This is a genomic window from Streptomyces sp. NPDC046465, assembly GCF_040646035.1.
Lineage (GTDB): Bacteria > Actinomycetota > Actinomycetes > Streptomycetales > Streptomycetaceae > Streptomyces.
In genome coordinates, this window is the sequence record NZ_JBEYZK010000026.1 from 57203 (window position 1) to 114873 (window position 57671).

48 protein-coding genes and 1 pseudogene (1 of these 49 cut by a window edge) are annotated in these 57671 nt (G+C 71.8%); 26 read left to right on the forward strand and 23 right to left on the reverse strand.

Annotated features, from left to right (window positions below; genetic code table 11):
• Window positions 1-240 precede the first annotated feature (240 nt).
• From ABZ953_RS32415 to ABZ953_RS32450, 8 genes are all read left to right on the forward strand, one after another.
• Window positions 241-771, forward strand: coding sequence for a GNAT family N-acetyltransferase (locus tag ABZ953_RS32415; protein WP_361731502.1), 531 nt, complete (start codon window positions 241-243; stop codon window positions 769-771).
• Window positions 772-829: 58 nt separating this feature from the next.
• Window positions 830-2077, forward strand: coding sequence for an arsenic transporter (locus tag ABZ953_RS32420; protein ID WP_361731505.1), 1248 nt, complete (start codon window positions 830-832; stop codon window positions 2075-2077).
• Between the two features lie 119 nt (window positions 2078-2196).
• Window positions 2197-2640: an SRPBCC family protein gene (locus tag ABZ953_RS32425; RefSeq protein ID WP_361731508.1), complete on the forward strand. Its 444-nt coding sequence runs from the start codon at window positions 2197-2199 to the stop codon at window positions 2638-2640.
• Window positions 2641-2879: 239 nt separating this feature from the next.
• A complete protein-coding gene (locus tag ABZ953_RS32430; RefSeq protein WP_361731511.1) occupies window positions 2880-5345 on the forward strand; it encodes an MFS transporter in 2466 nt (821 codons plus the stop codon).
• Window positions 5346-5509: 164 nt separating this feature from the next.
• The gene (locus ABZ953_RS32435; RefSeq protein WP_361731513.1) at window positions 5510-7948 is read left to right on the forward strand and encodes a SpoIIE family protein phosphatase; all 2439 of its coding nucleotides are present in this window, start codon (window positions 5510-5512) and stop codon (window positions 7946-7948) included.
• A gap of 150 nt (window positions 7949-8098) precedes the next feature.
• Window positions 8099-8821, forward strand: a complete 723-nt coding sequence (locus ABZ953_RS32440; protein WP_361731515.1) for a methyltransferase — start codon at window positions 8099-8101, stop codon at window positions 8819-8821.
• Between the two features lie 157 nt (window positions 8822-8978).
• The gene (locus ABZ953_RS32445) at window positions 8979-10454 is read left to right on the forward strand and encodes an adenylosuccinate lyase family protein (protein WP_361731518.1); all 1476 of its coding nucleotides are present in this window, start codon (window positions 8979-8981) and stop codon (window positions 10452-10454) included.
• On the forward strand, window positions 10451-11257 hold the full coding sequence (locus ABZ953_RS32450; RefSeq protein ID WP_361731521.1) for a methyltransferase domain-containing protein: 807 nt from the start codon (window positions 10451-10453) through the stop codon (window positions 11255-11257). The genes ABZ953_RS32445 and ABZ953_RS32450 overlap by 4 nt, the downstream gene beginning before the upstream one ends.
• A gap of 8 nt (window positions 11258-11265) precedes the next feature.
• Here the strand turns inward: ABZ953_RS32450 and serC are convergent, their stop codons facing one another.
• The 5 genes from serC to ABZ953_RS32475 all read right to left on the reverse strand — a co-directional run bounded on the left by serC (window position 11266) and on the right by ABZ953_RS32475 (window position 16667).
• A complete protein-coding gene (gene serC / locus ABZ953_RS32455; protein ID WP_361731524.1) occupies window positions 11266-12387 on the reverse strand; it encodes a 3-phosphoserine/phosphohydroxythreonine transaminase in 1122 nt (373 codons plus the stop codon).
• Window positions 12388-12391: 4 nt separating this feature from the next.
• Window positions 12392-13774: a glutamate-cysteine ligase family protein gene (locus ABZ953_RS32460; protein WP_361731527.1), complete on the reverse strand. Its 1383-nt coding sequence runs from the start codon at window positions 13772-13774 to the stop codon at window positions 12392-12394.
• Window positions 13775-13840: 66 nt separating this feature from the next.
• Window positions 13841-14506, reverse strand: a complete 666-nt coding sequence (locus ABZ953_RS32465) for a class I SAM-dependent methyltransferase (protein WP_361731530.1) — start codon at window positions 14504-14506, stop codon at window positions 13841-13843.
• Window positions 14506-15669 carry an amidohydrolase family protein gene (locus ABZ953_RS32470; RefSeq protein ID WP_361731533.1) on the reverse strand — a complete coding sequence of 388 codons (1164 nt, stop codon included), beginning with the start codon at window positions 15667-15669 and terminating at the stop codon, window positions 14506-14508. Before ABZ953_RS32470 ends, ABZ953_RS32465 begins: the two co-directional genes overlap by 1 nt.
• Before the next feature lie 41 nt (window positions 15670-15710).
• A complete protein-coding gene (locus ABZ953_RS32475) occupies window positions 15711-16667 on the reverse strand; it encodes a LysR family transcriptional regulator (RefSeq protein ID WP_361731536.1) in 957 nt (318 codons plus the stop codon).
• Between the two features lie 147 nt (window positions 16668-16814).
• Between ABZ953_RS32475 and ABZ953_RS32480 the strand changes: the two genes are divergently transcribed.
• Window positions 16815-17204: a VOC family protein gene (locus ABZ953_RS32480; protein ID WP_361731539.1), complete on the forward strand. Its 390-nt coding sequence runs from the start codon at window positions 16815-16817 to the stop codon at window positions 17202-17204.
• Between the two features lie 19 nt (window positions 17205-17223).
• On the opposite strand, the gene mmsB is transcribed toward ABZ953_RS32480, so the two are convergent.
• From mmsB to ABZ953_RS32510, 6 genes and pseudogenes are all read right to left on the reverse strand, one after another.
• A complete protein-coding gene (gene mmsB / locus ABZ953_RS32485) occupies window positions 17224-18456 on the reverse strand; it encodes a multiple monosaccharide ABC transporter permease (RefSeq protein WP_361731542.1) in 1233 nt (410 codons plus the stop codon).
• Between the two features lie 8 nt (window positions 18457-18464).
• Window positions 18465-20053, reverse strand: a pseudogene (mmsA, locus tag ABZ953_RS32490) (multiple monosaccharide ABC transporter ATP-binding protein).
• Window positions 20050-21171: a multiple monosaccharide ABC transporter substrate-binding protein gene (gene chvE, locus ABZ953_RS32495; RefSeq protein ID WP_361731545.1), complete on the reverse strand. Its 1122-nt coding sequence runs from the start codon at window positions 21169-21171 to the stop codon at window positions 20050-20052. The pseudogene mmsA and the gene chvE overlap by 4 nt, the downstream one beginning before the upstream one ends.
• Window positions 21172-21173: 2 nt before the next feature.
• Complete coding sequence (locus tag ABZ953_RS32500) at window positions 21174-22148, reverse strand: hypothetical protein (protein WP_361731547.1); 975 nt, start codon at window positions 22146-22148, stop codon at window positions 21174-21176.
• A gap of 196 nt (window positions 22149-22344) precedes the next feature.
• Complete coding sequence (locus ABZ953_RS32505) at window positions 22345-23358, reverse strand: alcohol dehydrogenase catalytic domain-containing protein (protein ID WP_361731550.1); 1014 nt, start codon at window positions 23356-23358, stop codon at window positions 22345-22347.
• Window positions 23355-24521, reverse strand: coding sequence for a mandelate racemase/muconate lactonizing enzyme family protein (locus ABZ953_RS32510; protein ID WP_361731552.1), 1167 nt, complete (start codon window positions 24519-24521; stop codon window positions 23355-23357). Before ABZ953_RS32510 ends, ABZ953_RS32505 begins: the two co-directional genes overlap by 4 nt.
• Window positions 24522-24765: 244 nt before the next feature.
• On the opposite strand from ABZ953_RS32510, the gene ABZ953_RS32515 reads away from it, so the two are divergent.
• Together ABZ953_RS32515 and ABZ953_RS32520 are read left to right on the forward strand one after the other, a co-directional pair.
• Window positions 24766-25536, forward strand: a complete 771-nt coding sequence (locus tag ABZ953_RS32515) for an IclR family transcriptional regulator (protein WP_361731554.1) — start codon at window positions 24766-24768, stop codon at window positions 25534-25536.
• An 11-nt stretch (window positions 25537-25547) separates the two neighbouring features.
• Window positions 25548-26402 carry an SMP-30/gluconolactonase/LRE family protein gene (locus ABZ953_RS32520; RefSeq protein WP_361731557.1) on the forward strand — a complete coding sequence of 285 codons (855 nt, stop codon included), beginning with the start codon at window positions 25548-25550 and terminating at the stop codon, window positions 26400-26402.
• Between the two features lie 19 nt (window positions 26403-26421).
• Here ABZ953_RS32520 and ABZ953_RS32525 read toward each other — a convergent pair whose 3' ends face one another.
• Window positions 26422-28512: a M6 family metalloprotease domain-containing protein gene (locus ABZ953_RS32525; protein ID WP_361731560.1), complete on the reverse strand. Its 2091-nt coding sequence runs from the start codon at window positions 28510-28512 to the stop codon at window positions 26422-26424.
• A 277-nt stretch (window positions 28513-28789) separates the two neighbouring features.
• Between ABZ953_RS32525 and ABZ953_RS32530 the strand changes: the two genes are divergently transcribed.
• Window positions 28790-30211: a tetratricopeptide repeat protein gene (locus ABZ953_RS32530; RefSeq protein WP_361731563.1), complete on the forward strand. Its 1422-nt coding sequence runs from the start codon at window positions 28790-28792 to the stop codon at window positions 30209-30211.
• Here ABZ953_RS32530 and ABZ953_RS32535 read toward each other — a convergent pair.
• The 6 genes from ABZ953_RS32535 to ABZ953_RS32560 all read right to left on the reverse strand — a co-directional run bounded on the left by ABZ953_RS32535 (window position 30208) and on the right by ABZ953_RS32560 (window position 36322).
• Window positions 30208-31206, reverse strand: a complete 999-nt coding sequence (locus ABZ953_RS32535) for an ABC transporter substrate-binding protein (protein WP_361731566.1) — start codon at window positions 31204-31206, stop codon at window positions 30208-30210. The genes ABZ953_RS32530 and ABZ953_RS32535 overlap by 4 nt on opposite strands.
• Before the next feature lie 61 nt (window positions 31207-31267).
• Window positions 31268-32041: an ABC transporter ATP-binding protein gene (locus ABZ953_RS32540; RefSeq protein ID WP_361731569.1), complete on the reverse strand. Its 774-nt coding sequence runs from the start codon at window positions 32039-32041 to the stop codon at window positions 31268-31270.
• Between the two features lies 1 nt (window position 32042).
• Window positions 32043-33143: an iron ABC transporter permease gene (locus tag ABZ953_RS32545; RefSeq protein WP_361731572.1), complete on the reverse strand. Its 1101-nt coding sequence runs from the start codon at window positions 33141-33143 to the stop codon at window positions 32043-32045.
• On the reverse strand, window positions 33140-34426 hold the full coding sequence (locus tag ABZ953_RS32550) for an MFS transporter (protein WP_361731575.1): 1287 nt from the start codon (window positions 34424-34426) through the stop codon (window positions 33140-33142). Before ABZ953_RS32550 ends, ABZ953_RS32545 begins: the two co-directional genes overlap by 4 nt.
• Window positions 34423-35259 (reverse strand): DUF364 domain-containing protein, encoded by an 837-nt coding sequence (locus ABZ953_RS32555; RefSeq protein ID WP_361731578.1) that lies wholly within the window; start codon window positions 35257-35259, stop codon window positions 34423-34425. The genes ABZ953_RS32550 and ABZ953_RS32555 overlap by 4 nt, the downstream gene beginning before the upstream one ends.
• 70 nt (window positions 35260-35329) lie before the next feature.
• Complete coding sequence (locus tag ABZ953_RS32560; RefSeq protein ID WP_361731581.1) at window positions 35330-36322, reverse strand: pyridoxal-phosphate dependent enzyme; 993 nt, start codon at window positions 36320-36322, stop codon at window positions 35330-35332.
• Between the two features lie 254 nt (window positions 36323-36576).
• On the opposite strand from ABZ953_RS32560, the gene ABZ953_RS32565 reads away from it, so the two are divergent.
• Window positions 36577-37548 carry a kinase gene (locus ABZ953_RS32565; RefSeq protein WP_361731583.1) on the forward strand — a complete coding sequence of 324 codons (972 nt, stop codon included), beginning with the start codon at window positions 36577-36579 and terminating at the stop codon, window positions 37546-37548.
• On the opposite strand, the gene ABZ953_RS32570 is transcribed toward ABZ953_RS32565, so the two are convergent.
• Complete coding sequence (locus tag ABZ953_RS32570; protein WP_361731586.1) at window positions 37507-38661, reverse strand: glutamate--cysteine ligase; 1155 nt, start codon at window positions 38659-38661, stop codon at window positions 37507-37509. The genes ABZ953_RS32565 and ABZ953_RS32570 overlap by 42 nt on opposite strands.
• 144 nt (window positions 38662-38805) lie before the next feature.
• The gene (locus ABZ953_RS32575; RefSeq protein ID WP_361731589.1) at window positions 38806-39567 is read right to left on the reverse strand and encodes an NAD(P)H-dependent oxidoreductase; all 762 of its coding nucleotides are present in this window, start codon (window positions 39565-39567) and stop codon (window positions 38806-38808) included.
• Window positions 39568-39724: 157 nt separating this feature from the next.
• Here ABZ953_RS32575 and ABZ953_RS32580 point away from each other — a divergent pair, with 157 nt between their 5' ends.
• From ABZ953_RS32580 to ABZ953_RS32590, 3 genes are read left to right on the forward strand one after another with little or no spacing between them, the layout of a single operon-like run.
• Window positions 39725-39946 (forward strand): hypothetical protein, encoded by a 222-nt coding sequence (locus ABZ953_RS32580; RefSeq protein WP_361731592.1) that lies wholly within the window; start codon window positions 39725-39727, stop codon window positions 39944-39946.
• Window positions 39946-42246: a heavy metal translocating P-type ATPase gene (locus ABZ953_RS32585; protein WP_361731595.1), complete on the forward strand. Its 2301-nt coding sequence runs from the start codon at window positions 39946-39948 to the stop codon at window positions 42244-42246. Before ABZ953_RS32580 ends, ABZ953_RS32585 begins: the two co-directional genes overlap by 1 nt.
• A complete protein-coding gene (locus ABZ953_RS32590) occupies window positions 42243-42752 on the forward strand; it encodes a copper chaperone PCu(A)C (RefSeq protein ID WP_361731597.1) in 510 nt (169 codons plus the stop codon). Before ABZ953_RS32585 ends, ABZ953_RS32590 begins: the two co-directional genes overlap by 4 nt.
• A 24-nt stretch (window positions 42753-42776) precedes the next feature.
• On the opposite strand, the gene ABZ953_RS32595 is transcribed toward ABZ953_RS32590, so the two are convergent.
• The 3 genes from ABZ953_RS32595 to ABZ953_RS32605 form a co-directional block, all read right to left on the reverse strand.
• Window positions 42777-44249 (reverse strand): M1 family metallopeptidase, encoded by a 1473-nt coding sequence (locus ABZ953_RS32595; protein ID WP_361731600.1) that lies wholly within the window; start codon window positions 44247-44249, stop codon window positions 42777-42779.
• Window positions 44250-44251: 2 nt separating this feature from the next.
• A complete protein-coding gene (locus tag ABZ953_RS32600; protein ID WP_361731602.1) occupies window positions 44252-44689 on the reverse strand; it encodes a hypothetical protein in 438 nt (145 codons plus the stop codon).
• Between the two features lie 184 nt (window positions 44690-44873).
• Window positions 44874-46964: a trypsin-like serine protease gene (locus ABZ953_RS32605; protein ID WP_361731605.1), complete on the reverse strand. Its 2091-nt coding sequence runs from the start codon at window positions 46962-46964 to the stop codon at window positions 44874-44876.
• A gap of 219 nt (window positions 46965-47183) precedes the next feature.
• On the opposite strand from ABZ953_RS32605, the gene ABZ953_RS32610 reads away from it, so the two are divergent.
• From ABZ953_RS32610 to ABZ953_RS32655, 10 genes are all read left to right on the forward strand, one after another.
• Entirely contained in the window at window positions 47184-47918 is a 735-nt protein-coding gene (locus ABZ953_RS32610; RefSeq protein WP_361731607.1) for a hypothetical protein, read from the forward strand.
• Between the two features lie 54 nt (window positions 47919-47972).
• Window positions 47973-48635 carry a HEAT repeat domain-containing protein gene (locus ABZ953_RS32615; protein WP_361731657.1) on the forward strand — a complete coding sequence of 221 codons (663 nt, stop codon included), beginning with the start codon at window positions 47973-47975 and terminating at the stop codon, window positions 48633-48635.
• Window positions 48636-48738: 103 nt separating this feature from the next.
• Window positions 48739-49752, forward strand: a complete 1014-nt coding sequence (locus tag ABZ953_RS32620) for a HEAT repeat domain-containing protein (protein WP_361731610.1) — start codon at window positions 48739-48741, stop codon at window positions 49750-49752.
• A gap of 180 nt (window positions 49753-49932) precedes the next feature.
• Window positions 49933-50766: a M55 family metallopeptidase gene (locus ABZ953_RS32625; protein ID WP_361731613.1), complete on the forward strand. Its 834-nt coding sequence runs from the start codon at window positions 49933-49935 to the stop codon at window positions 50764-50766.
• A 16-nt stretch (window positions 50767-50782) separates the two neighbouring features.
• Entirely contained in the window at window positions 50783-52144 is a 1362-nt protein-coding gene (locus ABZ953_RS32630) for a M20/M25/M40 family metallo-hydrolase (protein WP_361731660.1), read from the forward strand.
• Window positions 52145-52170: 26 nt separating this feature from the next.
• Window positions 52171-54156, forward strand: coding sequence for an LpqB family beta-propeller domain-containing protein (locus ABZ953_RS32635; protein WP_361731663.1), 1986 nt, complete (start codon window positions 52171-52173; stop codon window positions 54154-54156).
• A complete protein-coding gene (locus tag ABZ953_RS32640; RefSeq protein ID WP_361731616.1) occupies window positions 54153-55085 on the forward strand; it encodes an LD-carboxypeptidase in 933 nt (310 codons plus the stop codon). Before ABZ953_RS32635 ends, ABZ953_RS32640 begins: the two co-directional genes overlap by 4 nt.
• Window positions 55086-55251: 166 nt before the next feature.
• Entirely contained in the window at window positions 55252-57021 is a 1770-nt protein-coding gene (locus tag ABZ953_RS32645) for a CocE/NonD family hydrolase (protein ID WP_361731619.1), read from the forward strand.
• Between the two features lie 112 nt (window positions 57022-57133).
• On the forward strand, window positions 57134-57379 hold the full coding sequence (locus ABZ953_RS32650; protein WP_361731626.1) for a DUF1049 domain-containing protein: 246 nt from the start codon (window positions 57134-57136) through the stop codon (window positions 57377-57379).
• A gap of 25 nt (window positions 57380-57404) precedes the next feature.
• Window positions 57405-57671: the 5' portion of a GNAT family N-acetyltransferase gene (locus tag ABZ953_RS32655; RefSeq protein WP_361731629.1), read on the forward strand. It continues 330 nt past the right edge of the window; 267 of the gene's 597 nt are visible here — the first part of the coding sequence; its start codon is at window positions 57405-57407; its stop codon lies beyond the right edge, outside the window.

The window sequence follows — 57671 nt, forward strand, 5'->3', positions numbered from 1 at the left end:
GCCGGGTCCGGAGAGCGTGTGTGGGCGAGGTGCGCTTGGTAGGGTCATGTCACGCGCGACGTGTCCAGGGGACGTACACACCCACACGTGCACACACGCGCCATCGGACCGCGACGAGGGAGGTTGATGAATATGGCCCGCCGGACGCTTCGTCAGCATGCCCCTGTCCGGGCCCCGCGATTCTGAGGCGACAGAGCCCACCGCGAGCGGCCCGGTCGTCCGAACGACCTGGAGTGTCGCGTGTCTTCTCATCCCTCTTCCCCCACTCTCCCCTTCGCCGGTACGGACCTGATCACCGAGCGCCTCGTCCTGCGGGACTGGTCCCTCGACGACGTCTCCGCCGTCGTCCGCGACGAGCGGCCCGGCCACTGGGCGGCGGACTTCCCCGCCGACGGCGACCGCGTCATCGCGGGCTTCGCCGCCGGGCAGCCCGACGTGCCGGGAGCGCACGGCCACCGCCTGATCATCGAGCGGGAGAGCCGTCTGGTGGTCGGCTCCATCAGCCTGCTCTGGCCGCCGAGCGAGGGCGCGGTGGAGTTCGGCTACGGCGTGGTGCCCTCGCGGCGCGGCCGCGGCTACGCCCCCGAGGCCGCCCGCGCCCTGGTGACGGCCGCCCTCGCCGTACCGGGAGTCACCGTGGTCCACGCCGACGTCGAACTGTCCAACCCGGCCTCCGTCCGCGTCCTGGAGAAGGCCGGGCTGCACCGCTGGAGCGACGACGGGACGATCGCCCGCTTCCGCGCAGTCGGGTCCGGCCCGACGCTGCCGTAGGGGAGCCCGGCGCGGGGCGGCGGCCGGGCGGGGCGGCGGGCGATGCATGATCAAAGGCATGCTCGTCGAGTCCCTGTCCGTCGCCGCCCTGGCCGTGGTGCTCAGCTGCGCCGTCGTCCGCCCCTTCCGCTGGCCCGAGGCCGCCTTCGCCGTGCCCGCCGCCGGTGTCGTGATCGCGTGCGGGGCGATCCCGCTCGACGACGTACGGGACGAGGCCGCGCGGCTCGGCCCCGTGATCGGCTTCCTCGCGGGCGTCCTGGTCCTTGCCAAGCTCTGCGCCGACGAAGGGCTCTTCCACGCCTGCGGCAGCTGGATGGCGCGCCGGGCCGCAGGACACCCCCGCCGACTGCTCGGCGCCGTCTTCGCGCTCGCCTCCGTGATCACCGCGGCCCTGAGCCTCGACGCCACCGTGGTCCTGCTGACCCCGGTCGTCTTCGCCACGGCCGCCCGCATGGGCGCCCGGCCCGCGCCGCACGTCTACGCGAGCGCCCACCTCTCCAACACCGCGTCCCTCCTGCTGCCGGTCTCGAACCTGACGAACCTCCTCGCCTTCACCGCGACCGGCCTGAGCTTCACCCGGTTCGCGCTGCTCATGACGCTGCCCTGGCTGGTCGCCATCGCGGTCGAGTACGTCGTCTTCCGGCGGTTCTTCGCCGCCGACCTCGACGCCCCTGCCGAAGGCGCCGAGGCCGCGGAGCCGCCGGAGATGCCGCTGTTCGCCCTCGTGACCGTCGCGGTCACGCTCGCCGGGTTCGCGGTGGCCTCCACCGTCGGCGTCGACCCCGCGTGGGCCGCCGCGGCCGGGGCGGCCGTCCTCGCGGTCCGGTCGCTCGTCCGCCGTCGTACGACACCGGTGGCGATCCTGCGCTCCGCCTCGCTGCCGTTCCTGGCCTTCGTCCTCGCCCTCGGCGTCGTCGTCAGGGCCGTCGTCGACAACGGACTCGGTGACGCCCTCGGCCATGTCCTGCCGGACGGCACGGGGCTGCCCGCGCTGCTCGGCACCGCCGCGGTCGCCGCGCTGCTCGCCAACCTGATCAACAACCTCCCGGCCGTCCTCGCCCTGGTCCCGCTGGCCGCGCAGGGCGGCCCCGGCGCCGTCCTCGCCGTCCTGATCGGCGTGAACATCGGACCCAACCTCACCTACGCCGGTTCCCTCGCCACGCTCCTGTGGCGCCGCATCGCCCACCAGCACGACCACGAGGTGCACCTCGGGCGCTTCACCCGCCTCGGGCTCCTCACCACACCCGCCGCCCTCGTCCTGTCGACACTCGCACTGTGGATCTCGCTCCGGCTCCTGCCGGGCTGAGGGGCGAGGGCTCAGGGCCGAGCAAGCCCGCTACCAGGGACCCGATTTGGGAGGCCGGTGCGCAGGGTGGTTGGCTTTCCACGAAGCCCCCGAGAAACACACATGCTGGAGGAAGTGCAATGGCGCAGGTCGAAGCGGTCGCGGAGCGGACCATCACGGCAAAGCCTGACGACGTCTTCGACGCGCTGGCCGACTACAACGGCACGCGCGAGAAGCTCCTTTCAGAGCACTTCAGCGAGTACGAGGTGCGCGAGGGCGGCGACGGCCAGGGCACCCTCGTCCACTGGAAGCTCCAGGCCACCAGCAAGCGGATCCGCGACTGCCTCCTCGAGGTCAGCGAGCCCACCGACGGCGAGCTGGTCGAGAAGGACCGCAACTCCTCGATGGTCACGACCTGGACGGTGACCCCGGCGGGCGAGGGCAAGTCCCGGGTCGTCGTCACCACCGTGTGGAACGGCGCGGGCGGCATCGGCGGCTTCTTCGAGAAGACGTTCGCGCCCAAGGGCCTCGCACGCATCTACGACAACGTGCTCGGCAATCTCGCCGCCGAGGTCGAGAAGTAGGACCCGCGGCGGGCGGGCGGCCGGTGCCGCTCGCCCGCCCAACTCCCGCGTAACCCATCAGGGTTGCTTTCACGCTCACCGTTTCGAGTGGTTTTCCGCTCGGCTCCGTTGTACGCCGTAGGGCTCCTACCGGCGCTTACGCTCCTGAGGCCCCGCGCGAGGGCGACTCGTCGCGCTTGCTCGCTGTTGTCGCGTAATGCGAGAAATGGGCGGCGCAGGCGCGACGAGGGGAGCAGGACGTGGGCGGGACGACGCTGGTGAAGGTCGCCGGACAGGACGGGCGGAGCAAGCGGCTCGACCGGGACGAGCGGCACCGCGACGAGGGCGACACGCCCCCGGCGGGGGACGACCGGGGGCACGGCCAGGGGCCACCGGAGGCTCCGGACCCGGCGGGTCACGGGCTCAGCCCCAGCGGCGTACGGATGGTCTTCGTCGGCCTGATGCTCGCCCTGCTGCTCGCCGCACTGGAGCAGATGATCGTCGCCACCGCCCTCCCGAAGATCGTCGGAGAGCTGCACGGCCTCGACAAGATGTCCTGGGCGATCACCGCCTACCTGCTCACCTCCACCATCGGCCTGCCCATCTACGGCAAGCTCGGCGACCTCTACGGGCGCAAGGGCGTCTTCCAGTTCGCCATCGTCATCTTCGTCATCGGCTCGGCGCTCGCGGGCTGGTCGCGGACGATGGACCAGCTCATCGCCTTCCGCGCGCTCCAGGGCGCCGGTGCGGGCGGCCTGATGATCGGCGTCCAGGCGATCATCGCGGACATCGTGCCGCCCCGGCAGCGCGGCCGCTACATGGGCCTGATCGGCGCCGCGTTCGGCCTCGCCTCGGTCGCGGGCCCGCTCCTCGGCGGCTTCTTCACCGACCACGTCTCCTGGCGCTGGTGTTTCTACTTCAACGTGCCCTTCGGCCTCGTCACCCTCCTTGTCGTCACGCTCGTCCTGAAGCTGCCCAAGCCCACCGCGAGGGGCCGGCTCGACGTGCTCGGCGCGCTGCTGCTCGCCGCCGCCTCCACCTGCCTCGTGCTGCTCACCAGTTGGGGCGGTACCGAGTACGAGTGGGGCGACCGCGTGATCCTCGGGCTCGGCGCCGGGGCCGTCGTGGCGAGCGTGCTCTTCCTGGTCGCCGAGAAGTTCGCCGCAGAACCGATCATTCCGCTGCGCCTCTTCCGTGATCCGGTCTTCAACGTCACCTCTCTGGTGGGCATGGTCATCGGAATCGCCCTCTTCGGAGCGGCCAGTTATCTGCCGACCTTCCTGCAGATGGTCGACGGCGCCAGTGCCACCGAGTCCGGCCTCCTGATGCTGCCGATGATGGGCGGCATCGTCGGCGCGTCGATCGTCTCCGGGCAGCTCATCAGCCACACCGGGCGCTACAAGATCTACCCGATCGTCGGCGGCGCCCTGTCCGTCGTCGGCATGTGGCTGCTCTCGCGGCTCGAAGTCGACACCTCGCGCCTTGAGTACAGCATCTGGATGGCGGTGCTCGGCGCGGGCATCGGCCTGGTCATGCCGGTCCTGGTCCTCGCCGTGCAGAACGCGGTGCGCCCCGCCGACCTCGGCACCGCCACCAGCGCCAACAACTACTTCCGGCAGATCGGCGGCAGCGTGGGCGCCGCGATCTTCGGCACGCTCTTCGCCGACCGGCTCGCCGACGCGCTGCGGGACCGGATCCCCGCCGGTGCGGGACGGGCCCTGCCCGACGCCGAGTCCATCACCCCGCAGCTCGTCCACACGCTGCCCGCGTCGCTGCGCGACGGCTACATCCAGGCCTACGCCGACGCGATGCCGCGGATCTTCCTCTATCTGGTGCCGGTGCTCGTCCTCGGCATGCTGCTCGCCTTTTTCCTCAAGGAGACCCCCCTGTTGTCCAGCGCCGCCTCCTCCCACGCAACCGCCGCCGGGCCCACGCCCGTACCCCAGGCCCGCACGGCGCCGTACGCCGCGGGAGTCCCGGTCTGCGGCACCGTGCAGCACCCCGACGGCACCGTGGTGCCCCGCGCGGCCCTCACCCTCATCGACGTGGGAGGGCAGCAGATCGGGCGCGGCGCGAGCGGCGAGGACGGCCGGTACGCGCTGTCCACGCCGGGCACGGGCTCCTTCGTCCTCATCGCGGCCGCGGGCGGACACCAGCCGCAGGCCGTCACCGTCACCGTCGGCGAGCGGCCCGTCGAGCTCGACGTGGTCCTCGGCGGGGCGGGGCGCCTCGCCGGGACCGTGGTGACCGCCGACGGCGCCCCCGTCAGGGACGCCGCCGTCACCCTCACCGACGTCCGCGGCGAGGTCGTCGCCAGCACCCGCAGCGGACGCGAAGGCGGCTACGTCATCACGGAGTTGGTGGCAGGCGAGTACACGCTCGCGGCGAGCGCCCCCGCGTTCCGCCCCGCCGCGCTGCCCGTCAGCGTGCAGGCCTCGCGCGAGACCCGCCAGGACGTGGAGCTCGCGGGCGGCGCCGTACTGCGCGGCACCGTGCGGGCCAGCGGCGGACGGCCCGTGGAGGACGCGCGCGTGACCCTGCTCGACGCGGCGGGGAACGTCGTCGACACCCTGACCACCGGAGCGGACGGCACCTTCCGCTTCGTCGACCTGTCGTCCGGCGAGTACACCGTGATCGCGGCGGGCTACCCGCCGGTCGCCACCGTCCTCCAGGTCGCGGGCGGCGGCCGCACGGAGCGGGACCTCCAGCTCGGCCACGAGGACTGAGTGCCAGAGGACTGAGTGCCAGGGGACCGAGTGCCAGGGGGCGTGCGCCGGTGCCCCGGTCCTGCCGGGCAATTCCCGCATTGCCCGGCACGGCAACCCGCGGCGGCCGTACGGTGGTTGGTGGCGGCTCAGATCTTGTGCTGCCGCGGGAAGGAGCAGAAGCCATGGAACAAGGCACTCCAGGTGAGCCGGTGACGCAGAGTGCCGCGTCCGGGCGCATCCCTCTCGCCGTGGTCGTGGTCGACGGAGCGGGCCTCGTATCGCACTGGAGCATCGGTGCGCGCCGCCTCTTCGGGTACGGCAAGGAGGAGGCCGTCGGCCGCCCGGTGGGCGATCTGCTCCCGGTGCACGGCGCCCTCCAGGAGGACCGCGAGCCCTATGGGGCGTACGACGGACTCGGCCCCGACCTGGAGACCTCCCTCGACGGACGCATCTCCTACCCGGCGGCGGGGCGCGCCCGGCTGACCGGCCCTGGCGACGGCGGCGGCCGCCGCAGGGTCGACGTGCTGTGGTGGGCGTATCCGCTGGTCGGCCCCGGCCCCGAGCGGCTCCTCGTGCTCGCCGCCGACGCCGCGCGGCTGCACGCCGGACAGCACGACGAGCAGCACGACGAACTGGTGGAGCGGATCGCGCCCGCCTTCGCGCTGCACACCGACTTCCCCGGCGCGGACGAACTCGCGGCCCGGCTCCCCGAGATCCTGCCGAGCATGAGCGTGGGCGAGAGCGCCAGGATCGTCTCGCAGGTCCTCGAACTGGGCTATCCCGTCCTGGAGTTCAGCCGCCACGACCGGGTACCCGTCACCCCGGACTGGGGCGTCGCCCGCCGGGCCGAGCGCAAGGAGCGCAGACAGCGCGCCGCGCAGGCCGCCGCCGCCGGGCTGCCGGTGGCCCCGGACGCGGTGGACGACGAGGCGGAGGACCTGGAGTACGCGGCGGTGCGCGAGCACCTCGAATTCCTCAACGAGGTCAGCGGGCGCATCGGTTCCTCGCTCGACCTGTCGCGGACGATCGTGGAGGTCAGCAAGGCGGTCGTGCCGCGCTTCACGGACGTCGCCGGTACCTACCTGCGTGAACAGGTCGTCGCCGGAGAGGGGTTCCCCGAGGGCGTCCCTGACGAGACCACCATGTGGCACCGGGTCGCTCTGGAGCACACCGACGAGCCGGGGCGCTGGGACGACGTGGTGCCGGTCGGAGAGTCCATGCCGTTCCCCGTGCACACGCCGTTCTTCCAGTGCATGACCTCGGGCGACCCGGTGCTCGTACCGCGCATCACCGAGGAGATGGGCAACGCCATCGCCTCCCAGTTCGAGAAGCGCGACATCCGCCCGCTCATCAACCACCGCTCGATGCTCGTCGTGCCCCTGAAGGCGCGCAATGTGGTGCTCGGGTTCATGATCCTGCTCCGTCACCGGGAGCGGCCCGTCTTCAACGACATGGACCGTGTCACCGGCGCCGAACTGGCCGCCCGCGCGGGCCTCGTGCTCGACAACGCGCGCATGTACACGTACCAGGAGAGCGTCGCCGACACCCTCCAGGACAGCATGCTGCCGCACATCCAGCCCCGGATGTCCGGCTGCGACATAGCGACCCGCTATCTGCCCGGCACGCTCCTCGGCCGGGTCGGCGGCGACTGGTTCGACTCCGTCAAGCTGCCCGGATCCAGGACCGCGCTCGTCGTCGGCGACGTGATGGGCCACGGCCTCAACTCCGCCGCCATGATGGGCCAGTTGCGTACGGCCGTGCAGACCATGGCCGCCCTCGACCTGCCCCCGGAGCAGCTCCTGCGCAACCTCGACGACCTGGCGCAGCGCCTCGGCGAGCACTATCTGGCGACGTGCCTGTACGCGGTCTACGACCCGATCGCGAGCGAGCTGCACCTCGCCAACGCCGGACACATCCCACCCGTTGTCGTCCGCGCCGGGGACGGCCGCAGTGAACTCCTCGACCTGCCCACGGGCGCGCCCATCGGCGTCGGTGGCGTGCCCTTCGAGTCGGTCGTGGTGCGGGTGGCGCCCGGCGACCGGCTCCTCATGTGCACCGACGGCCTCGTCGAGGTGCGCGGCGAGGACATCGGCGTCGGCCTCGCCACGCTCACCGAGTCCGCCGCGCACCCCGCCGCCTCCATGGACGACGCCTGCGACACGATCATCCGCGCGCTCAACACGCGGGGCGGCCGCAAGGACGACGTGGCGCTCCTGATGGCCAGGCTCAACGGCATCGAGGCCAGGGACGTCGCGCACCAGCGGCTCGCCGTCGACCCCAGCGAGGTGGGCAGGGCACGCGAGCTGGTCCGCGCCCAACTGCGGGCGTGGTCCCTGCAGTCCCTGAGCGATACCGCCGAACTGCTCGTCGACGAGCTCGTCACCAACGTCGTGCGTCACTCCCGCAGCAGCCGCATCGACCTGCGCCTGGTCCGCTCCGGCGCACTCCTCTGCGAGGTCGAGGACGACGACCAGACGCTGCCGACCCTGCTCAGCGCGGGCCCCGGCGACGAGTTCGGGCGCGGCCTGCGCGTGGTGAGCGCCCTGGCGAAGGAGTGGGGCACGAGCCGGACGCGCCAGGGGAAGACGGTGTGGTTCGAACTGGGCCTGCCGCGCCGCTAGATGACGCCTGATCGGGCGCACGCCCGGCGGCCACGCATCGAATGAACGGTGAAGGAAACGCGCGGGCGTCTTGTCCGCGTGCCCGGGGCGCGGTAGACCGATCTTGTCGCCGGCTTCGGCGGCTCTCGTCGCACCCCGGGGAGCACGGACATGAGCGTCACGAGCCGGTACAGAGAGGCCTGGGAGGGGTTCTGGCGGGATGCCCCCGACGATCCGGGAGCGGTCTTCTGGGACGCCGAACCCGCCCTCACCGCAGGGCTCCATCTCGCGCTCTTCGAACCGCACATGAGCGCCGCGGGGCTGCCCCTCGTCGACCTCGGCTGCGGCAACGGCACCCAGACGCGCTTCCTCGCCGACCGCTTCCCGCGCGTCCTCGGCATCGACCTGTCGGCGGCCGCCCTCGACCACGCCCGGCGCGCGGACCCGGCGGGACAGGTCGACTTCCGGCAGCTCGACGTGGCCGCGACGAGCGAGGCGGAGCAGCTGCACGCGGAGGTCGGCGACGTGAACATCTACATGCGGGGCGTCCTCCACCAGTGCGATCCCGCCGACCGGCGGCCGCTGCTCGACAGCATCGCCACGCTGCTCGGCGACCGCGGCCGCGCCTTCCTCGTCGAACTCTCGGAGGCGGCCCGCCCCGTCCTGCTGGGCCTGGTGCAGAGCCCCACGGGACCGCCGCCGAAGCTGGCCCCCATCTTCGCGCACGGCCTCGCCCCCGCCGAGGCGGTCGACGCCACGGTGGACGAGGAGGTCGAGGCGGCCGGGCTCACGATCCTTGCGGGCGCCGAACTCCCGCTGACGTCCACGGAGTTCAGACCGGACGGCACGCGCATCGAACTGCCCGCACGGTGGCTGGTGGTGGGTGCCTCGTAACGTACGCGGGTGTCGGTCGTGAGCCTCAATCGGCTGGAAGCGGTCTAGCTCGGGGGCAGGACCGGGTCGGATGCCTTGGCGCGTGTCGCAGAGATGGGCATGTTGGCACCGAACGGTTCTGACGGGGAAGCTAGCAACCTCCAGGATGCGAGGATTCATGGCTGTTTCTGACCAGCGCCTGCGGCACGACGGGCGGCGCGAGCCGTGTGGACACGAGCGCGCCCACATCACCGACTCCCTGTTCCACGGCGGGGGTTACGCGACGCAGGAGAGCCGAAGGATCTTCTGCGACCGGTGCCGACTACAGCGCTGGCTGCGGGTGGAGGCGGCGCTCACCTCGTGCCAGGAGCGGCTGGGGATGGTCGCCCCGGGCACCGCGGCGGAGGTGGCCCGTGCGGGCGAGCCGGGGCGCATCGACCTCGCCGCCCTGGCCCCCGAGTTCCGTCGGACGGGCCACTCGCTGGTGCCGCTGCTGCGCGGCCTGGAGGGGGCGTGCGAGGGCACGGCGGGGGAGATGGTGCATCTCGGGGCGACCACCCAGGACATTCAGGACACCGCGCAGTCCCTGGAGATGCGCGAGGTGCTCGCGGAGGTGGACGCCGGGGTACGGACCATGGCGGCGGTTCTGGCCGACCTCGCCGTGGAGCACCGGGAGAGCCAGATGCCGGGGCGCACGCACGGACAGCCGGCGCTGCCGATCACGTTCGGGCTCAAGGTCGCCGGCTGGCTCGACGAACTGCTCCGGCACGCGGAGCGCCTTGGGCAGTTACGGCCCCGGGTCCTGACGGCCCAGTTGTCCGGGGGCGTCGGCACCATGGCGGGGTTCGGCGGGCGCGGCCGCGAGCTGCTTGAACTGTTCGCCGAGGAGCTGGGGCTCGGGGTGCCCATGGTCGGCTGGCATGCCGCCCGGGACCGGGTGGCCGAGTTCGGGACCGCCCTCGCGATGCTCACGGGGACGCTGGCGCGCATCGCCGACGAGATACGGGTGCTGTCGCGTCCTGAGGTCGGCGAGGTGTCCGAGGGGTGGCAGTACGGCCGGGTGGGCAGCAGCACGATGCCGCACAAGCGCAATCCGGAGCGCTCCGCCCAGGTGGTGCTCCTTGCCCGGCTCGCCCGCTCCCACGCCGCCCTCGGGATCGAGAGCATGGTGCAGGAACACGAGCGGGACTCGCGCGGCCTGCGGATGGAGTGGGTCGCGGTCGCCGACGTATCGCACTACACACTGGCCGCCCTCGGCACGCTGAACGACGTCCTTGCCGGGCTGCGGGTCGACAGCGGGCGGATGGCCGCGAACACGCGGGCCGCGGCCGAATCCCTCTGTACGGAGGCGGTGATGCTGGCCCTGACACCGTCGATCGGCAGGCAGAGCGCGCACGCCCTGGTGTACGAGCTGAGCCAGCGGGCCCGGAGCGACGGCACACGGCTGCGTGACTGCCTCCTTGCGGACGCCACCGTCACCAAGTGGCTCTCCGCCACCGACGTGGACGCCCTCCTCGACCCCTCCCGGTACCTGGGGGAGGCACAGGAGCTGACCGACCTCCCCGTGGACCGGGCGCGGCGGTGGCTGGCCGCCACGGGGCCCGCGGAGCCCCGGCGGCCGGGTCCCGCTCCCGCGGAGGGCTCGCTCTCGTGACGGGGCTGCTCCGTTTCGACGGGGAGCGGGCGACCGAGGCCGACACGGAGGCGCACACCGCCGACATGGTCGCCCAGCGTCGGCACCTGCGCCGTCAGCTCGGTGTGCGGGCCGGGAGCACGCTCCTCGACGTCGGGTGCGGGCCCGGCTATCTGCTCTCCGAACTGCGCGAGGACACCGGCCCCACGGGGCGCGTCTGCGGCATCGACATCAGCGAATCCATGCTGGCACTGGCCCGGGAGCGCTGCGCGGACGCCACCGCGTCCGCCGCGCGGGGCGCCGTCGACCTGAGGACCGGGCGCGCCGAGAGCATTCCCTTCCCGGACGCGACGTTCGACGCGGCCGTCGCCGTGCAGGTCTACGAGTACGTGGAGGACATCGGGCGGGCGCTGGACGAGCTGTTCAGGGTGCTGCGGCCGGGGGGCCGTGCCGTGGTCCTGGACACCGACTGGGACTCGCTGGTGTGGCGCTCGGCCGATCGCGAGCGGATGCGGGACGTCCTGGAACTCTGGGAGGACCACGTCGCCCACCCCCGCCTTCCGCAGCAACTGGGGCCGCTGCTGCGGACGGCGGGATTCGAGGAGGAGCCGCTGACCACGCTGACCTTCGTGGACCGGGAGCTTGACCCGGGCAGGTACAGCTACTGGCAGGTCGGTTTCATCGAGGCGTTCCTCGCCGGTCACCCGCGCGCCCGCGTGGAACGGACCCGGGCCTGGAGCGGGGAGCTGCGGGAGCTGGCCGCCGCGGGTGACTACTTCTTCAGCCTGGGCCGGTACGCCTTCACCCTGCGCAAACCGGACTGACTACCCGGTCAGCCGCGCAGGCGCTCGAACTCGCGCAGGAAACCGGCCAGGGCCCGGACGCCGTCCTCGGACATGCCGTTGTAGACGGAGGCGCGGACACCGCCCACGGTCCGGTGACCCGCCAGGCCGAGCAGGCCCTCGGACTCGGCCAGGGCGACGAACTCGCCCGTCAGTGACTCGTCGGCGAGGCGGAAGACGATGTTGGTGACGGAGCGGTGTTCGGCCCTGGCCGTGGGGCGGTAGAAGGCCGACCGGTCGAGTGCCCCGTAGAGGAGGGCGGCCTTGGCTTCGTTGTGCCGCTCGACGACGGCCAGGCCGCCCTGGTCCCGCACCCACTCCAGGACCAGGGAAAGCACGAACAGGGCGAAGGTGTTGGGTGTGTTGTCGAGCGAGCGCGTGTCGGCCTGGACGGCGTAGTCGAGCAGTCGCGGGGTGCCGGGCAGGGCATGTCCGATCAGGTCGTCCCGGACGGTGACCAGGGCCATTCCGGCCGGCCCCAGGTTCTTCTGGAACCCGGCGTACACCACGCCGAACCGGTCGTGGTCGAGCCTGCGGGACAGGATGTCGCTGGTGGCGTCGGCCACCAGCGGTGCGGGCACGTCGTGCGGGAAGTCGGTCCACCGGGTGCCGTACACCGTGTTGTTGCTGGTGAGGTGGAGGAACGCGGCGTCGCTCGGGCAGTCGCGCGCCGGTACGGCCGGTATCCGGTCGAATGAGGTGGCCGCGCTGCTCGCGACGGTGCGCGCGGTGCCGTAGCGCGCTCCCTCCCGGGCCGCCTGCCGGGCGAAGAGGCCCGTCTCCACATAACCGGCGGTGCGGGTGGCGGACCGGCCGATCAGGTTGAGGGGGACGGCGGAGCACTGCATCCGTGCACCGCCGTGCATGAAGAACAAGTGGTGGCTCCGGGGGAGCGCGCACAGGCTGCGGAAGAGCGTCTCCACGGTGTCCAGGATGTGGGCGAACCGCGCTCCTTTGTGGCTGATCTCGACGACGGAGGCCCCGTCCCCCGCGTGGGCCAGGAACTCCTCGCGTATCCGCTCCGCCACCGGGCGGGGCAGCGTCGCGGGCCCGGCGCAGAAGTTGTACGCGTACCGGGGCGGCGCGGCGGGTAACGGGAGCCGCTCTCTCACCTCGTCACATCCTCAGCTGCTCGACCAGCGCCTCGATTCCCTCGGCGCGCAGCAGGCCGACCGCGTCCGACGCGGGGTTGGTGCGGTCCCGCAGGCGCCGGGCCAGTGGCTCAAGCTCCTCGACCGGCGCGGCCTGCCCTCGCCTGAGCCCTTCGTCCGCGACGGTGAACGCCCGCCGCGCCCACTGCTCCAGCGGGGCACCGGCCACCTCGGCGTCCCAGCCGTCGGCCTGGACCTGCGGCATGGCCGCACACGACCGGGCGAGGGACCAGGGGCGGAAGAGCTGTTCGCACTGGTCGATGTTCTCCAGCCAGCCCAGGATCATGGCCAGCCAGGCGAAGGTCTCCTGCCTGCTCATGGTGGGCAGGTGCCGCACCTCGACGAAGGTGTCGCGGCCGCCGTTGCGCAGCACGGACTCGGGCCGCCCGGCCGCCACCGCGGCGAGGACCTCCGCGACCCCGCACGTCTCGTCGAGCTGCATCCGGACGCGTACCGCGGGCCAGTAGAAGACGAGGCCCGACGCCAGGTCGTCGACCGTGCACGACAGGCTGCGCTTCGCGCCCTGGAAGTCGACGAAATCCGCCTCGCCCGCGGCGGCGAACCCCGTCGTGGTCAGTTCCGGGTCCACCGGCCGGTAGATCATGCCCGCCCTGGTCACCTCGAAGACGGGGGTGGCCCACGCGTCCCGCATGTACTGGGCCAGGCCGCTGTAGGTCCGGCGGGGGAAGAGGAGCCGGTCGGCGAAGAACGGGTTCGACTCGGCCAGTTCCATGTAGCCGCGCATCCGCAACGACATCCAGGGCTGCACGCGTTCGCCGAATACCGCGGAGTTCGCACCCCACGCGCACAGCAGTGGCGTCATGGTGATCAGGGTGTTGCAGACCTTCATCACATCGGGCAGCGGCACGTCGATGTTGAACTGGACGGCTGCGAAGCCCGGCCACGCGTCACAGGCGTAGTGCCCGGGGAACCGCTCGGCCTGGGCCAGCCAGAACTGGTAGTGCCCCTTGTCGGCCAGATACGCCCTGCCCAGGGTCTCGGTACGCGGCTGGCAGCCGTGGGCCAGGACGGACAGCCCTTCCGCGCCCATGGCGGGGAGCAGCAGGGAATCGAGAGTGTCGTGCCACGCCGCCTTGGCCGCGGCGAAACCCTCCTCCGGCGGGAGGGCCATCTCCACCGTGCAGAATCCGTAGTCGTTGCCCACGTCCAGCGTGCCGTTGCCGCGGCGGGACTTGACGCCCACCACGGTTCCGCTCGTGGCGTCGGCGTAGGTGGAGAAGCCCTCCTGCCGGGCGAGCCGCCCGAACAGGGCCTGCACGGAACGCTCGTCGGCCGCCATGCCCCGGGCGTCGACGGTGGGCAGTTCCGACTCGATGCCAATCTTCACGTGCAAGCCTTTGCCTCAGTGCCAACGGTGTCGGGGGAGACGTTAGAGTCCGGGACAGTCAATCGCTCAGCGCATGGGAACGTTTTCACGCTTTGTGGTGACTTCGAGTCCGTCGCCCAGTGCGAGCATGTGGCTCTGCGCGTCGGGGAGTTCGCTGATATGACGGCGATAGCGCGCGATCACTTCCGCGTTCTTCCGCGGTATCAGCACATTGTCGGCCACGACAAGGCCGCCTGGGCGCAGTACGGGCCAGCACGCGTCGAAATCCCGCACGTACAGCTCTTTCCAGTGGTCGAGCAGTACGAGGTCCACCGGGGCGGAGAGGGACGGCATCAGGTCCGGGGCCTCACGGGTGGTCAGTTCCACGTGGGCGTCCAGGCCCGCCGCCGTCAGATGGGCGCGTTGCTCGTCCTGCTTGTCCTGGTCGACCTCGATCGAGTAGAGGCGCCCGCCCGTGGCCCGCACCGCTTCCGCGAGCCACACCGTGGAGTAGCCCACCGAGCCGCCGATCTCCACGACCGTCCGGGCGGCGACGGCCCTGACCAGCGTGTTCAGGAAGAGGCCGACCTCGGGGCCGACGTCCAGCATGAAGGACCCCGCGCGTTCGCGCAGCGCCGTACCGCCCGCCGCGCGCAGCACTTCGAGCTCCTGCTGCTCCTTGCGGGAGCGCGCTTCCAGTTCGCCGAGCACCGCTTCGGTCCGCGGGTCGAGAGACGGGACCGCCGGCTGCATCAGGCGGCTCCGAAGAACCGGCGGGCGTTCTCGCTCAGGATTTTCCGCTTCACCGTCTCGCTGATGTCGCCCCGGTCGGCCAGGGCCGTCACCGCCCCGGGGAACTTCGCGTCGAAGTGCGGGAAGTCGCTGGCGAACAGGAGGTTCTCCGCCAAGCCCTGCTCGACGAGCATCGGCAGCAGCGGGTCCTCCGGTTCGATGCCCAGATAACACTGGCGCTTGAAATAGGTGCTGGGTTTCTCCGGCAGCGGTTCGCGGTCCTTGGCGAACTGCTCGACATGGTCGTCCATACGGTTCAGCCAGAAAGGGGCCCAGCCCGCGCCGGTCTCCATGAAAGCGAAGTGGAGAGCGGGGTACCGCTCCATCACCCCGCCCGTGATGAGCAGCATGACGGCCGCCATGTGCTCGAACGTGTGGCTGACCAGATGGCCCTGCATCGTGTCGTGCGTACGTTCCGTGCCGATGCGCGGAATGCGGGCGACGCCGAATCCCTCGTGGAAACAGACCGCCATGGAGTGGCGCTCGCAGAACGCCCAGAGGGCTTCGTACACCGGGTCGTCGACGTTCGTCCCGGCCACCGTGTTGGGCCGCAGGATGACCGTACGGACGCCGTTGTCGAGGGCCCTGCGCGCCTCGTCGAGGGCGAGCACGATGTCGTGCTGGGGCAGCGCGGCGACGGCCAGGAGCCGATTCGTGTCCGCGGAGCAGTACTCGACGGCCCAGTCGTTGTACGCCTTGGTCACCTCGTGGGCGAAGGCGGAGCTGCGCAGGGCGGGCAGGAGCCCCAGGACCTTGGAGGGAAAGATGTAGGCCTGGGATATCCCTTCGCGGTCCATCGCCTTGAGCCGGTCCTGGGGGTCCAGGCCTCCGCGCCGCAGTGCGTCGAGCACTTCCACGGTCGCCGGGTCGTCGAACTGCCAGCTGCCCGGTGTGTACGTGGCCCCCTGGGTCTTGCCGAACCAGGCGGCCTGGGTGGGCTTGCCGTGGAAGGTCGCCGACGGGCCCTCGATGACGCGGCCTTCCGCGACAAGGACGTCGTCCTCGTACTGGGGCATCCATGCGGCGTACTTCTCCGGGATCCTGCCGCGCCACCACTCGTCGGAGTCGGGTAACACGATGTGGCTGTCGGCGTCGATCACCGGGTAGTCAGGACGGGCGACCATGAACCACTCCTCTTGAGTGTTTGTCCGCACACGCTGCGTGTCTAGCCTGGTAGGCCAGGATTCTGGCCTGCGACCGGAAGAGGGGGAAGTGGGCCTCTCGCCAATGGCGGGTTTGTGCCCACGGCCCCCGACCGCCCGGCGTCCGGCAGGGCGAGGAACGCGGCGGCCGCGGGCGACGGCGTGAACCGGCTCCAGACCAGGTGCTCCACCCGTACGGGACCGTCGCGGACCGGCACGCTCCGCAGGCCGTGCAGTTCAGCGGCGAAGGCTGCGGGCAGCAGGGCGATGCCCAGTCCGTGGCGGACGAGCCGGGCCATGAGCTCGACACCGGCCTCGAAGGCGACCTCGCGGCGCAGCCCGGCCGCCGCGAACGCCTCGTCGGACTGGGCGCGGGCGACGGTGCCCTCGGCGAAGTCCACGAACACCTCCTCGGCGAGGCGGGGGAGGCCCACCTCCGCCTCCGTGGCCAGGGGGTGGTCCGGGGCGACCACGGCGACGTGCCGCCCGTGGGCGAGTTCCCTGTCGTTCACGCCCTGCGGGCGGAACCCGGGCTGCACGCCGAGGAACGCCGCGTCCAGAGCGCCGTCGCGCACCTGCTCGACGAGCCGCTCGCTGGAGCCGGTCCGCAGGCTGATCCGCACCTGGGGGTAGCGCAGGCGGTAGTCCCGCAGCACCGCCGGGAGGTCGACGGCCGCGACCGTGGGGATCGATCCGATGGTCAGCCTGCCCCGGATCTCGCCGGTGGCGGCCGCCACCTCCGCCCGCGCCCGCTCGGCCGCTTCCAGGGCCTGGCGCGCGGCGGGCAGGAACGCCTCACCGGCGGCGGTCACGCGCACCCGGCGGCTGGTCCGCTCGAACAGCCGGGCGCCCAGCTCCTTCTCGAGGCGGGCGACCTGGTGGCTGAGCGCGGACTGGACGACGTGGCACCGCTCGGCGGCGCGGGTGAAGCTCGCGGTCTCCGCCACCGCGACGACGTACCGCATCTGCTGGAGGTCCATGTGATCCATCGTGAAACACGATGGATCACATGACAAGCATGTGTTGGACCGATGGATCGCTCTTCGACGATGCTGAACCCACCGGTCAACGACCGCTACCGCTACCGCCACCGGCGCCCTGGGCGCCCCGCATCAACGGAGACCCCCATGCGTGTGATCGCCTTCGACCACCTCGTCCTGAACGTCGCCGACATCGAGCGTTCGCTCGCCTTCTACACCGGCCCGCTGGGCCTCGAACCGGTACGGGTGGAGGAGTGGCGTGCGGGCAAGGTCCCCTTCCCGTCCGTGCGGGTCAGCCCCACCACCATCATCGACCTCATCACGGGGGCCGACGGCGGGCCGCGGGGCTCCAACGTCGACCACATCTGCCTGGTCGTCGAGCCGCTCGACTGGCAGCAGGTCATCGACTCCGGCGCCTTCTCGGTGGTGGACGGCCCCGGCGAGCGTTTCGGCGCCCGGGGCACCGCGCTCTCCCTCTACGTGCGGGACCCGGACGGCAACACCGTGGAACTGCGGTGGTATCCGCAGGACGCCTGAGCGCATCCCGGGCCAGGCGCTAACGCCCCGCCTTCCGCTTGTTCCACACGTCGAATCCGACCGCGGCGAGCAACACGAGCCCCTTGATGACCTGTTGGTAGTCCGTGCCGATCCCGACGAGTGACATGCCGTTGTTGAGGACGCCGAGGACCAGGCCGCCGATCACCGCGCCCAGCACCGTGCCGACACCGCCGCTCATCGAAGCGCCGCCGATGAACGAGGCCGCGATCGCCTCGAGTTCGAAGTTGAGGCCTGCTTGCGGGGTGCCCGCGTTGAGGCGGGCCGCGTATACGCAGCCCGCCAGGGCCGCGAGCACGCCCATGTTGACGAAGACCAGGAAGGTGACGCGCTTGTCCTTGACGCCCGAGAGCATCGCGGCGGCCTTGTTGCCGCCGAGGGCGTACACGTGACGGCCGATGACGGCGTTGCGCATCACGTAGCCGAGGCCGATCAGCAGTCCGCACATGATGAGCATGACGACCGGCACGCCGTGGAAGCTGGCCAGCGTCAGCGTGAAGGTGACCACCGCGGCCGTCATCGCCACGCACTTCGCCGCCCACAGCCCGGTCGGCAGCACCTCCAGGTCGTACGCCGTCTGCCGCTTGCGGTCGCGCCATTCGCGGATCAGCAGGAAGGCGACGGTGGCGAGGCCCAGGACGAGCGTGGGGTTGTGGTACTGCGTGTACGGGCCCGTCTCCGGGATGAAGCCCTTGGCGATGTTCTGGAAGCCCTCGGGGAAGGGCGCGAGCGACTGGCCCTCCAGGACGATCTGCGTCAGCCCCCGGAAGAGCAGCATGCCGGCCAGCGTCACGATGAACGACGGGATGCCGACGTACGCGATGAAGAAGCCCTGCCACGCGCCCGCGACCGCCCCGATCAGAAGGGAGAGGACGAGCGCGAGCACCCACGGCATGTCGTGTTTGACCATCATCACCGCCGACATGGCGCCGACGAAGGCCACAAGCGAGCCGACGGACAGGTCGATGTGGCCCGCGATGATGACGATCATCATGCCGATGGCCAGGATGAGGATGTAGCCGTTCTGCTGGATCAGGTTGGAGACGTTGTTCGGCAGCAGCAGCGTGCCGTCGGTCCAGATCTGGAACAGCACGACGATGAACGCCAGGGCGACGAGCATGCCGTACTGGCGCATGTGGGAGCGCATGCTCTGGATCAGCAGCGCGCCGGTCGACGGCGCGGCGGGCGCCGAGGGGGCGGACGGGTCCCGCGGGGGAGTGGTCGTGGTGGTCATGGCGGGCCTCAGCTCCTGCTGCTTCTGGTCTGGGTCATGTGGCGCATCAGGACTTCCTGGCTGGCCTGCGCGCGCGTGACCTCACCGGTCAGGCGGCCCTCGGCCATCGTGTAGATCCGGTCGCACATCCCGAGCAGCTCCGGTAGCTCGGAGGAGATGAACAGGACCGCCTTGCCCTGTGCCGCGAGCTTGTCGATGACGGTGTAGATCTCGTACTTGGCGCCCACGTCGATGCCGCGCGTCGGCTCGTCGAGGATCAGGACCTCGGGGTCGGCGTGGATCCACTTGCTCAGGACGACCTTCTGCTGGTTGCCGCCGGAGAGGCGGCCCACCTGCTCGAAGACCGTGGGCGTCTTGATGTTCATCGACTTCCGGTAGCGCTCGGAGACCCGGCGCTCGTGGTGTTCGTCGACGACGCCGCGGCGCCGCATGCCGGGCAGCGAGGCCAGCGAGACGTTGCGGTTGATGTTGTCGATGAGGTTCAGTCCGTAGCGCTTGCGGTCCTCGGTGACGTACGCGATGCCCGCGTCGACCGCCGCCGGGACCGTCCTCGTCACCACGCTCCGGCCGTTCACCGACACGGTGCCGGCGACGTACTGCCCGTAGGACCGGCCGAAGACGGACATCGCGAGCTCGGTGCGGCCCGCGCCCATCAGGCCCGCGATGCCGACGATCTCGCCGCGCCGCACGGTGAGCGACACGTCGTCGACGACCGTGCGCTGGTGGTCGACCGGGTGCCGCACCGTCCAGCCCTCGACCGAGAGCGCGAGCTCGCCCGCGTCCGCGTCCGCGCCCTCGTACGGCGTGCGGTCGGGGAGCGGTGGTCGAGGTCGCGGCCGACCATGCCCCGGATGATGCGCTCCTCCGACAACTCGGGGACACCAGAACCCTCCTGGCGGACCGTCAGCGTCTCGATGGTCCGGCCGTCGCGCAGGATCGTCACCGTGTCGCTGATCTGCCGGATCTCGCCCAGCTTGTGGGAGATGACGATGCCGGCGATGCCCTGTCCGCGCAGCTCGACGATCAGATCGAGGAGCTTTCCGCTGTCCTCGTCGTTGAGCGCGGCCGTCGGCTCGTCGAGGATGAGCAGCTTCACCTCCTTCGACAGGGCCTTGGCGATCTCCACCAGCTGCTGCTTTCCCACGCCGATGTCGGAGACCAGCGTCTGCGGTTTCTCGTGCAGGCCCACCCGCTTCAGCAGCGCGCTCGCCCTGCGCAGGGTGCCGTTCCAGTCGATGAATCCGCGGCTGGCCTGTTCGTTGCCGAGGAAGATGTTCTCCGCGATCGACAAGTACGGTACGAGCGCCAGCTCCTGATGGATGATCACGATGCCGTGCCGCTCACCGGCGCGGATGTCCTTGAGGGCCACCCGCTCGCCCTCGAAGAGGATCTCGCCGTCGTAACTCCCGTGCTGATGCACCCCGCTGAGGACCTTCATCAGCGTCGACTTGCCCGCGCCGTTCTCCCCGCAGATCGCGTGGATCTCGCCCGGACGCACCGTCAGGTTCACGTCCGAGAGCGCCTTGACACCCGGGAACGTCTTCGTGATCCCGCGCATCTCCAGGAGCGGCCCGGCCTCTCCCGCGTGCCCGGTCATGTGAGCTGTCCCGCGGTGAAGTACCCCTCGTCCACGAGGAGCCGGGTGTTCTTCCTGTCGACGCTGACGGGCTTGAGGAGGTAGGACGGCACGGTCTTCTCGCCGTTGTCGTAGTCCTCGGTGTTGTTGACCCGCACCTTCTTGCCGGTCAGCACCGCGTCGCCCATCCGCACCGTCCGCGCGGCCAGCTTGCGGGTGTCCTTGAAGACGGTCTGCGTCTGTTCGCCGCGGATGATGGACTTCACCGACGCGAGCTCGGCGTCCTGCCCGGTGATGACGGGCAGCGGCTGGCTCTTGCTGCCGTAACCGGCGCTCTTGAGCGCGGAGATGACGCCGATCGATATCCCGTCGTACGGCGAGAGGACCGCGTCGACGCGCTGATCGCCGTAGCTCTTGCTGATCAGGTCGTCCATGCGCTTCTGCGCGGTGCCGCCGTCCCAGCGCAAGGTCGTGGCCTGGTTCATCCTCGTCTGCTTGCTGCGGACGACGAGCTGCCCGCTCTTCAGGTACGGCTGGAGCACCTTCATGGCGCCGCTCCAGAAGTACTTGGTGTTGTTGTCGTCGGGCGAGCCCGCGAACAGCTCGATGGTGTGCTTGTCGTCGGAGCCCGCGTCGGGCTCGCCGAGCTTCAGCTTGTCGACGATGTACCGGCCCTGCAGCTCGCCGACGCGTTCGTTGTCGAAGGACGCGTAGTAGTCGACGTTCTTCGTGGCGAGGATGAGGCGGTCGTACGAGATCACGGGGATCCCCGCGTCGTGCGCCTGGCGGAGCACGTCGGTGAGCGCCGAGCCGTCGATGGAGGCGACCACGAGCAGCCGGTGGCCCTTGGTGATCATGTTCTCCAACTGGGCGACCTGGTTCTCCACCTTGTCGTCGCCGTACTGGAGATCGGTCTTGTACCCGGCCTTCTGGAACTGCTCGGCCATGTTCCTGCCGTCGGCTATCCAGCGCTCGGAGGACTTGGTGGGCATGGCGAGGCCGATGGTGCCGCCCTTGCCGGTGTCCGGCTTGTAGCGGCTGCCGCCCTTGGCCTCCTGGCCGCAGGCGGCGAGCGAGACGGTGAGCAGCGCGGCCGTCAGGGCCACGCCGAGCGTGCGGGTGCGGGGTCGCGTGCGCATGGTCAGTCCCCTTCCGGGACGGGGAAGCGGCTCAGTTCGCCGGGGAGCCGTGAGCCGAGCGGCGACATCCCGCCGTCCGCGCCGTGCCGGGCGAGCAGGTCGAGGGCGAGCCGTCCGCGTCTGATTCGCTCGCGGGCCGTCGCCAGGGTGTGCTCGCGCAGCTGGGCGCCGTAGGGGTAGATGCCGGTGGCCCTGGCGAGGCCGAACTTCACGTACAGGGGGGCGCCGCGCCGGATCAGCTCGGCGACCTCGTACATCCGGATGTAGCCGCCGAGGTCGTCGGGCGCCTCGACGTACATGTCCATGGGGGCCCGGCTGATCCGGCGGATCTCGGTGAGATGGGCGGGGGTCAGGTCGGACGGCACGTTGAGGGAGTCGGCGCCGAGCCGCTCGTACACGGCGTACGAGGCGGGGTTGACCGGGCCGGTCAGCGCGGACAGCTTGAGGGTGGTGCCGGCGGGCAGGACCCCGGCGGCGCGCAGCCGGTGCAGTGTCCACAGGACGCCCTCGTCGGCCACGAGCAGGCAGCCGACGCCCAGTTCGGTGGCGCGTACGGCGTCCTCGACGCAGCCCGCGAGCGCGTCATGGCCTCGGGCGCGCAGCCCGGCGCCGCCGGAGTCGGTACGGGTGGAGGCACCGGTGTCCCAGGTGCCGCGCGGCCCGGTGAACAGGCACAGCTCGATGTCGCGCTCGGCGCACGCCTCGGCCATCTCGGTGATCTCGACGTCGGTGAGCATCCAGACACCGCTGCCCTGGCTGACGCGGTGGATCGGCACGTCGAGCCGCGCGGACTCCTTGAGCACGACGCCGAGCGCCTCGGGCCCCTCGACGGACGGGATCTCGACGCGCCAGGTGCCGCCGTCGGGGAAGGTGTGCGGGGATGCGTCGGCGGGGTCGGGTGAGGGGGCGGCGAGACCGAGGGCGGCGAGCGCGGGTTCGCCGGGCGGCCGGGGGAGGAGGGGGGAGGGGTCGGTCACGGGTGTCCTTTGGGTCAGGTGCATCGGATGTGTCGGGTGCATCGGATCGCATCGTCCGAAATCTCGAACGAAGTTCGGATCGTGAGGTGTACGTCGGTACGGCCGCGCATCACGTGGGGCGCAGCAGCGGGTGTCCCCCCCCCCGGGGGGCGCGGGGAACTGCGCGACCAGCCCCCACGGCCCGCAGCCAAAGAGCTCAGGGCAGCAACAAGACCTTCCCGGCCCCGGGATCCCCGCTCCCGACCAGCGCGACCGCGTCCCCGTACCGCTCCAGGGGGAACTCGTGCGTGATCAGGGGGGCAGGATCAAGCAGCCCGAGACCGAACGCCCGCACCGCGTCCGACCAGGCCGAGGACGGCGCCCCGAAGACGGACCGCACCTCCAGCTGGCTGAGGGACAGATGCACGGGGTCGATCCCCACCGCCCCCGCCGTGAACATCCCGGTGAGCACAACCCGCCCGCCCCTGCGCGCGAGCAGGCAGGACGAGGCAGCCGTGGTGGGCGCCCCCGCTGTCTCCATGACGAGGTCGAAGGTGCCGTACGTCGACTCCGCCTCGGCGGGGGACAGGGCGCGGGTCGCCCCGAACTCCCGCGCCTGCTCACCACGGGCCTCGCGGGGGTCGATGACGGCCAGCTCGGCGGGGCCGCACGCCGCGAGCCACTGCACGGCCAGCTGCCCGAGCGTCCCCGCGCCGACCACGGCGACGCGCTCACCGGGCCGGGGACGCGCCGCCCGTACGGCCGCCGCGATCACGGCGGCCGGTTCGAGCAGCGCGGCGGCGCGCAGGTCCGCGTCGTCGGCAAGGAGGTGCAACAGCCGTACGGGCACGGTGAGATGGTCGGCGAAGGCGCCGGGCTCGGTGAACCCGGTCTCGGCGTATCCGCCGGTGCACAGGCTCGTCTCGCCGCACCGGCACCGCTCGCACACGCCGCACGCCCTGAACCCCTCGGCGACGGTCCTGCGCCCGACGAGGGCGGGGTCGGCCCCGCTGCCGACGGCCACCACGGTGCCGGACCACTCGTGGCCCGGAGTCACCGGGTAGCGGACGAACGCGGCGTCGCGGTGTCCGTCGTACACCTCGCGGTCGCTCATGCAGATCCCGGCGGCGGCGACCTCGACGAGGACCTCGCCGGGGCGCGGTTCGGGACGCTCTCCGGTGACGAGGCGGTGGGTGCCCGGACGGTCGACGACGATCGCGCGTGACGTCATGCGCCGGTACCGCCGGGCGCCCGCTTCTCCCAGCCCTCGGCCCACAGGTCGAACCGGGCCTGCTGCTGGGGGAATTCGGCCGCCGCGTCGGTGTCGAGCTCGACGCCGAGGCCCGGCTCGTGCGACAGGTGGAAGCAGCCCGTCTCCGGGTCCACCCGCGGCGCGCCCTTCACCACCTTCTTGATGTCCGCGTCCGCGAAGTCGTTGAAGTGCTCCAGGATCTTGAAGTTCGGCGTGGCGAAGCCGACCTGCAGCGAGGCGGCGGTCAGCACGGGGCCGCCCACGTTGTGCGGGGCCACCAGCAGGTAGTGCGTCTCGGCGGTGGCCGCGAGCTTGCGGGTCTCCCAGATGCCGCCGATGTGGCCGACGTCGGGCTGGAGGATGTCGGCGGCCTGGCTCTCGAAGAGCTCGCGGAACTCGATGCGGTCGTGGATGCGTTCGCCGGTCGCCACCGGCATGTCCACCGTGGCCGCGACCTTCGCCAGGGCCTTCAGGTTCTCCGGCGGCACGGGCTCCTCGAGCCACGCGGGCCGGAACGGCGCGAGCTCGCGCGCGAGCCGGATCGCGGTGGCGGGCGAGAACCGGCCGTGCATCTCCAGCATCAGTTCGGCGTCGGGGCCGATCGCGTCGCGCACGGCCTCGATCAACGAGACCGCGTACAGGCTCTGTTCGTGGTCCAGCTCGTAGTGCCCCGTCCCGAACGGGTCGATCTTCAGGGCCCGGTAGCCGCGCTCCATGACCGCCTGCGCGGCCTTGTGGTACGCCTCCGGGGTGCGCTCGGTGGTGTACCAGCCGTTCGCGTACGCCTTGACCCGGTCGGTGACCTGGCCGCCCAGGAGCTGCCAGACGGGCATGCCGAGGGCCTTGCCCTTGATGTCCCAGCAGGCCGTCTCGATGACGGCGATGCCCGACATCACGATCTCGCCGGCCCGGCCGTAGTCGCCGTACTTCATCCGGCGCACGAGGTCCTCGATCGCGAACGGGTCGGACCCCTTGATGTGGTTGGCCTCGGCCTCGCGGAGGTAGCCGATGAGCGCGTCGGTGCGGCCGAGCATGCGGGTCTCGCCGACACCGGTCAGGCCCTCGTCGGTGTGGACCTGGACATAGGTGAGATTCCGCCAGGGCGTGCCGACCACATGCGTGCTGATTCCCGTAATGCGCAAGGTAGTTGCCCCTTGACTTGTTCGGTATTTCGTCACACGTTCGAAATGTTGGCGTGACGGTATTCACGGGGGCGGGAACGTGTCAATGGTTCGCGCGCCACCGGAGTTCGGCGTGCGTGTCCGGTGCGTATCCGGCATGCGCGTCCGGCGGCCATTGCGCCGTGAACTGCGCCGCGCCTACCCTGTGTTCGTCATATCGATCAGCGACCGAAGTTTCGGACGCGCAGGGTGGAGGGCCGAACTCATGGGACGACTGGTGCCCGCGGTGACCAGGTCGCTGGACATACTCGAACTGTTCCTGGACGGCGACGGGACGCTGTCCGCCCCCGAGGTCACCCGGCGACTCCAGCTGCCGCGCACCACCGTGCACGAGCTGCTCACCACCCTGGCCGCCCGCTCATACCTCGTCCAGCTCCCCGACCAGCCCGGCCGCTACCGCCTAGGCGTCCGCACCTACCAGCTCGGCAGCCGGTACGCCGAGCAGCTCGACCTCGCCGCGGAGGGCCGCCAGGTGGCCCGCGAGGTCGCCGAGACCTGCGACGAGACCGTGCACGTCGCGATCCTGGAGGACGCCGACGTCATCTACATCGCCAAGGTGGACTCCACGCACGCCGTGCGCATGGTCTCCGCGGCGGGCCGCCGCCTCCCCGCGCACTGCACCTCGGTCGGCAAGATGCTGCTCGCCTCGCTGCCCCCCGCCGAGCTCGAAGCCCGGCTCCAGGGGCGGGAGTTCACCGCCATGACACCCGACAGCATCACCGATCCCGCCGAGCTCCTGACCGTGCTCGCCGGGATCCGCGAGCGGGGTGTCGCCGTCGAGCACCGGGAGTCCAACCCCGACGTCAGCTGCGTGGCGGCGCCGGTGCGCGACAGTGCGGGGCAGGTCGTCGCGGCGCTCTCCATCTCCGTGCCGATGATCCGCTGGAGCGAGCAGCGCGAGAGCGAACTGGCCGAGCTCGCCGCCAAGGGCGCGGATGATCTGTCGCTCCGCCTGGGCCACCGGGGCACGCGGTGAGCAGCCGTGCGGTGAGCAGGCGCGAGTACGACGTGGCGGTGCGTGCCGAGGCGTCGCTCGGTGAGGGCCCCACCTGGGACGCCGCGACCGGCCGCCTGATCTGGGTCGACATCCTCGCCTCCCGCGTCCATACGTACGCGCCGGGGGACGGCCGCCGCACGGTCATGACGACCGGACAGCACGTCGGCGCCGCCAAGCCCCGCGCGGGCGGCGGCCTGGTCGTCAACCTCCGCGACGGCATCGGCCTGTACGGGCCCGGCGGCGCGCCCTTCAGCTGGCTGGTCCGCGACCCGGTGCCGGGCCGCCGCGGCAACGACGCGGCCGTGGCGCCCGACGGTGCGCTCTGGGCGGGCACCATGCGCTACGACGAGACGCCCGGCGGCGGCAGCCTCACCCGCGTCGCCCCCGACGGCACCGTCCGCGAACTGCTCGCCCCCGTGGCCGTCAGCAACGGCACCGGCTGGAGCCCCGACGGACGGCTCGTCTACTACACCGACAGCCCCACGCGCCGCGTCGACGTACTCGACCAGGACGGTCAACACGTCCTGAACAGGCGCCCGTTCGCCCGCATCGAGGAGGGGGCGGGCTTTCCCGACGGGCTCACCGTCGACGCCGAGGGCTGCGTGTGGGTCGCGCTCTGGGACGGCGCGGCGGTCCGCCGCTACACCCCCGACGGGCGGCTCGACAGGACGGTGGAGCTGCCGGTGCGCCGACCCACGGCCTGCGCCTTCGGCGGCCCCGGCCTGCGCGACCTGTACATCACCACGGCCCGCACCGGCCTCGACCGACCGCACCCCCTCTCGGGTTCGGTCCTGGTCGTGCCGGACGCGGGCCGCGGCCTGCCGGGCGTCGCCTTCGCGGGCTGAGCTCAGCGTTTCGTGAGAGTCAGCCCTTCTTGGCGAGGGTGCAGGTGGCCCTCGCGGTCTTGTGCGGGTCGCTCACCGAGCGGGCGGTCAGGGTGAGCTTGCCGCGCGGGCGGGCGTCCGGCCTCGCGGTGACGTCGACGTCCACGTCGACGGTGGAGCCCGCCTTCGCGGTGGCCAGCCTGTTGGGCAGCCAGGCGGACCAGCCGCGGTCCGACGCCTCGGCGGAGAGCCGGTAGACGTCGGAACCGAGGTAGCGGGTGGCGTCCTCGGGGTGGCCGCTCGGCGGTTCGGCCATCGCGCGGCCGGTGTTGGTCAGCGGGAAGGTGCAGGTGGCCCGGCCCTTGCCGGGGCTGCCCTGCGCGTCGCCGCGGCCGAGCGCGGTGCCGCGGCGCTGCGGACCCGCGCCGTCCAGGGACTTGACGGCGATGGTGTACGACAGCACGCCCGAGCGGCTGCGCCGGATGTCGGTGACGTAGAAGTGCAGGCGGTTGGCGCGGTCGACGTACTCGTAGGAGCTGCCCGAGTCCGCTCCCGCGTGGAAGAGCGCGTCGCTGAGCTGCCGGTAGTCGCCCATGGTGATCTTCTGCGGGGTGCCGTCGGGGCGCGTGAAGTCCACCATGTCGATGTCCTCGGGGTGCGCGTCGATCACCCAGGCGAACGGGGCGCGGTCCTCGTTCTTGGTCTTGGTGATCAGTACGCCGTTGTCCGGGGTGAAGGAGTCCATGCCCATGCGGTCCACCACTTCGGCGGTGTAGTTCTGGTAGCCGCCGCCGTCGCACATGGGGTCGGTGTCGCGGTCGCAGGCGGGGGACAGGTCGCGGGACATGGCGATGTTGACGCCGGACAGGCCGTTGGTGCCGGGCGGCGCGGAACGGGCGGTGACCCGGGCGACGACGACACCGGAGTCCTTGAGCGCGTCGCGGTCCAGGCGCAGCACGTTCTTCTCGTCGACGGTGCCGAGCTTGAGCTTGTCGCGCAGAATGTGGTGGGAGCCCATCGAGCCGCCGTCGGTGGCCGGTATCTTCCAGCGGGTGTGCGGCCCGCCGGGCCCGTTGAACGAGCCGCGCGAGAGCATGCTCCAGATGCCGGTGTACGTGCGGCTCAGGGGCGTGCCGTAGGGGTTGTTGTAGTTGTCGCCGATGCCCAGGATGTGGCTGAGCTCATGGGCGTACACCCCCATGCCCGAGCTCTCGGCCTGGGTGGAGGAGCCGGTGACGGCGTTGGGCCAGATGCGGGCCGCGGCCTGCCAGGAGGTCCACGGCACATAGCGGGTGGCGGCGGCGTTGCTGCCGGAGGCGATGGGGGACGGCGGGCCCCACGTGCCGGGCACCTGGCCCGCGGAGCCGAACTTCATCTGGCCGAACTCCTGCCAGGTGGAGGACTCGTCCTGCCCGGCGGTGAGGAAGAAGACGAAGTCGTACTTGGCCGCCTCGGCCTCGCCGACCTGGGCGATCCAGGCGGCCCTGCCGTCGGTGCGGATGTTCTTGCCGCAGGTGGTGCCGGTCGGGCAGGCGCCGGGGTTCATGCCGGGCTCGATGCCGTACTGGAACGACCTGAACGGCATGCGGTACACGCCGAAGGCCTTGAGGTCGACGCCGACGCGTCCGCCGGAGTCCTCCATCCAGTACTCGTTGATGGTGTGCCCGTGGTTGAGGGGCCCGGGCTTGTTGAGGAAGTCCTGGTAGAACCGGGGCAGTTGGGCGCGCGGTATGTCGGAGGCCGTGGGCTGCGGGTTGCCGAAGACGCTCGACCCGGGCGGCTCGCCGACCGTGAACCCCTCGTCGGGGTAGTCCAGGAGCACCAGCGCGCCCTTGAACGTCCGGTCGGTGGGGTGGACGTCGGGGTTCGCCCAGTCGGTGCCGGGCACGGAGCGGTAGTCGCTCCAGGTCATGTCGTCGGGGTTGCGCCAGTTCTGCGGGTCGACGGGACGGGCCAGGGATGGCCGGGTCCGGTCGGTGTCGGCGGCGCTTTCGGGGGTCGCCCGGGCGGTGCCGACGGCGGCCGCCGCCAGGGTGGCGAGGACGGCGGCGACGACGGTGGTGCGTCGGGCCTGGCCGCGCCGTGGACGGGGGGTATGTCCGTGCGTGGGGCGTCTGTGCCTGAGGAACATGGCTCACCTCGTGCCTCTTGCCGGGATAAAATGGACAAGTGCATGACAAGCCGTGCGAGTGGTACGTCAACGCTGCCAAGGTAAGCCGCCCGAAGCGGTGATGCCAGAGTGCCGTCAGGGCGTTCCCGGGACCGCCCGGGGCGTCAGGGCCTGTTTCATATCCCGCAAACCGGTCACAGCGCGTCAAGTGGCACGCGGCTGGGCAGAATCGGCTTCCCGCCGCCGAGCGACCGGCTCGGCGGGCCACCCCGCGCTCTCCCCGCGGAAGGAGCCGATCATGGCAGCCGACCGGCACGGCCACCCGATGTCGCGCACCGGCCCCGACGCCGTGGACCACTACGAACAGGCCCTGGAACACCTGCTGTTCTTCCGCGCCGAAGTGGCCGACGCGTCCCGGCAGGTGCTCGCCGCCGCACCCCGCTCCGTCATGGGCAACGTCCTGGCCGCCCACCTCGGCCTGCTCGGCACGGAGGAGAAGGACGCCGCCGACGCCCGCGGCGCCTTCGAGCGCTTCAACGAACACGTGCACCGCGGGGAGATGACACCGCGCGAGCGGATGCACGTCGCCGCCGCCACCTCCTGGCTGCGCGGCGACATCCACCGGGCGGGCCGGGTACTGGGGGAGATCTCCGTCGCGTACCCGCACGACGTCCTCGCGCTGGCCGTCGGCCACCAGATCGACTTCTTCACCGGCGACGCGCCCCGGCTGCGCGACCGCGTCGGCGGCGCACTGTCCGCCTGGGACGAGTCGGACCCGTACTACGGCCCCGTCCTCGGCATGTACGCCTTCGGCCTTCAGGAGTCCGGCCACTACGAAAAGGCCCGGGACACCGGCATCGAGGCCGTCGAACGCCGCCCGCGCGACGTGTGGGCCATCCACGCCGTGGTGCACACCTACGAGATGCAGGGCCGGTTCGCCGACGGCATCCGCTACCTCGACGCCCGCGCCGACGACTGGGCGGCGGGCAACTACCTGAACGTGCACAACTGGTGGCACTACTGCCTCTACGCCCTGGAGGCCGGTGACCTCCCCCGCGTACTGAAGATCTACGACGCGGCCCTGCACCACGCGGGATCGACGGATACGGCGATGGAACTCCTCGACGCCGCCGCCCTGTTGTGGCGCCTGCACCTGGCCGGGCAGGACGCCGGGGCCCGGTGGCAGCGGCTCGCCGACGCCTGGGCCGCCCGCCACGACGGCGCGTACTACGCTTTCAACGACGTACACGCGGTGATGGCGTACGTCGGCGCGGACCGCACGGCCGAAGCCGAGCGCCTGGTGCGCGACCGCGAGGCGTACGTCGCACGCAGCGGCGCGGGCCTCTCCAACCACGCCATGACCGCGGACGTCGGACTGCCCGTGTGCCGCGCGCTGATCGCCTACGGACAGCACGGCTACGACCGGGCCGTCGACCTCCTGCTCCCCGTCCGCCACCGGCTCGGCGAGTACGGCGGAAGCCACGCCCAGCGCGACGCCGTGCACAAGACCCTCCTGGAGTCCGCGCTGCGCGCAGGCCGCCACGACCTGGCCCGCACCCTGCTGAGCGAACGCATCCAGCTGCGCCCGGTCTGCCCGTACAACTGGCTGGCCCAGGCGCGCCTGGCGGAGGAGACGGGGCAGCACGCGCAGGCGGCCGTCGCCCGCGCCAAAGCGGCCGGTCAGGCGGCCGAAGGGGCGGTGGCCCTTGCGAGCCCCTAACGCTTCAGCTCCCGCAGGTACTTCCCGAACTTCTCCAGGCCGTCCACGTTGCGCGGCCCGCTGATGCCCTCGTTGTAGTCGAGGACGAAGAAGTTGTTCTTCCTGACGGCGGGTAGATCCTTCGTGTGCGGGGACTTCTTCAGGAACTCGATCTTCTTCTCGGCGGGCCGGTCGCCGTAGTCGAAGACGATGACGACCTCGGGCTCGGCCTTGGCCACCGCCTCCCAGTTCACCTGCGTCCAGCGCTCGTCGAGCCCCTCGAAGATGTTCCGGCCGCCGGCGCTCTTGATGATGTCGTTGGGCGGGACCTGACTGCCTGCCGTGGAGGGCTGGTCGGTGCCGGAGTCGTAGAGGAAGACCGGCACCCGCTCACCGCTCCGGGGCGCCTTCTTCTCGACGGCCGCCACCCGCTTCTTCAGTCCGGCGACGACCCGGTCCGCCCGCTCCTCGACCCGGAAGATCCTGCCGAGCCGCTCCAGGTCGCTGTACAGCGCCTTGAACGGGGTGACCTTCTGCGGAAACCCGGGGTAGTTGTAGCAGCTCTCCGTGTGCAGGAAGCTCTGGACGCCGAGCTTGTCCAGGATCTTCGGGGTGATGCCGCGCTGATCGCTGAAGCCGGAGTTCCAGCCCGCGACGACGAAGTCGGACTTGGCCTCGACGACGAGCTCCTTGTTGAGCAGGTCGTCGCTGAGCATCTTCACCTTGGCGTACTCCGACGCCCAGGGGGACTCGCTCACCGGCGGGTTGGCGGGCGGCATCACATAGCCGTGGACGTGTTCGGTCAGGCCGAGGCTGAACAGCTTGTCGGCGCTGCCGCCCTCGTACGCGACCGCGCGCTGGGGAACCCGGTACGGGACGGGCTCGCCGCAGCGGTCGACGGTGACCTTGTCCGAGGCCGAAGCCGCGTCGTCCTGGCCGACCTCGGCGCCGCAGCCGCTGACGAGCAGCGTCAGGGCGAGCGCGGATCCGGCCGCGACGAATCTGATGTGGGACATGGGGGAGTTGGACCTTTCAGAGAGGTCAAGCGGGTCAGAGAGGTCAAGAGGGTCAGAGAGGTCAGAGAGAAGGGCCGAGCGAATACAGCAGCTGCGGACCACCCGTCAGGGGGTGCGGCACGACGCTGGCCCGCACGCCGAACACATCGGCGACCAGCCCCTCGGTGAGGACGTCCTCGGGAGTCCCGGCCGCGACCAGCCGCCCCTGGGACAGCACTCCGATCCGGTCGCACGCCGCCGCCGCGAGGTTGAGGTCGTGCAGGACGACGAGGACGGTGAGCCCCGCGCCGCGCAGGTACGAGAGGACCTCGACCTGGTGGCGTACGTCGAGGTGGTTGGTCGGCTCGTCGAGGACCAGGACCTCCGGCTCCTGGACGAGCGCGCGGGCGAGCAGCACGCGCTGGCGCTCGCCGCCGGACAGGGTGAGGACGCTGCGCCGGGCCAGGTGGCGGATGTCGAGCCGCTCCATCGCCCGTGCGCACAGCTCCCGTTCGCGCCCGGTGAGGGCCTGGTTGCCGCGCTGGTGCGGGGCCCGGCCGAGCGCGACGACCTCCTCGACCGTGAAGTCCAGGTCGACGGCGCCGTCCTGCGTCATCGCGGCGACGAGCTGCGCGCCGCGGCGCATCGTGAGCAGTGAGACGTCGTCCCCGCCGACCCGCACGGTGCCGGTCGTCGGGCGCAGCGCGCGGTACACGCAGCGCAGCGCCGTCGACTTGCCGCTGCCGTTCGGGCCGACCAGGCCGACGATCCGGCCGCTGTCCACGGCGAGCGACAGATCGCGCACCAGATTCCTGCCGTCGGTGACGACGCTGAGTCCGTCGATTCGCAGTTCCATCTCAACGGCCCCCGAACACATAGCCCTTGCGCCGCATCAGCGCGATGAACACCGGTACGCCGACGAGCGCGGTGATGACGCCGAGCGGCAGTTCGCGGGGTGCGACCACTGTCCGGGACAGCAGGTCGACCCAGACCATGAACACCGCGCCGACCAGCGGGGCCACGGCGAGGACCCGGGCGTGTGTGGCGCCGACGACCATCCGTACCAGGTGGGGCATGACGAGCCCGACGAAGCTGATGGCGCCGCTGACGGCGACCATCACGCCGGTGATCAGCGAGACGAGCACGAGCAGGGACCTGCGGTGCCGGTCGGCGCCGACGCCCAGGCTCGCGGCGGTCTCGTCGCCGAGCGCGAGCACGTCGAGGGCCCTGGCGTGCCGGTACAGGACGGCGAGGCCGAGCAGTATAACCGCGGAGACGACGGGCAGCGCGCCCCAGGAGGCCGCGCCGAAGCTGCCCATCGTCCAGTACAGGATCATGCCGGTCGCCTCGCTGTCCGGCGCGAAGTAGATGATCACGCTCATCAGGGCCTGGAAACCGAGCGACATCGCGACGCCGGTCAGGACCAGGCGCAGTGGCGAGAGCGAGCCCCGGTCGCTCGACGCGACGTACACGAGGAAGGACGCGACGAGCGCCCCGATGAACGCGCCTGCCGACACCGCGTACACCCCGAGCGCGGCCAGGCCCCCGGTCACCGTCACGCCGACGGCGCCCACCGACGCCCCCGAGGAGACGCCGAGCACGAACGGGTCGGCGAGCGCGTTGCGCACCATGGCCTGGATGGCCGTGCCGACCGCGCTCAGACCGGCCCCCACCAGCGCGGCGAGCAGGACGCGCGGCGTCCGGATCTGCCAGACGATCTGGTACGTCGTCCGCTCGTCGGCGTCGATGCGGCCGCCGCTGAGCGCCGCCCACAGATAGCGGGCGGTGTCTCCGGGTGTGATCACGGCCGCGCCGAGCCCGATCGCCACCACGACGGAGGCGAGCAGGACGAGGAAGAGGGCGAGGCAGGTCAGGAGGAGGGCCACGGGGGACGCGAGGCGTTCGCGCACGCCGACGGGCCCGGCGGGCGCCGTGGTCGCCTCGGCGGTCACGGTCATGAGGACTCCCCGTCCCGGACCGCCCCGTCCCGGACCGCCCCGTCCCGGACCGCCCCGGCCCGCAGCACCAGCGCCGCTGCCCCGACCGCGACGACGACGAGCACGCCGAACACGACGGCCACGCCCGGGTACCCGGCGAGCCCGAGCCCCGCCCCGCCGAGCGCCGCGCCGACGAACACGCCGAGGCTCATCCCCGCCGCGTTGACGCTCAGCGCCGAGCCGCGCAGCCCGGGACCGCACCGCCGCACGATGAGGCTGACCACGCACGCCGCGACGACGGCGTGGCTCGCCGCGTGCAGCGCGGTGAGGGCGAGCGCGAGCGGCAGCCAGTGCGCGAAGTAGAAGCCCACGACCGACACGAGTGCGCCCAACAGGCCGACAGCAAGCAGCCGTTCGGTGCCGATGCGCGGTCGCTCCGCGTTGGTGAGCCGTCCCGTGAGGAGGTTGCTGACGAAGAACGACGCACCGCTCAGCGTCCATACGAGGGTGAAGAGCCCGGCGCTCAGGCCGAACCGCTCCTCGTAGAACGCGGCCAGGTACGAGAGGTACCCCATGAAGACGGCGGTGCGCAGAAACGCGATGAGGAGGAGCGGCACCACCCCGCGCACGGCGCCCAGGGCCTTGAACGAGGCGACGTAGCCCAGGCGTTGCCCGGGGGCCGTGCCCCGGGCGGCGCCCGCGTCCTTGCGGCGCGCGACGAACACCACCGCGAGCAGCAGCGAAAGGACGGTCACCCCGAACAGGTCGCCCTGCCACCCCCAGAACAGTGCGGGCAGCGCGATGACCGGCGCGGCGAGCATGGCGGTCATGGACTGGACGGCGGTGACCAGGGTCGCCGCGCGCCCGGCGGCCCGGCCCGTGCCGAAGCGGTCGGCGGCCGCGGCGGTCAGCGCCGGGTTCAGCACCGACGTACTGGCGCCGATCAGCAGGCAGAAGACGGCGAGCAGGACGAAGTTCCCGCCGGCGCCGAGCGCGGCCGAGACGCCGAGCACGGCGAGCGCGCCCGCCGCCGCCCACTCCCGGGGGACCCGGTCGATGAGCGGGGCGAGGGCCGTCCCCACCAACAGGGCGGCGAGACCGCCGAGTCCGCGCAGGCCGCCCATCGCGGCGACGCTGCTGCCCGCCTCGTCGGCGATGGGCACGAGGTACGTGCTGAAGACGGTGAACGGCAGCAGACCCACGGCCGAGGCGAGCAGCACGGGCCACAGCGTGCGGGCCATGCGCAGGTCGCCGGTGGTGGTGCCGGTGTCGTTGTCGGTGTCCTTGGTGGTGTCGGCGCTCACGCTGCGACTCCGTGCGCGCGGGCGGCCCGGTAGCGGTACATCGGGGTGGGGTCGGCGCTGAACTGGGAGAACGTGAACGGCTCCGCGTTCAGGGCGGTGACGCCCGCGCCGAGGAAGGCGCGGGCGACGGCGCTGCCGCTCTGGGCGTAGACGATCAGCGGTACGGCGTGCTCGACGCAGTGCCGCAGGATCAGGTCGAAGGTGCCGTTGCTGAGGGTCATGCCGGTGGCGACGACCGCGTCGGCCGAGGAGAGGACCTCGGTCATGTCGTCGCTGACGGGCTCGCCCCACGCGGTCGTGCGCAGGTTCAGGTCGCAGGGCAGGCAGACGCCGCCCCGCTCGCGTATCGCCGCGACGAGGGGGTTGACCACGCCGATCAGGGCGACCCGGGCGCCGGGCTCGATGTCGAGCAGCCCGGCGACGGCGGCGTCCCGGGCCTCGGCGCGGATTTCGGGCGTACCGGCCGGTAGCGTGACGCGCTCGGCGTCGTCGGCGTCGCGGTGCGGGCGCACCCGCGCGAGGTAGGCGTCGAGCGCCGCGGTGCGCACGGGGGCGGACTCGTCGCGCAGGAGCTTGTCCAGGGAGTGCCCCGAGGAGTTCTCGCAGAAGCCCGGGGCGAGTTCACCCGCCTCGAAGGAGCAGGCGCCGAAGGAGTCGCCGACGCGGAGAAGGAGATAGTGGTTGTGGTAGGTGACCTCGCCGCCGGCCAGGCGAGTGGTGTTGTAGAGCCAGAACGCGCTGGTGACGGTGAGGTCGGCCGGGTCCGGGCCGTGCGCGCCGGACAGGACGGCGTCGGTGAGCTCCGCGACGGTGTGGGGCGTGGGGTGCGGCATGTGTGTTCTTTCTCGGTGCTCGGGCGTGGTGGGAATGCGCTGTGGGATGCGTTGTGGGAGCAGGGGGTGTTCAGGGGGCGGCGGGCGGCCAGGACGTCGTGGACCAGGGGAGGTGCAGCTCGTCGAGCGAGGTGATCTCGTACGGCTTCAACGTCTCGATGTCCGGGGCCTGTTCGTGGTGCGCGTAGGCGCCGTCCACGTACCGGTGTCCGGTGTCGGCGGCGATGAAGACGTATGTACGCGAGTCGTCCCGTCGCTGCTCCCAGCGCGCGGCCAGATGAGCGGCACCGGCCGAGAGCCCGGCGAAGATGCCGCTGGTGCGCAGCAGGGCGACCGCTCCGGAGAGGGCGCTGTCGAAGTTCACCCAGTGCACGCGGTCGTACAGCTCGTGCCGGACGTTGCGGAACTCGATGGCACTGCCGATCCCAGCGATGATCATGTCCGGGTCCGCGACGTGCTCGGCGCCGAAGGTCACGCTGCCGAAGGGCTGCACACCGATGAGTGACACGTCCCGGCCCGCCTCGCGCAGATAGCAGGCGAGCGCTCCGGTCGACGCGCCCGAGCCGACGCCGCCGACCAGCGCGAGGGGCCCGGCGGGCAGCTCCTCGTCGATCTCGTCGGCGACCTCGCGGTAGCCGTAGTAGTGGATGGAGTCGTGGTACTGCCGCATCCAGTGGTACGAGGGGTTGGCCGCGAGGGTCTCGGCGATGCGCCGCACCCTCGACTCCTGGTCGAGGCGCAGGTCCTGGGAGGGCGCGACCTGTTCCAGGGTCGCGCCGAGTATCTCCAGCTGGACCCGGGTGGCGCGGTCCACGGTGGTGGAGCCGACGATGTGGCACTTCATGCCGTAGCGGTGGCAGGCGAGCGCGAGGGCCTGGGCGTAGATGCCGCTGGAGCTGTCCATGAGCGTGTCGCCCGGCTTGACGGCGCCGGTCGTGAGCAGGTGCCGGACGGCGCCGAGGGCGGAGTGGACCTTCATGGTCTCGAACCTGAGGCAGGCGAGATCTGGCGCGAGGGATATGAGGTCGGGTCTTTTCACCGCTTCGGCGATGTGTGCGTGCATGACTGAGATCCCCCGTAGGGACGTATGGGCAGGGAGGGGCCCGGGGGAGAGCGGGCGGCCCCCGGGAACGCCGAGAGCATCACATTAGATGAAAATGATTGTCAAGAGCAGGTAGGCTCGGCGTACTGCTGACCGCGGAGAGCGGCGCTCGTGCGCGCCGCGATGTCGAGAGGAGTCGCGTGAAGGTGTTCCAGGGAGAGGGAGTCGGGATCCGGCCTCGACCGTCGCGAGAGGGGGCGCCGCCGGGAGTGGGGGTGGGTACCGCTTTCGGTACGTTCGGGGAGCTGCTCCAGGGCGCGCTGCCGGAGGAGGGCGGCGATTTCCTCGTGACGCTGCCCGTCGCGCGGTGGACGATGGCCACGTTCCGGCCTGCCGCCCGGCCGGGGCTCGCGCCGGGAGAGATCGAAGTTCGTCCGGCGCACAAGGCGAAAGCGCTCCGACTGGCCCGCATGATTGCCGACTTGGCGCCTGCCGGGCCGGGTTTCCCGGTCGGCGGCCCGCGCGGCGGAGTGCTCACCGTCAGCAGCGTGATACCCGAGGGCAAGGGGCTCGCCAGCTCCTCCGCCGACCTCGTCGCCACCGCGCGGGCGGTCGGCCGGGCCCTTGGCGTCGCCATGCCGCCCGCCAGGATCGAACGGCTCCTGTCCCGCATCGAGCCCACCGACGGCGTGCTCTACCCCGCGATCGTCGCCTTCCACCACCGCAGCGTCCGCCTCCGCGCGGTCCTCGGCTCGCTGCCCGCCATGGCGGTGGTCGGCATCGACGAGGGCGGCTCGGTGGACACGGTGGACTTCAACCGCATCCCCAAACCGTTCACGGCGGCCGACCGGCGGGCCTACGCCGCCCTCCTTGAACGCCTCACCGAAGCCGTGCGCCACCAGGACCTGGCGGAGGTCGGCCGCATCTCCACCCGCAGCGCCCTGATGAACCAATCCCTGCGATACAAAAGGGCGTTGGACCCCATGGCGGCCATCTGCCGCGAAGTCGGCGGCCTGGGTGTGGCCGTCGGGCACAGCGGTACGACCCTGGGGATACTCCTCGACGCCACGGACCCCGCGTACACGCGACGCGTCACCGCGGCGGCGCAGGCGTGCGCGGAGCTGACGGGCGGCGGAGCGGCGGGAGGCGGGGTCGCGGTCTACCGGACGTTGAGCTTCGGCAACGCCCGTGGTGGGGCGGGGAGTTCAGCGGCCCTGGTGCCCGGCGCGATGGTCGGGTCCTGTTGAGGCCGGGCGGCGACGGCTGTCCGTCCGGTCGGCCAGGTCGTCGACGACACCGAGCAGGCTGCCGGTGCGGGCGTGGGCGGCGCGCTGCCGCCCGGCGTCGCCGCCGTGTGCGACGAGTCGCCGCAACACCGCCGCCACCTGGGGGAGTTCGCCCTGCTCGGCCAGGGTCGGGCGCGCGTACGCGAGGAGCTGGCGGAGCCGGTGCGGGGTCGGCACGAGTCGGCCCGTGCGCGGATCGAGGCTGTGGCCGCTCAGGCCGTCGCGGGCGCAGCGCCAGTACGCGGCGCGCAGCAGGGACCCGTCGACGGCAGGGCCGGGGTCGCCGCGCCGCACCCGCTCAAGGGCCTGGACGACCAGCGCCCGGACCAGGACGGCGAAGGCCGCCGCGTCCTCGACGCTCGTGGTGACGTCCATCGCCCTGATCTCCACGGTGGGCAGATGCGCGCACGGGCGCACGTCCCAGTACAGCGAGCGTTCGCCGTGGGTGGCGCCTGCCGCTTGCAGTGAGGCGGCGAGCGCGTCGTAGTGCGCGGCCGAGGAGAAGTACGGCGGAGGGCCCGCCACGGGCCACCGGGTCGCTCCCAGCGTCCGCCAACTGCAGTAGCCGCTGTCCCGCTCCTCCCAGAAGGGGGAGTTCGCGGCCATCGCCACGAGGGTGGGCAGCCACGGCCGCAGATGGTTGCCGACCAGGACGGCGTGGTCCCGGTCGGGGACCTGGACGTGCACGTGCAGCGCGCAGAAGGCGAAGGTGTCGTACAGCGACCGGAACGTCTCGACCTGCGCGAGATAGTGGGGGTCGGTGTTGAGCGGGATCGGTGCGCGCATGCCGAGCAGCGGCGTGGCCGAGGCGACGAGCCGCAGGCCCTCGTCGGCCGCCGCGGCGGCGACGGCCCGGCGGACCCGGCGCAGCTCGTGACGGAGTTCGCTCAGGGTCCCGCAGGGTGGTGTCTTGCCCTCCACCTGGTACTGGGACACCTCGCCCGTCACCAGGTCCCCGGCCACGGGCTTCACGCGGGGCAGGACCCGGGAGGCCGCCGCGACGACGGCCCGGTGCGACGCGTCGACGAGGAAGTACTCCTCCTCGACGCCGACGGTGGGAAGGTGGTTCGCCATGCGTGTCGTGCTCCTTAAGGGGAGACGCTCGGGGACGCTCGGGGGAGAAGCTCGGGGGAGACGGCGAGTGACACGTGCTTGTCCACCTTCCTCGCCCGACGGCCCGGCTGCGAGTGCGCGCGGCCGGGCCGTCGGGGCCGGAGCTCACCGGTGCACGCCCACCCCGGACCGGCCCGGGGCGAGCTCGGGCCGCAGGACCAGATGGTCGTCGTAGGCGCCGCCGTTCTCGTGATGGAAAGGCAGCGGACTCGTGGTGCCCAGGGTGCGCAGGCGCTCGCGCAGCTCCGCCGCGCCGTGCGCGTACCCCGCCTCCGTGAGCCGGTCCGCGCCGTACACCACGAACGGCGGGAGCGCGGCCATGCCCGTGTACCAGAACGTGCCGTGCAGCAGCGGGAACAGCACCTGCTCCAGTTGGCCGTGGATCCCGCGCGGGCCGAAGCCGGACTCGCGGGCGCCGACCGACGTGACGATCAGCGCGCGCTTCCCGGCCAGGCCGCCGTCCCCGTACCGCAGGGTCCGGCCGTCGGGCCCCTTGATGCCGAAGCCGAAGCCCTGGACGAGTACGCGGTCGAACCAGCCCTTGAGGATCGCGGGCGGCCCGAACCACCAGAGCGGGAAGTGGAAGACCACCGTGTCCGCCCAGGCGAGCTTCTCCTGCTCCCGGCGGATGTCCTCGCTCAACGCCCGTTCCCGGTAGGCCCGTTCCTGCTCGGCGCCGACGAGGAGCCGCTCGCGCGTAGCGCCCCCGAAGTCGTCGGAGTCCACCACCGCCTTCCAGCCCATGCCGTACAGATCCGATACGCGGTGCTCGTGCCCCAGCGACTCCAGCGTGGCGAGCCCCTCGGCCATGAGGGAACCGGCGAGCGAGCGCCGTTCCGGATGGGCGAATACCCAGTGAATCTTCATGCCCCGATCGTGTGCCGCCCGCTCCGCACGCAGCGAGTGGCCAGATGGCCAGGGTACGCAAGAATCTGGCCACTCGGGAACTCGGGCCCGGCCCTGGCCGACTCCTGTAGCGGTGCGGACCGGCCGGTCCGTGCCCTCGTGCGATCCGGGAGCGGTGATGGCTGAGCACCAACGGCGAAGATTCGTGCCACCACCCGCGCTCTGCGGCTTCCTCGTGCTGCTCGCGCTGCTCTTCGCCGTGTCGTACGCCGTCGGCACGTCCGCCGGTCCTGTCGCGCCCGGCCTGCACGACACCGGGACGGACTCCGGTGACGACGGGGGCGACGGCGACGGCGGCGACAGCGGCGGTACGGGCGGCACGCACGGCGGAGGCCACTGATGGCCACCGGAGCGGCCGACGCCGTCGTGCTCACGGACGTGGCCGTCGGCGGCATGACCTGCGCGGCCTGCGTGAAACGGGTCGAGAAGCGGCTCGGCAGGCTGGACGGCGTGAGCGCGACGGTCAACCTGGCGACCGGCCTCGCCCGGGTCAGCCATCCGCCGCACGTCGTGCCGGACGAACTCGTCGCCGCCGTGGAGCAGGCCGGATACACGGCGGAACTGCCCGCACCCCCGGGGCCGGTGGATGACCCGACGGGCGAGCCGGGTGAACGCCCCGCGCCCGACGGGGAGTCGACGGGCCCCGGGGACCCGCAGGCCGCGCTCGAACGGCAGCGTCTCCTTGTCACCGCCCTGCTCGCGGTGCCGGTGCTCGCCCTCTCCATGGTCCCCGCCTGGCAGTTCCGCAACTGGCAGTGGCTGTGCTTCGCGCTCGCCGCGCCGGTCGCCGCCTGGAGCGCCTGGCCCTTCCACGTGCGCGCGCTGCGCGGGCTCCGGCACTCGGCGGCCACCATGGACACCCTGGTCTCCCTGGGCGTGACGGCGTCCTTCGGCTGGTCGGCGTACGCGCTCTTCCTCGGCGGCGCGGGCCTCCCCGGCATGACGATGCCGTTCAGCCTGCTGCCCTCCGCCGATGACGGCACCGCGCACGTCTACCTGGAAGCGGCTGTCGGCGTACCGCTGTTCGTGCTCACCGGGAGGTTCCTTGAGGCGCGGGCCCGGCACGGCACCGGAGCGGCGCTGCGCTCCCTCGCCGGGCTCGCGGTCAAGGACGTCGTCCTGCGCGAGGGTGCCACCGAACGCCTCGTACCCATCGGCGAGTTGGTCGCCGGTCAGGTCTTCGTGGTGCGGCCCGGCGAGCGGGTCGCCACCGACGGCGACGTCGTGGAGGGCAGCTCCGCCCTCGATCTGTCGCTGGTCACCGGGGAGAGCGAACCCGTCGAGGTCGGGCCCGGCGCCGAAGTGACCGGCGGGGCCGTCAACGCGGGCGGGCTGCTCCTCGTCCGCGCCACCGCGGTCGGCGCCGACACCCGGCTCGCCCGTATCGCCCGCATGGTGACCGACGCCCAGGCGGGCAAGGCGCGTGCGCAACGGCTCGCCGACGCGGTGGCGGGCGTGTTCGTGCCGGTCGTGCTCGCCCTCGCCGCGACCGTGCTCGGCTTCTGGCTCGGCGCCGGAGCCGACCCGCAGGCCGCCGTCACCGCGTGCGTGGCCGTGCTCGTCGTCGCCTGCCCGTGCGCCCTCGGCCTGGCCACGCCCACCGCCCTCATGGCCGCCACAGGCCGCGGCGCCCAGCTCGGCGTCCTGGTCCGCGGGCCCCAGGCCCTCGAAGCCCTGCGCCATGTCGACACCGTCGTCCTGGACAAGACCGGCACCCTCACCTCCGGGCGCATGAGCGTCACCGCGGTCACGGCGGCGCCGGACGGCATCGGCCGGGAGGCGGCGCTGCGGCTCGCCGCGGCCGTGGAACAGGGTTCGGAACACCCGCTGGGCCGCGCGATCACCACGTACGCGAGGAAGTCCCTGCCCGAGGCGCCGCTGCCTCCGGTGCGCGGGTTCCACGCGACGGCGGGGCGGGGCGTCCGGGGCGAAGTCGACGGCCATGTGGTCGAAGTCCGGTCCCCCGACGACGAGTTGGCCGGAGAGCTGGGCCGCGCGCTGACGGCGGCGGAGGATGCCGCACACACGCCCGTCCTGGTCCGCGTGGACGGTGTACCCGAGGCGGTCCTCGCGGTCGGCGACCTGGTGCGGCCCGGCAGCTACCGCGCCGTGGACCACCTCAGGCGCCTCGGGGTGCGCCCCGTCCTCGCCACCGGGGACCGCGAGGCCACGGCCCGCGCCGTCGCCGACGGCCTGGGCATCGACGACGTGCACGCCCGCTGCTCGCCCGAGGACAAGGCCGCCCTGGTACGGGAGTTGAGGGCGCGGGGCCGTCGGGTCGCGGTCATCGGCGACGGCGTGAACGACGCCGCGGCGCTGGCCGGTGCCGACCTCGGGATCGCCATGGGAGGCGGCACCGACGTGGCCATCGGCGCCGCCGACGTGACGCTCGTCCGCGGCGACATCGAGGCCGTCGCGGACGCGGTCCGGCTCGCCCGGCGCACGCTCGGCACGATCCGCGCCAATCTCCTGTGGGCCTTCGGCTACAACGCCGTCACCGTGCCGCTCGCCGCGGTCGGCCTGCTGAACCCCATGGTCGCCGCCGCGGCGATGTCGGCGAGCTCACTGCTGGTGGTGGGCAACAGCCTGCGGCTGCGCACCTGGCGGCCGCGGCCCGACGGCCGAGGAGGAACACGATGACCGACGCACTCACCTGGCGGCCGTCACGGCGCGGACTCCGCGACGGCCTCGTCGCCGCGCTCGCACCGGTGGCGGCGTGTGCCGTGGCCCTGGGCGCGCTGACCGCGTGGACGGGGTCCGGGGGCGCGGGCAGCCCGGCCCGTGTCGAGGTGGCCCGCGGAACGGTCTTCCTGCCTGCCGCGGGCCGGACCCAGACCTCCGCCTTCTTCTCGATCGCCAACTCCGGTGGATCGGACGACCGGTTGACGTCGGTGTCGTCCCCGGTCTTCGACGAGGTGATGCTCAGCCGCCTCGTGTCCAACGGCCGCGGGGGCGCCACCATGGGGATGGTGAAGTCGGTCGACGTGCCCGCCCGCGAGGGGCTCACCATGTCGCCGAGCGGCCTGGACATCATGGTGCGCACCCGCACCCCGTTGAAGTCGGGGGACCGGGTCCCGTTCGTGCTGACCTTCCGGTACGGCGGCCGGATCGAGGCGGAGGCGGTGGTGGTCGGGCCCGGCAGCTGAACGCGCCCTATCGCCTCTCGGGCTTCACTGCCTCTCGGGCTTCTCCGGGGAGAAGAGCCAGGTGTCGAAGAGGTCCGAGAGGTCCTTGCCCGACTTCTTCTCGCACAGCGCGATGAACTGCTCGGTGTCGGCGTTCTTGTGCCGGTGCTCGCTGGTCCAGGTGCGCAGGACGGCGAAGAAGGTGCGGTCGCCGATGGCCTTGCGCAACTGGTGCAGCGTCATGGCGCCCCTGCCGTACACCGGCGGGTCGGAGACGCGGGCGGCGCTCGGCGGGTCGGCGGGCGGGAAGTCCCAGATGCCGTCGCTCTCGTCGGGCTCGCCGTCGTAGAAGGAGTCGAAGGTCTCCTGGGCGCTGCGGTGCCCGTGCTCCTCGTCCCAGAGCCACTCGGCGTAGGTGGCGAAGCCCTCGTTCAGCCACATGTCCTGCCAGGCGCGGGGCGTGACGGAGTTGCCGAACCACTGGTGGGCCATCTCGTGCACGACCAGGCGGGCGTCCGGCGCCTTCTCGTAATACGGCTTGGTCTGCGTCTCCAGGGCGTATTCGAGGTCGGGGAGGTGGTCGACGACGGAGCCTGCGGAGGAGAAGGGGTAGGGGCCGAAGCGGTCCTTCGCCCAGTCGATGACCTCGGGCACCAGTTCGTGGACGTCGACGGGTCCGTCCGCCTCGTCGGGGTCGACGGCCGTGTAGACGGGCAGGCCGTCGTCCGTTGTGCCGGTGGAGACGTCGAAGACGCCCGTGACGACGGACGCGACGTAGCTCGCCGTGGGTTCGGGGTTGTGCCAGCGGAAGGTGGTGCGCTTGCCCCGCTGCCGCGTCTCGCGCAGGGTTCCGTTGCTGACGGCGGTGTAGTCGGACGGCACGGTGACGTCGATGTCGTACGTCGCCTTGTCGGAGGGGTGATGGTTGCCGGGGAACCAGGTCATGGACCCGGTGGGCTCGCCGAGCGCCGCCACGCCGTCGTCCGTCTCGATCCAGCCCTCGTTGCCGCCGTCGACCGCCGTGAGCATGCGGGGCGTGCCGTCGTAGCGGACGGTGGTCCTGAAGGTCTTCCCCTTGGCGATGGGCCGGTCCGGGGTGAGCGTCAGCTTGTTCTTCTTCCTGCTGAACCGCGCGCCGGAGCCGTCCACGTCGGCATGGCGCACGTGCAGGCCCGCGAGGTCCAGGCTGAAGCGGGACAGGTTCTGGGTCGCCCGCGCGGTGATCACGGCGGTGCCCGTCAGGTCGTTGTCGTCGGGGACGTAGTCGAGGGTCAGGGCGTAGTGCGCGACGTCGTAGCCGCCGTTGCCGAGCGTCGGGAACAGGTGGTCGTCGACGCCGGTCGCGCCCGCGGTCGCCCGGCCGTGGTCCTCGGGCCCGGAAGCCTCGGGGCCGGACGAGGAAGACGTGCAGGCGGCCGTCGCGGTGAGCAGCAGAGCGAGGAGGAGGGCGGAGCGGCGGGTGCGGGGGTGGATGGCGGACTCCTGTCCGGGGCGGCTGCGGCGGGGGAGGGCGGGCACGGTCACAGGCGGGTGTGGCCGAGGCGGTTCCCGCGTACGTCGAGCAGTACGAGGTCCCGCGCGGTGCCGTCGCCGTCGTCACCGTCCCACCAGGTACGGAAGAGTTCGGCGAGCTCATCGGCCGGCTCCGCCCGTGCGGGCCAGTCGGTCTTCAGCTCGACGTCGTAGTCGTACGCGCCGTCGGAATCGGAATCCCCGAGTCGCACCGTGAACACCGCCCGCGCGTGGCGTGCGGTGCGGGACTCGCCGGTGTCGCGGGCCCAGGAGCGGAACTCCTTGAGGAGGCGGTGGTGGGCCTCCCGCGCGGAGCCTTCGGGGGGTGCTGGTTCCGGGGCGCTCCCGGTGCCGCACGCGGACAGAGCGAGGCAGCCGACCGCCGCGGAGAGACCCAGGGCGGGGCGTCGCCGGGGGCGGCGGTGCCTCGCGTACCAGTGCTTCATCGTCTCTCTCCGTGCGGTCGGCTGCCGTGGGCGGGGCCTGTCCCGGATGCCAGGACGTGGCCCCGTCAGGAAGAGGGGCGAACGCCCCACGAGGTTGCCGCCCCTCTCCCCGCGAATCGGCCCGGTGCTCGCGAATCGGCCCGGTGCTCGCGCATCAGCCCGGTGCTCGCGCATGGGCCCGGTGCTACGGAGCCACGAGCTGGTTCTCCGCGCCGATGCCGGACGCGTTGCCGTCGGCGTACAGGGTCAGTTCGCCGTCCGACCAGCGCACGATGGTGTCATCGGCCCAGGGGTTGTCGGTGAAGTCGCCGCCGCTGACGAGCAGGGCGTGCTTCCACAGGCCGTTCGGGGCCTGCCACTTGTGCTCGCCCCAGGAGTTCCCCGTGCCGGTGAAGTCCTGGTACTGGGTGAGCTCACCGTCGGACCAGCGCACGACGAGATCCCACTCGTCGTCTCCGGAGTAGTCGCCCGCGGTGATCTGGGTGGCGTGCTTCCACGTGCCCGCCTCCGAGGTACCCGCGGAGACGACCTCGATCTCCTTGCCGAGCTTCTTGTTGTCGCCGGTGTTCTGGTAGAGCGTGACTTCGCCGTCCGACCAGCGCACGACGAGGTCGTCCTGCCACGTGTTGCCGCCGAAGCGGCCCACGGTCATCGCCTCGGCGTGCTTCCAGGTGGAGTTGGGCGCGACGAGCTGGACCTCGCCGTGGAAGCCCTTCTCGTCGACCGACGGATAGAGCGTCACTTCGCCGTCGGACCAGCGCACGACGAGGTCCGAACCGTTGTCACCGGTGAAGTCGCCCGCGACGACCTGCACGGCGTGGTTGCGCCACAGGTCGTTGGCGCCCTGGACCTTGAACTCCTTGTCGAAGTGGTTCTTGGCCTTGCTCGCGCCGCGGTAGATGCTCAGCTCGCCGTCCGACCACATGACGAACATGTCCATCCGGTCGTCGGAGACCGGGCCGTCCAGGGCGAAGTAGCCGTTGGCGATGGACTTGGCGTGCTTCCACGTGCCGGCGCCGGGCAGGACCGGATCGGCCATCGGAGGCGGGTTGATGCTCGCGGGCTGCTTGTTCGCCTTCGCGGCGTCGTAGATCCGCTTGACGTCGTTGTCGAAGTACGACGAGTACGAGGTGTCCGAGCTGTGGCCGCCGGTCATCCAGCCGCCGGTGACGCCGATCAGCTTGGGCGACTCGCCTCCCGCGGTGATGAAGGGGCCGCCGGAGGTGCCGCCGACGTAGCCGTCACAGTTGATCTCCGTGAAGGTGCCGCCGCGCCAGAGCCGCCCACCGCTGTCCTTGCTGTTGCCCGACGTGTACTTCGTCGTCGGCGTGGTGCAGCTGAGCGGGTCCTGCTTCGGCTTGTACTTGGCGCCGCCGTACAGGTACGGGTACCCGATGGCGTGTGCCGTGTGGTTGAAGCCGGTGTTGAAGCCCATCGGGATGGCCCCGACGACGTTCTCGATGTCCTTGCCGTCGCTGCGCGGCTCGGTGGCGAGGAACGCGACGTCGACGTCGGTGTAGTCCTCCTCGCTCTTCTTGGTCCCGGTGTAGCCGGGGTCCTTGAAGATGTGACCCTTCTTGATGGGGTACATGCCGTGCGGCATCGGGGTCTTCGCGCTGTGCTGCGGCACGAAGATCAAATTCGTCTTCTGGTCGTTGCTGTCGAAGCAGTGCGCCGCCGACGCGACCAGGTTCTTGCCCGGGGACGGGACGACGGTGCCGCCGCAGAAGCGGTAGTCGTAGCGGTCCGGGTAGTCGTTGCCGAACTTCTGCGCCCAGTAGAAGGTGCCGACTTCCTTGATGCCCTTGAAGGTGTGCGAGGGCGAGCGAAGCATGCCCTGGCGGGGCGTGGCCTGCTCGTCGTTCCCCCCGGCCCGCCCGTCCTTCTCGTCCCGCTCGGCCTTCTCGGCCGCCGCGGCCTCACGGGCCTGCTGCTCCTCGACCGGCTTGGCCTCGGACATCCGCTCCGGGGTCCAGAACTTCTCCAGCTCGCGGGCCAGGTTCTGGTCAGGGTCCTTGGCACGGCCCTTGGCAGGATCCTTGGCAGGGTCCTTGGACGGCGACGCGGACGGGTCCGCGGACGGGGACTTCGGGTCCGGCTTCGCGGTCTTCGACGGCGAGTCGGACGGTTCCGGTTCCGGGACCGGGGTCGCCGACGAGGTCGATGTCGGCGTCGGCGTGGCCGCGGCGGGCGCGGGGCCCGAGGCGGACCAGGCCGGTGCCGCGGCGGCCAGAAGTGCGGCCGCAGCGGCGATCGCAGGCAGGCTGCGTCTCATTCTCACAGTGGTGTTCCCCCACAAAAAACGGACCCCGGTCGTCCGGGGCCCGATTGGTACAGATCAATCGAGAAGGTACGTTACGCACACATCGAACGACGTGTCGATTGGGGCATAAACGACTATTTGCCCTGTAAGTGGCGTAATGCGCCTGTTGGTTGATCGGAGAATGCAGTGAGGGAAACGGGGCGAGTCTCGCGAACCGGGATGTATACGGGGGTGTTCGGGACGGCCGTGCTGCTCCTGGCAGTGGGGTGCTTCGGGGGCGACGGCGACAGCGGGTCCGGGCGCGAGCCGTCGCGGAAGGACGACCCCAACCTGCTGCAGGGTTTCCGTACCTGGCTGAAGGCGAACGACTCCAAGGGCGATGACGCCTTGGCGGGCCACGCCCTGAACGTCAGCCTCGACTACCGGTCCGGCGAGCGCGCGGGAGTCGTCAAGGTCCTCACCGACTACGGCCCCTGGGGCGAGGCCGAGGACCACGTCGGGCCACTGGCGAAGGCGTTCACGCAGTGGTGGGACGGGGACCCGGCGGCCGGGAGCGCGCACTTCCTCGGCCAGGGCGGAAAGACGGCGAAGAAGACGACACTGTACGACGGCGACAAACCGTCGAACCTCCTGGCGGACTTCCGCTCCTGGACCGCCGACCGCTCCCCGGCCGGCAAGCGCCTCGCCCCGCACGTCACCGGGCTCACCATCGGCTACGGAGCGAAGGGCTCCGGCGCCGTCACCGTCTCGACCGACTACCGCACGCACAAGGACGACACGCACAAGGACGACACGCCCAAGGACGAGACGGACAAGGGCAACGGGACCCAGAAGAACGTCGACGCTCTCGGCACGGCGTTCGCCGACTGGTGGGACGGCGACGAGGGCGCGGAGACCGTCACGGTGACCAGCGAGGACCAGGGCAGCAGCGCGCGGAGGAAGCTGGCCTCCCCTCGCAGCGGTTGACCTTGACACGGTGACAACCTCTTCACTGAAGCCGAGGAGGTGGTCCCCATGGCCATGTCGACACAGGACACCGAGGTGCTACGAGGACTCCAGGGCCTTGCGGACAGGCGTGCGTCAGCGCGCCTCCGGGCGGCGCTGGCGATCGGCACGTCCCCTGACCCGAGGTTTCTCGACGCGCTCGTCGAACGGTGCGCGGTCGAGCCCGAGTTCTCCGTACGCGAGATGCTGACCTGGGCACTCATCCGGCACCCACCGGCCACGACGGTCCCGCGGCTGCTCGAAGAGGTCCGCTCGGCCCGTGCGCAGGCGCGCAGTCAGGCCCTGCACACGCTGTCCAAGCTCGGGGACCGGCGGGCCTGGCCCGCCATCACCCCGGCACTGCTGTCCGACACCGACGACGAGGTGGCGCGGAGCGCCTGGCGGGCAGCGGTCGTGCTCGTGCCCGAGCAGGAAGAGCCCGCGCTGGCCGCGGCGTTGGCGACCCAGCTCGGCCGCGGCGGACGGGAGATGCAGCTGAGCCTCAGCCGCGCGCTGATCGCGCTCGGCGAGGCGATGGTGCCGACCCTGTGCGCCGCGCGGGCGGATCCCGACCCGCGTGTACGTACGCACGCCGTCGCCACGGAACGGCTGCTGCGCGACCCGGACGCCGGATTCGAGTCCGCGGTCGAGGAGGCGAAGCGCGTCGTGCTCCTCGGCGGGGCGGCCCAGGAGGGGTGATATTCAGTACCGGACCGGACCGGACCGGACCGGTAGGCGGGACGGCCGGGACGGCCGGGAAGACAGCGAAGACAGGGACGTGCCGAGGAGGGTGTGACAGGCCGTGTTGATCGGTGAGGTGGCGCGGCGTTCCGGGGTCAGCGCCCGCATGCTCCGGCACTACGAGTCGCTCGGCCTGGTGCGGCCGACGGGCCGTACCGGCGGCGGCTACCGCGCGTACTCCGACGACGACATCCGGCGGATCTTCCACGTCGAGAGCCTGCGCTCCCTGGGCCTCTCGCTGCGCGAAGTCGGGCGCGCCCTCGACGATCCCGGCTTCGCGCCCCCGGAACTCGTCGACGACCTGATCCGCCGCACCCGGGAGCGCATCGCGGTCGAGACGGAGCTGCTCACCCGGCTCCGGCGGATCGACGCCGCCGAACCCGCGGGCTGGCAGGACGTCCTGCGGACCGTCGCACTCCTCCAGGCGCTCGGCTCACCGAGCGCGGACAAGCGCCAACGCGCGGCCCTGTCCTCGGCCGACGTGGTGCCGGTGCCCGTGGAAGCACTGGTCGAGGCGGTCCTGAACGAGTCGGACCCGAACGTCGCCGGAGCTCTCCGGTGGGCCCTCGCGCGATCGGGCGGCGGCGGATGGGAGCCGCTGGCGCAGGCGCTCGACTCCCCGTCGGCCGAGGTGCGCCGACGCGCCGTCCAGTCCCTCGCCGAGCTCCCGGACGACGAGGCGACCGCACTGCTGCGGGACGCCCTCACGCACGCGGACACCGTGGTCCGGCGGTACGCGGCCCTGGCACTCGGGGCCCGTGGAGTCGCCGACGCGGTCCCGGCCCTCATCGACATGGTGGTCCAGGAGACGCGCGACCTCGACGCGGCCGACGCGGCCGACGCGCTGAGCGCGCTGGCGGGCAGTGCCGCGCCGGCGGACCGGATCGCCGACGGGCTCGTCGGCCGTCTCGCCGACGCCACCCTGGACCCGTCCGCGCGCCGGCGCCTGACGGAGGCGCTCGCGGACATCCCGGGAACCACGGCGGCACGCGCACTCGTGGAGCTGTCACACGACGAGGACCGGACTGTCGCCCACACCGCGGCGTACGTCCTCGGGATCCGCGACGCGAGGTGAGAGCCTGTGCGACTCCAGGGGCCGTATACCGCCGCTGGGCAGGAGAGCTTGGCCTGAGCTTCGTGGATGCGTAGCGTGAAGATCTCTGTCAGCGCCGACTCCGTCACTGCTGAACGAGGTCGGGCAACTGCTGTCCGCGGATGCTCGACGAGCCTCCGACCTGCGATGGGACTGTGCTTCATGAGAATCCTCATCAGCGCCGACATGGAGGGCGCGACGGGGGTGACCTGGCCTGCCGATGTGCTGCCCGGCACCCCGCAGTGGGAGCGGTGCAGGGCGATGTTCACCTCGGACGTCAACGCCGCCGTGCTCGGCTTCTTCGACGGCGGCGCCGACGAAATCCTCGTCAACGAAGCGCACTGGACCATGCGCAATCTGCTCCTGGAGGAGCTGGACGAGCGGACCGAGATGCTCACCGGCCGGCACAAGTCGCTCTCCATGGTGGAGGGCGTGCAGCACGGCGACGTGGACGGCATCGCGTTCATCGGCTACCACGCGGGCGCCGGCATGGAGGGCGTCCTCGCCCACACCTACCTCGCCAACCAGATCACCGGCGTCTGGGTCAACGGCGTACGGGCCAGCGAGGGGCTGCTCAACTCGCACGTCGTCGCCGAGTACGGCGTCCCCGTGGTGCTCGTCACCGGCGACGACCTCGCCTGCGAGGACGCCCTCGGGTACGCGCCGGGCGCGCTGAAGGTCGCCGTCAAGGACCACGTCTCGCGGTACGCCGCGGTCTGCCGCACCCCGGCCCGCACGGCCGCCGACATCCGCGCCGCGGCCAAGGACGCCGCGGCGCTCGCCGTGCGCCACGAACCGGTGGTGGGCGGCCCGTTCACCGTGGAGGTCGAGTTCGACGCCGAGCACCTGTCCATGGCCTCGACGGTCGTACCCGGCGTGCGCCGTACGGGGGAGCGCAAGGTCGCCTACGACAGCGAGACCATGTACGAGGGAATCCGTACCTTCAAGGCGGTTACGACGATCGCCTCTGCCGCCGTGGAGGAACAGTATGGGTGACCAGTGCCGGACCGGGATGCGTGAGCGGGGCCCCCAGGACGACGGGGCGGTGGACGACGACCACGTCGACGCGCGGGCGCTCGACGAGGTCGTGACGTTCACCTCCGAGCTCATCCGCATCGACACCACCAACCGCGGCGGCGGCGACTGCCGCGAGCGGCCCGCCGCCGAGTACGCCGCCGAACGCCTCGCCGACGCGGGCCTGGAGCCGACGCTCCTGGAGCGCACCCCGGGCCGTACGAACGTCGTCGCCCGCATCGAGGGCACGGACCCGGCGGCCGACGCGCTGCTCGTCCACGGCCACCTGGACGTCGTGCCCGCCGAGGCCGCCGACTGGAGCGTCGACCCGTTCTCCGGGGAGATCCGCGACGGCGTCGTGTGGGGCCGCGGCGCGATCGACATGAAGAACATGGACGCGATGATCCTGTCGGTCGTACGCAACTGGGCGCGCGCCGGAGTGCGCCCGAGGCGTGACCTCGTGATCGCCTTCACCGCCGACGAGGAGGCCAGCGCCGCCGACGGCTCGGGGTTCCTCACCGAGCGGCACCCCGGGCTCTTCGAGGGGTGTACGGAAGGCATCAGCGAGTCGGGTGCCTTCACCTTCCACGACGGGCGGGGCAACCAGATCTACCCGATCGCGGCGGGGGAGCGCGGCACCGGCTGGCTCAAGCTCACCGCGCGCGGCAAGGCGGGCCACGGCTCCAAGGTCAACCGCGCCAACGCGGTGAGCAGGCTGGCCGGTGCCATCGCCCGCATCGGCGAACACCGCTGGCCGGTGCGGCTCACCCCGACGGTGCGCGCCTCGCTCGTCGAACTCGCCACGCTCTACGGCCTGGAGGCCGACCCCGAAGCGCCCGGCTTCGACGTGGACGCGCTCCTGGAGAAGCTCGGCCCGACGGCTGACCTCGTCGCGCCGACGGTCCGCAACAGCGCCAACCCGACGATGCTGCAGTCGGGTTACAAGGTGAATGTGATCCCAGGTGAGGCAGTGGCGTATGTCGACGGCCGCTTTCTGCCCGGGGGCGAGGAAGAGTTCCGCCACACGCTTGACCGGCTCACCGGCCCTGACGTCGACTGGGAGTTCCACCACCGCGAGGTGGCGCTGCAGGCGCCGGTCGACTCGCCGACGTACGCGCGCATGCGTGCGGCCGTCGAGGAGTTCGCACCCGAGGGCCACGTGGTGCCGTACTGCATGTCCGGCGGTACGGACGCCAAGCAGTTCTCGCGGCTCGGCATCACCGGCTACGGCTTCTCGCCGCTGAGGACACCGGAGGGCTTCGACTACCAGGCGCTGTTCCACGGAGTCGACGAATGCGTCCCCGTCGACGCGCTGCACTTCGGCGTCCGCGTCCTCGACCGATTTCTGCGTACGGCCTAGTAACAATGGGGGAAGAGAAGGACATGATGCAGACCCGGGCGTACGGATCATGGCCGTCGCCGATCGACGCCGATCTCGCCGCCACCCACGACGGCGCTCCGGGGTACGTGGGCTTCGTCGGCGCCGAGACCTGGTGGACCGAGCCGCGCCCCACCGAGGCGGGCCGCCGCGCCCTGGTGCGGCGGCTGCCCGACGGCGAGGAACGGACGGTGCTGCCCGCGCCGTGGAACGTGCGCAGCCGGGTCGTCGAGTACGGGGGGCGTCCATGGACCGGTGCCGAGGGGCCCGAGGGACCCCTCGTGGTCTTCGTCGACTTCGCCGACCAGCGCCTGTACGCGTACGAGCCCGACGCGCCCGGCGCCGCCCCGCGCCCCCTGACGCCGCTCTCGGACGTGGGGGGCGGGCTGCGCTGGGCGGAGCCGGTGATCCGCGCCGAGCGGGGCGAAGTCTGGTGCGTCCTCGAGGAGTTCACCGGCGAGGCGCCCACCGATGTGCGCCGCGTCGTCGTCGCGGTGCCGCTCGACGGATCGGCGGCCGGGGACCGCGCGGCCGTGCGCGAACTGTCCGAGGGAAGACACCGGTTCGTCACCGGGCCGCGCCTGTCGCCCGACGGCACCCGCGCCGCCTGGATCGCCTGGGACCACCCCCGCATGCCGTGGGACGGCACGGAGCTGATGCTCGCCGAGGTGGCCGACGACGGCACCTTCGGCGCGGCACGGTCCTTCGCGGGCGGCCTCGACGAGTCGGTCGTCCAGGTCGAATGGGCCCACGACGGACGGCTGCTGTTCTCCAGCGACCGCACCGGCTGGTGGAACCTGTACCGGGCGGACCCCGACGACGCCGCCGGTGCCCATCCGCTCTGCCCGCGCCAGGAGGAGTTCGCCGGGCCCCTCTGGCAGACAGGACTGAACTGGTTCGCGCCGCTGGACAGCGGACTCGTCGCCGTCGTGCACGGCAAGGGCGCCACCGCGCTCGGCATACTCGACCCCGAGACGGGCGAGGTCGTCGACGCGGCGGGCCCCTGGACGGAGTGGTCCGCGACCGTCGCCGCACACGGCTCCCGCGTGGTCGGCGTCGCGGCCAGCCCGCGCAGCGCGTACGAGGTGGTGGAACTGGACACCTGCACCGGCCGCGCCCGCGTCGTCGGCGCCGCCCACGACGACCCGGTGGACCCCGCGTACTACCCGGAACCGCAGATCCGCACCTTCTTCGGCCCGGCGGGACGCGAGATCCACGCGCACATCTACCCGCCGCACCACCCCGGGCACATCGCGCCCGACGACGAACTGCCGCCCTACGTGGTGTGGGCGCACGGCGGCCCCACCGGCCGCGCCCCGCTCGTGCTCGACCTGGCCATCGCCTACTTCACCTCGCGCGGCATCGGCGTCGCCGAGGTCAACTACGGCGGCTCCACGGGGTACGGGCGCGCCTACCGCAACCGGCTGCGCGAGCAGTGGGGCATCGGCGACGTCGAGGACTGCGCGGCCGTCGCCCTCGCCCTCGCCGACGAGGGCACCGCCGACCGCGCCCGGCTCGCCGTCCGCGGCGGCAGCGCGGGCGGCTGGACCACGGCCGTCTCCCTGACCAGCACGGACGTCTACGCCTGCGGGACGATCATTTACCCCGTGCTCGACCTCACCGCATTCGCGTCGGGGGAGACCCACGACTTCGAATCGCAGTACCTGGAGTCGCTGGTCGGGCCGCTCGACGAGGACCCCGCACGGTACGCGGAGCGCTCACCGGTGCACCACGCCGACCTGGTCAGCGTGCCGTTCCTGCTGCTCCAGGGCCTCGACGACGTGGTGTGCCCGCCCGCCCAGGCGGAGCGCTTCCTCGCCCGGATGGAGGGGCGGGGCATCCCGCACGCGTACATCGCCTTCGAGGGTGAGGGGCACGGATTCCGCCGCGCCGACACCATGGTCCGCGCCCTGGAGGCGGAACTCTCCCTGTACGCCCAGGTGTTCAGGATCGACCTCGCCGCGCCCGTGCCCCTCCTGGAGATCGCCAAGTGAGACCCCTCGTACGACCCGCGCGCCTCACACCCGGCGCGCGGGTGGCCGTCGTCGCGCCGAGCGGCCCCATCCCCGACGACCGCCTCGAAGCGGGCCTCGACATCCTGCGCGGCTGGGACCTGGACCCGGTCGCCATGCCTCATGCGCGCGATGTGCACCCGGAGTTCCGGTACCTCGCGGGGGCGGACGCGGACCGCGCCCGTGACCTGGAACAGGCCTGGTGCGACCCGTCCGTGGCCGCCGTGTTCTGCGCCCGCGGCGGGTACGGCGCCCAGCGCATGGTGGACCTCGTCGACTGGGCGGCGCTGCGGGCCGCGGGCCCCAAGGTCTTCCTCGGCTACAGCGACGTCACCGCGCTGCACGAGGCCTTCGCCCTGCGCCTGGGGCTCGCCACCCTGCACGGGCCGATGACCGCCGCGGCCGACTTCCTCAAGAACGCGCGGGCCCAGGAGCACCTGCGGACGACGCTCTTCGCGCCCGAGGAGGCCCGGGTGATCCGGGCCGGTTCCCCGCACGCGGCGGCGCTGACCGGCGGCCGGGCCCGGGGCGTCACGCTCGGCGGCTGCGTGTCGCTGCTCGCCGCGGAGCTCGGCACACCGACGGCGCGGGCGTCCACGCGCGGTGGCCTGCTCTTCCTGGAGGACATCGGCGAGGAGGCGTACCGCCTCGACCGGATCCTCACCCAGCTCCTGCGCGCCCGCTGGCTGGACGGCGTGGCGGGGATCGCGCTGGGCTCCTGGGAGGCGTGCGGGCCACGCGACGAGCTGCGGACGCTCTTCGCTGACCGGCTCGGGGGCCTCGGCGTGCCGGTGGTCGAGGAGTTCGGGTTCGGGCACTGCGAGGGCGCCCTCACGGTGCCGTTCGGCGTGTCGGGCGAACTGGACGCGGATGCCGGTACGTTGACGCTGGACGAGCCGGCGCTGGCGTAGGGGGAGCCTCCCGCTGCCCCCGCGCGGCCGCCCTTCACCGAAAGTCCCGACAGAAACCGCTGTCACGGTCGTTGACCTCTACATGACACGTGTCACACCATGACGTGGCCGGTGTTTACCGGCCAGTAGCCGCCGGTCGTCGGCCGTCCTCAGCGTGGAGGTCTCCTTGTCCCGTCGCCGTGCCCTGACCCTCGCCACCGCGGCGGCGCTCGCCGCGCCGCTCGCGCTCAGCGGGCCCGCCCCGGCGAGCGCGACGGGCCAGTACACCGTCACCGCCCTGAAGTTCACCGTCCAGGCCGGCGGCAGGAGCTGCACCCTCGACGCCGACCTGTACCGGCCCGCGGGCGTGGACGCCGCGCACCCCGCGCCCGCCGTGCTCTCCACCAACGGCTTCGGCGGCAGCAAGTCCGACGACGGCACCGCCGCGACCGGCAAGGCCTTCGCCGAGCGCGGCTACGTCTCGCTCATCTACTCCGGCCTCGGCTTCGGCAAGTCCGGGTGCCTGATCTCCCTCGACGACCCCGGCATCGACGGCAGGGCGGCCGCCGGGCTCATCGACTTCCTCGGCGGCACACGGGCCGCCGACGACGGCACCGAGGCGGACTACGTCACCGCCGACGCCGCGGGCGACCCCCGCGTCGGCATGATCGGCGGCTCGTACGGCGGTGCCGTCCAGCTGGCCACGGCCGCCGTGGACCACCGCGTCGACGCCCTCGTCCCGATGATCACCTGGAACGACCTCGCGTACTCCCTCGACCCGAACAACGCGGCCGACCGCCGCGTCCCCGGCGCCGCCAAGTGGCAGTGGATGAACGGCTTCTACCTGATCGGCGAGGGCCAGCCGCTGCTCGTCCCGAACCTCGACCCCTCCCGCATCAACAAACTCGACTGCCTCCACTTCGTCACCAAGGCCTGCGAGACGATCCGCACCCTCAACTCCGGCCGCTACCCGGCGGACAGGACCGAAGCCCTCCAGACGTTCGCACGCGGCGTCTCCCCGGTGTCGTACCTGAACAAGGTGACGGCGCCGACGCTCCTCGTGCAGGGCCAGGCCGACAGCCTCTTCAACCTGGGCGAGGCCGAAGCGACGTACCGCAAGCTCAAGGGCCAGGGCACCACGGCCAAGATGATCTGGCAGTCCTGGGGCCACAGCGGCGGCGAGACCGACCCCGCCTCCGGCGAACTCAACCTCGGCGCGGGCAACCTGGAGACCTCCTACGTCGGCAAGCGCGTCCTCGCCTGGTTCGACCGCTACCTCCAGCACAAGAAGAGCACCGACACCGGCCCCGACTTCGCCTACTACCGCGACTGGATCGCCGACCCCGCAAGCCGGTACGCCACCGCCGCCCAGGTGCCCGCCCGCAACCGCACCCTGTACCTCTCCGGGGACGGCAAGCTCGTCGACCACCGCGAGAACGTGGCACGCGGCAGCCGCGAGTACCGCAACTGGCTGATCCCCACCAGCCACTCGGAGTCCTCGCTCGCCGGAATGATCGGCCTGCCCGACCCGGCGCCGCACGACACCAGGGGCACCTACCTCGACTGGACGACCGAACCCCTCACCGACGCGGTGGACGTGGTCGGCGCGCCCCGGGCGACCCTGAAGGTGATCTCACCGAAGACCGAGCGCGTACAGCACTCCGGCGACGCCGCCGACAAGCTCGTCCTCTTCGCCAAGCTGTACGACGTCGCCCCCGACGGCAGGAAGACCCTCGTCCACCGCCTCGTCGCACCGGTACGCGTACCGGACGTCACCAAGCCGTTCGAGGTCACGCTGCCCGGCATCGTGCACCGCTACGAGAAGGGCCACAGGTTGCAGTTCGTGGTGGCCGCGAGCGACGGCGCGTACGGCGGCAACAAGGGCGTCAAGCCCGTCACGGTGACCAGCGCCCCCGAGGACACCGGCGTCCTGAAGCTGCCGGTCGTCCGCCCCTGACGTCACCCGTCCGGCCCACCCCGGAGGAACCCCCACCGCGCGCTCCGCTCCCCGGCTGCCCATGCTGGGGAGCGGGGGAGGCCCGCGTACCTCCGACGGAAGGGTCCACACCATGAGCCCCAACACCTCCACGGGCGGCTCCCAGGGCGGCGGTCCTGGCGGCGGGCTGGTGACGCCCGGCAGGGTGGCCGTCGCCGCGGTCGTCGTCCTCACCCTCGTCTTCATCTTCGAGAACACCCGCAGCACCAAGATCCGGCTGCTCATCCCCGAGGTGACGGTGCCCCTGTGGATGGCGCTGCTCGGCACGGGAATCATCGGCGCCCTGTGCGGGGCCTACTTCATGCGCAGGCGCAGGTGACGGCGCGTCCCGCTAGCGTGAGCGGATGCCCGATCATGCCGCCAGAACGCCCGATCATGCCGCCCCCCTCGCCGAAGGCCCCCGCGTGGGCATACGCCCCCTCACCGGCGCGGACCGCGCCGAGTTCACCGCCCGCGCCCGCGAGAGCCAGGAACTGCACCGCCCCTGGCTCTTCCCGCCCCGCACGGACGACACCTACCGCGCATACGCCCGGCTGCTCGCCGACGACCCGGCCAGGGCCGGGTTCCTGGTGTACGAGCGGGACAGCGGCGACATCGGCGGCTTCATCAAC

Excerpts from the sequence above, each read along its gene's own strand:
- ABZ953_RS32560 (WP_361731581.1), bottom strand. The coding sequence starts at position 36,322 with ATGCACGCACACATCGCCGAAGCGGTGAAAAGACCCGACCTCATATCC.
- ABZ953_RS32420 (WP_361731505.1), top strand. The coding sequence starts at position 830 with ATGCTCGTCGAGTCCCTGTCCGTCGCCGCCCTGGCCGTGGTGCTCAGC.
- ABZ953_RS32465 (WP_361731530.1), bottom strand. The coding sequence starts at position 14,506 with ATGCAGCCGGCGGTCCCGTCTCTCGACCCGCGGACCGAAGCGGTGCTC.
- ABZ953_RS32630 (WP_361731660.1), top strand. The coding sequence starts at position 50,783 with ATGCGTGAGCGGGGCCCCCAGGACGACGGGGCGGTGGACGACGACCAC.
- ABZ953_RS32505 (WP_361731550.1), bottom strand. The coding sequence starts at position 23,358 with ATGACGTCACGCGCGATCGTCGTCGACCGTCCGGGCACCCACCGCCTC.
- ABZ953_RS32555 (WP_361731578.1), bottom strand. The coding sequence starts at position 35,259 with ATGCCGCACCCCACGCCCCACACCGTCGCGGAGCTCACCGACGCCGTC.
- ABZ953_RS32525 (WP_361731560.1), bottom strand. The coding sequence starts at position 28,512 with ATGTTCCTCAGGCACAGACGCCCCACGCACGGACATACCCCCCGTCCA.
- ABZ953_RS32635 (WP_361731663.1), top strand. The coding sequence starts at position 52,171 with ATGCAGACCCGGGCGTACGGATCATGGCCGTCGCCGATCGACGCCGAT.
- ABZ953_RS32540 (WP_361731569.1), bottom strand. The coding sequence starts at position 32,041 with ATGGAACTGCGAATCGACGGACTCAGCGTCGTCACCGACGGCAGGAAT.
- mmsB (WP_361731542.1), bottom strand. The coding sequence starts at position 18,456 with ATGACCACCACGACCACTCCCCCGCGGGACCCGTCCGCCCCCTCGGCG.
- ABZ953_RS32445 (WP_361731518.1), top strand. The coding sequence starts at position 8,979 with ATGGCTGTTTCTGACCAGCGCCTGCGGCACGACGGGCGGCGCGAGCCG.
- ABZ953_RS32545 (WP_361731572.1), bottom strand. The coding sequence starts at position 33,143 with ATGACCGTGACCGCCGAGGCGACCACGGCGCCCGCCGGGCCCGTCGGC.
- ABZ953_RS32535 (WP_361731566.1), bottom strand. The coding sequence starts at position 31,206 with ATGTCCCACATCAGATTCGTCGCGGCCGGATCCGCGCTCGCCCTGACG.
- ABZ953_RS32475 (WP_361731536.1), bottom strand. The coding sequence starts at position 16,667 with ATGGACCTCCAGCAGATGCGGTACGTCGTCGCGGTGGCGGAGACCGCG.
- ABZ953_RS32530 (WP_361731563.1), top strand. The coding sequence starts at position 28,790 with ATGGCAGCCGACCGGCACGGCCACCCGATGTCGCGCACCGGCCCCGAC.
- ABZ953_RS32435 (WP_361731513.1), top strand. The coding sequence starts at position 5,510 with ATGGAACAAGGCACTCCAGGTGAGCCGGTGACGCAGAGTGCCGCGTCC.
- ABZ953_RS32615 (WP_361731657.1), top strand. The coding sequence starts at position 47,973 with ATGTCGACACAGGACACCGAGGTGCTACGAGGACTCCAGGGCCTTGCG.
- ABZ953_RS32605 (WP_361731605.1), bottom strand. The coding sequence starts at position 46,964 with ATGAGACGCAGCCTGCCTGCGATCGCCGCTGCGGCCGCACTTCTGGCC.
- ABZ953_RS32515 (WP_361731554.1), top strand. The coding sequence starts at position 24,766 with ATGGGACGACTGGTGCCCGCGGTGACCAGGTCGCTGGACATACTCGAA.
- ABZ953_RS32570 (WP_361731586.1), bottom strand. The coding sequence starts at position 38,661 with ATGGCGAACCACCTTCCCACCGTCGGCGTCGAGGAGGAGTACTTCCTC.
- ABZ953_RS32590 (WP_361731597.1), top strand. The coding sequence starts at position 42,243 with ATGACCGACGCACTCACCTGGCGGCCGTCACGGCGCGGACTCCGCGAC.
- ABZ953_RS32440 (WP_361731515.1), top strand. The coding sequence starts at position 8,099 with ATGAGCGTCACGAGCCGGTACAGAGAGGCCTGGGAGGGGTTCTGGCGG.
- ABZ953_RS32425 (WP_361731508.1), top strand. The coding sequence starts at position 2,197 with ATGGCGCAGGTCGAAGCGGTCGCGGAGCGGACCATCACGGCAAAGCCT.
- ABZ953_RS32575 (WP_361731589.1), bottom strand. The coding sequence starts at position 39,567 with ATGAAGATTCACTGGGTATTCGCCCATCCGGAACGGCGCTCGCTCGCC.
- ABZ953_RS32580 (WP_361731592.1), top strand. The coding sequence starts at position 39,725 with ATGGCTGAGCACCAACGGCGAAGATTCGTGCCACCACCCGCGCTCTGC.
- ABZ953_RS32470 (WP_361731533.1), bottom strand. The coding sequence starts at position 15,669 with ATGGTCGCCCGTCCTGACTACCCGGTGATCGACGCCGACAGCCACATC.
- ABZ953_RS32600 (WP_361731602.1), bottom strand. The coding sequence starts at position 44,689 with ATGAAGCACTGGTACGCGAGGCACCGCCGCCCCCGGCGACGCCCCGCC.
- chvE (WP_361731545.1), bottom strand. The coding sequence starts at position 21,171 with ATGCGCACGCGACCCCGCACCCGCACGCTCGGCGTGGCCCTGACGGCC.
- ABZ953_RS32650 (WP_361731626.1), top strand. The coding sequence starts at position 57,134 with ATGAGCCCCAACACCTCCACGGGCGGCTCCCAGGGCGGCGGTCCTGGC.
- ABZ953_RS32625 (WP_361731613.1), top strand. The coding sequence starts at position 49,933 with ATGAGAATCCTCATCAGCGCCGACATGGAGGGCGCGACGGGGGTGACC.
- ABZ953_RS32480 (WP_361731539.1), top strand. The coding sequence starts at position 16,815 with ATGCGTGTGATCGCCTTCGACCACCTCGTCCTGAACGTCGCCGACATC.
- ABZ953_RS32585 (WP_361731595.1), top strand. The coding sequence starts at position 39,946 with ATGGCCACCGGAGCGGCCGACGCCGTCGTGCTCACGGACGTGGCCGTC.